Origin of the sequence: Butyrivibrio sp. INlla16, assembly GCF_900104155.1 — a bacterium.
Classification (GTDB): domain Bacteria; phylum Bacillota; class Clostridia; order Lachnospirales; family Lachnospiraceae; genus Butyrivibrio.
Genome location: NZ_FMYB01000035.1, coordinates 1 through 46046, shown reverse-complemented (window position 1 = coordinate 46046; position 46046 = coordinate 1). Strand labels below are relative to the sequence as shown.

Here is a 46046-nt window from a genome sequence, read left to right as displayed (position 1 = left end):
TGCTTAGTACTTTGTTGTATTTTTTGTCGGGATCATAGATGGTTTGCCTCTCCAGAATGTAGATATCACCGTTCTTCTGAGGCTGACGTACTATTTTTGTTTTGATCTCTCCTGATGGTTTTGCTGGCATAAGGCACTCTCCTTATTTGAGTATATATTTATTATAATATATACTCAAATAAAAGTCAATACAAAAAGCGCTTAAATGTCAGTATTTTCAAGGATTTGCGCCATATGGCCAAGCAATAAAAATGAGTAAATAATCGTTTTGAGTATCTAATTTACGACTTTAGGGTTACTAAAGGAGGAACAAAAACGGTTAATGAAGATAAAGAAATGTGTAGAAGATAGGTTATCTTCAGCACCGGAAGGAACTCTAAGAATTACAAATTGCGGAAAGAGACCGCAGTATATGCTTTGTACAGGCAAGAATGAAAAGTGTAAAAGGCAGGGGGAGTACATAAGGCGAGAAAATAGCAATATAGTAAAGCCTCTTGCGCAGAAAGCATATGACAAGAGAATTAAAAGAATTGTTGACCGAAGACTTAAGCAACTGGAAAACATTTGCAATGAATATAAAGACGATGAACTACTGGAGATATACAATTCACAAAGTGATATAAGGAAAAACATGGTAGAACCTGTTGAAACCCCATTCGAGCAGAGAATTCAGAAGTGGAAGGAGGTTCCATATCAAGGGAAAGGATTTGCTGAAGGGGCTCCGGTGATACTTAGCAAAAAAGGAGAACGAGTACGATCAAAATCAGAGAAAATTTTGGCGGATACATTTTATGATATGGGAATTGAGTATAAATATGAGTGTCCACTGTTACTGAAAGGATATGGTACCATATATCCGGATTTTACATTGCTTAGTAAAAGAACCAGGAAAGAAGTATACTGGGAACATGATGGGAGAATGGATGATCCCGATTATGCAGATAAAGCTATTAGAAAAATAGATTCATATATTGCTAATGGAATAATTCCCGGAGACAGATTGATAGTAACCTATGAAACATCAAATTTTGTTTTAAGGGATGGGACAGTTAAAGAACTTATACATGCTGCCATATTATAAATACATAACAGTAAAACATTCTGATTCAACGCTAAGTTGTATTTTCTCCGAGAACAAGTTGTTAGGAATCCTCTTTGGTTTCTGCTAAATTGAAGTTATCAAAGATGCATCTATTGAAAAAAACTGAAAAGAGGTAAATGCATATGTCGTTAGGAAACAATATAAAAAAATATCGTCATGATTTAGGATATACGCAGGAAGAACTGGCAGGTATTCTTTGCATTACAAGCCAGGCCGTTAGCAAATGGGAGAGCGGGTCAGGGCTTCCTGATGTTACTCAGATAGTTCCGTTGGCACAGGCTTTAAACGTATCAACAGATGCATTGTTTGGATTTAATACTGAGATCTATGATGTGAATTTCGCAGAGGAAGTGGAGCAGAAAGCTAATACTCTTCGAGATAGTGGAGAACAGTCTCAGGGAGCTTTAAATGCAGTTCAATATTTGGATCAACAGTGCGAAGAGAATATATTTAATTATGGTATTATGACTAGCTTTGTTCAGGCTGTTGGGCATATGAGCCGCTATGTAAATCCAAATAATTCTTAGTACTCCGGGCTTATGGAGAATGATGGTAAGGAATGGAAACAGCTTATTAGGAGAACTGAAAACAGAGCGATGCAGGTTATTCGATACTCAGGAGATAAGGCGCTTGTGGATAAATGCCACTTTTCACTTGCATGGCTTTGCTGGCACTCAGGTGAATGGGAAAAGGGCATGCAGCATGTTGAAGCCCTTCCTTCTATCAGCAACAATATGCTTAAGGAAACGCTTCTACCATACTTTATAAGCATTGACACGGAAGAAGGCAGGGAGAATTGGAAGGGACAAATCCGTGACAATTATCAAAACTTCATAAGAGCTTTAAACAAGCAGATTTTATATACTGCTGAAAGTATGATGTGGGTCAGTCCATTAAATGAAGTCGAGGAAAAATGTTTTTGGGGATTATCCATCATGGACAAATTTATGGAAAATGAAAAGATGAAAGCGCATTGTCAGGGATATTATCGAGATACCTATAAGTTTTTAGTTGCAGCATATTTGAGGAATGATATGCCGGGGAAAGCTGCCGAGGAATGGAAGAAGCTATTAGGGAAAATTGATGAATATGTTGAATTCTGTTCTGAGATAAATAAGAAGGAACCAAAAGAAGTAGTGCGCATTTATGGCAATGCCGCCGCTCGCAATATGGAAATTTATACCAGAGAGTGGATAGACAGTAAATTACAGTTTATGCTTGGCCAACTTCGAAGCTGGAGTAAAGAAGATGTATTTTCTGAATTTGAAAAATAAGTCTAACGTTGTGATAAACGCCGCACATATTATATGTTGACTGTGTTATTGTCGGGAATCACAGTTATACTCATCCGCATTTCTCGGAGATTTCTTTTAATGAAGGAGTTAAGGAAATTGAAGAGTGCGAGAGGGTATTGGATGAATTATATAAAGAAGCCGGAGTTCAGAGGAAATACAGACCATTTCGATTTCCATACGGAGATAAAGGTGGAGAGAACAAAGAACTACTCCAAAAATATTTAGCTCAGCAAGGATTTGACAAAGTTGATGATACGAACATTCCTTATTCATGGTGGAAAGAAAGCGAGCTTGATAAGGATATAGATACACTTTGGACTTATGATTTTGCAGAGTACAATATCAGACCTGACAGTGGCTTTACGATGGATGAATGCCTTATGAAAGGCGTTGAATTTGTGGCACCGGAATTTAAGTAAAAGCAAAAAAGTCCGTTTCAAGCGAAAATGAAACGGACTTTTTGATACTTTATTTGGATCAGTTTTCACATAATCTATGTAGGCGTCCTTTGATCACATACAAAAATAGTGCAATAAGACAAGCATAAAACAGCGTCAATACACATACTGCCAAAGTGGGGCCTATGGTTTCAGGTTGGGAGAGATTCTGCATAGTAAGCACAAAACCAATGAGACTGGAGATTGCGCCTGCAAGAATTGTAATCTTTATTCCCAATCCTATAGCATCTGCAGATCTTTGTCCCAATGCCGGAAGTTCTTCCGAAGAAACTGACTTGTGTGCGAATGTAAGTTTAATGCCTCTGAAGAAATTGTAAAACTGTCCTGATGCCGCAAGACCTATAAGCTGAATCCCAAGAACAGCAAACAGAGAAGGTGCATCAATAAACCATATCACCTGACCGACACCGCCTGATATTATGACTATAATATATAGAAACATTACCAGAAGAATGAGCCCTATAACAGTCCCGATAACTCGGCCTTTTTCCTTTTTCTTTTCATTTTCATTGTCTTTAATAAGCTGTACCATATTGTCTTCCGCCTTTCCGTTATAATTCTCTGTGGTCAGGTGCTCGCCGGATAATAGTTCGTTGATATTTATCTCCAGAACTCTGCACAAATCAGGCATGATTGAAGTGTCGGGCATTCCGCGGCCATTTTCCCATTTTGAAACCGTTTTGTCGCTAACGCCAATTTCATCAGCAAGTTGTTTCTGGGTAAGACCTTTTTCTTTCCGTAAATCGCATATGAACATTCCGGTTTTCGTCTGATCTAGCATAAATGCCTCCTATCCACAGGTTTTTGGTTACAACTATAGCGTAAAGCAGATACATTATCATTGTAACCCTACGCAAAGGAAAGTGACTATACCCTGGCGCTACATTGTGCTCTACTAACCGTAGAGATACAAGATTTAGCATGATATTATAAGAACAAAAAGTTTGCCGGCAGACAGAAGCATGATGAACATTGGATGAAATCATATAACGACTTTGCGGTTCAATATGAAAATGGCATGACAATTATGGAGATTGTGGCTAAAGGCACAAACAGCCGCAGGACTGCATATAGGTATAAGGCATACTATGAGGAATTGAAAAAGATGCAGGAAGAAGCAGGCAGATAGGAGTATATGGAAAAAGGGAACCAGGGAAGAAATGTGTCTGTAATAAAGGATGCAGATGGAAACAATATTGTCATGATAAATGACATTATTTTTAAAGGAAAACGGTCAATTGATTGGGATGATGTGGAAAAATATCTGAAGGATTATGTGGGTGTATTTTATAAAAATGCAGAGACTAACAATGTTGTATATTTTGGAAAAGCTTGGCTTTGAGCTTTTAAAGGAAGAAGATGGCTTTAGATTCTATAGAATCGAAAAAGAATGAATAGATGTTTATGAGTAAGATTTGTAAAAACAGTTTTGCAGCAGTGATAAGTATAATTTTTGTGGCAGTTTTCCTGGTCAATTTGGTACTATCACGAAAATACAATTTGATTATGATTGCTTTTACCGGTGGCGGAAAACTTGTGGATTTATTGGGAGCATCGCAGGAGACTCTTTTTAATAAACGGGAGCTTTATAGATTAGTTACTTACGGATATTTGCATCCAACTGTATGGCATCTGGCAGCCAATGTTTATGCACTATGGTATGTGGGTTTATATATTGAGAAAAAATTGAGTAAGCCATTCATTTGTCTTATATATCATGTCGGACTATTTGTTTCGGGAGCAGTTTTTTTGTTGATATTTCCGAATGGATACATGTATGGCGCATCTCCGGCTATATTTTGTTTTCTTGGATTGATGGCTATGTGGTTTATCAGGGATAGTTCGTTACTGCATGAATATAAGGAATTATGTGGGAATCGTTACCTGCTATTCTATATGATTCTATCTAATTTCCTTGGGTTAGGAACATTTGTTGTTCATTTAACAGGATTTTGTGTGGGATTATTATTGGGATTTGTTGTAAAGAAAAAGAGAAATGCGGAATTTCAAGTTTAAAGGGGATAAACAATGACAGAAGAACAATGTTCAGAGAATCATTTGGCTATTACAGATCTGTTTACGAATTATTCTCAGAAAGGATATGCGTTAGGCAGGGTGATTGGCGATATTTTGCCGGTATCCGGCGGCTTAATGCACAAAATGTTTAAGGTTCAGACTGATAAGGGAACCTATGCGGTAAAGTGCCTGAATCCGGAAATTATGAAGAGGCCGGGAGCTTTTGATAATTATGGAAGGGCGGAAGCTTTGGAAGCTATCCTTGAGGACAATGACATTCCGATAGTTTCGGCTTTATCTTTTAAAGGCAAAAAGATGCTGAAAGCAGATGGCAGATATTTTTACATCTTTAAATGGCAGGAAGGCCAAATAACAGACTGGAACAATATTTCAGAAGAGCAGTGTTATAAAGTTGGGGAGATACTTGGAAAAATACATGCTATTGATCCGAAAAATGATGAGGAATCTGATCCAGAACTATCAGAAATAGATTTTAGAAGATATTTGAAAAAGGCTAAAGAAAAAGAATGCAGCATCGCATCTCTGCTTGAAGAAAGCATCGAGATTCTTGAAACTGCGCAGGATAAACTAAATGAAGCAAGAAAAAAGCTTCCACCGATGCAGGTAATCAGCGATGATGACATGGATCCAAAGAATATTATGTGGGATAAGGGCGAGCCTTTCGTAATTGACCTGGAGTGCCTGGGCTATAGTAATCCAATCGCATCTTGCCTTGAGCTTTCACTACAATGGGCAGGAGCAGTTAATCAGAAATTCAGCAGTGAGAATTTGGCAGCTTTTTATAAAGGTTATTTGAATGCCTATGATAACGGTTTCAGAGCCTACGATGAACTTTGCGGGATAGCTTATACATGGGTGGAATGGCTTGAATATAATCTCAGGCGTGCACTGGCAATGGAAGGCGATACCGATGAGGATATAAAAGCAGGAGAGATTGAAGTTGCAAACACAATTGGCAGAATCAGGTATCTGTACTCCATAGAGAAGGATATCTGTGCGGTGCTAGGTGAACTTCCTGCGCCAGAGAAAGGAATGGTATGAAGGAACTATTATACAAATTTGTCAGGAAATCGCGGGAGATTTTACAAGATAATCTGACAGGCATTTATTTACACGGTTCAGCCGTGATGGGATGTTTTAACCCTGAAAAGAGTGATCTGGATCTGATTGTGGTCGTGAATGAACCTGTGCAGGATGACGTAAAGCGAAGATTCATGGATATGGTCGTGGTAGTTAATGAGGAAGGTCCTGCTAAGGGCATTGAGATGAGCATTGTAACGAAAAATGTGTGCAAGCCCTTTGTTTATCCTACGCCCTTTGAACTTCATTTTTCAGAAATGCACAAAGGATGGTATAGGGACAATCCGAAAGATTATATCCTGAAGATGAAGGGATCAGACAAGGACTTAGCGGCTCATTTTACTATAATCAGTAAACGAGGTAAGTGCCTGTTCGGACTACCTATAGAAGACGTTTTTGAACCTGTTCCTAAGGCTGATTATCTGGACTCGATATGGGAAGATATAGCTGAAGCACAGGAGGACATCATAGATAGCACGATGTACACTACTCTTAATCTAGCAAGAGTGTTGGCATACAAGAAAGAAGAACTGATTCTCTCCAAAAAGGAAGGCGGGGAATGGGCTCTTGATAACGTTCCCGAAGAGTATCATACACTTATTAGAGCGGCTATGTGTGAATATGCTGATGCCGCGAAAACCGCTTACGATCATGCTCTCGCAAAGCGATATGCGGAATATATGTTACGTGAAATACAGAACTGAAAAAAGTAGTTCGTTTCAGAGAGAAGACACAATTCTAAGGGAATAACCGGAGTGGAGAAAGGAGACAGGAGATGGAATTCAGAAAAGTATTTGATACTATACCGGAGCAGTTTGATAAGTACCGCCCGAGGTATAGCCCGGAACTGTTTGATTATTTGGTAAGCTATGCAGAGATTGGCCCAGGGAAGTCAGCTCTGGAGCTTGGCCCCGGAACCGGTCAGGCAACGGAACCTGTTTTGAAGACAGGATGTGATTATCATGCCATAGAACTCGGTGAACATCTTTATCAGAAGATGAAAGAGAAGTTTGGACAGTATGAGAATTTCCATATCGTAAATGATGACTTCATTACCCATGATTTCACAGATGAAAAATATGATCTCATATACTCTGCAGCAACCATACAATGGATTCCGGAGGAGATAGCTTTCTCAAAGACTTTTGATTTACTTAAGCCCGGCGGAATCCTGGCGATGATGATGACAAAATCTGATTACAAGACCTCAAATGAAGAACTCTATAGCAATATTCAAAAGGTTTACGATGAATATTTTAAGCCGGAGACAGAGTATAAACATGGTTCATTTCGATACGAGAATGCAGTGGATTACGGCTATGTGGATTTTGAAAAGCACGAGTTTTATGGTCAGCGCGTGTTTACAGCAGACGAGTATGTAGCCTTTTGCGGAACTCACTGTGACCACATAGTGCTCCCGGAGCCTTATAAAACAAAATTTTATGAAGGAATAAGGAGCGCGGTTATTGAAGCCGGAAATAGGGTTGTTTTTGATGACACATATGTTTTATATATGGCAAGGAAACGTTATAATATTTAATAGGGCAAAATTGATTTTTTATGTCAGGAGGTTTCTTTATGGGCAAGGCAAAGGTATATTTCACGGATTTTAGAACAAAACTGGATCAGAGCCAGGGCGTAAAGCTTCAAAAGCTGATCCGCAAGGCAGGAATCGGAGATATTGATTTTGAAGGAAAATTTGTTGCAATCAAGATGCATTTCGGAGAGCTTGGCAACTTTTCCTATTTAAGACCAAACTATGTGAAGGCGGTTGCAGATGTCATCAAGGAACTTGGAGGTAAGCCGTTCCTGACAGACTGTAATACGCTGTATCCCGGAAGCCGCAAGAACGCGGTTGATCATCTGTACAATGCGGAGGTCAACGGTTTTAACAGTGTGACAACCGGATGCTATGTTATCATCGCAGACGGCCTCAAGGGCACTGATGAAGCTACAGTTCCGGTGCCGAACGGAGAGTACTGTAAGGAAGCATATATTGGAAGAGCTCTTTACGATGCGGATGTTATTATCTCGCTTTCGCACTTCAAGGGTCATGAGATGACAGGCTTTGGCGGAGCTATCAAGAACATCGGTATGGGCGGCGGGAGCCGCGCAGGAAAAATGGTTCAGCATAACGATGGCAAGCCTATAGTGCATCCCGACCTTTGCAGAAGCTGTAAGCAGTGCGCTAAGGAGTGCGGCTCGGATGCAATCTCATATGAAACCGGTAAAGCCGTAATAAATCAGGACCTTTGTAAAGGCTGCGGACGCTGCATCGGTGCCTGCGCTTTTGATGCCATATCGAATCAGAGTGGAACGGCTCTTGAATCCCTATGTTCGAAGATGGCTGAATACACGGCAGCTATCTGCAACGGAAAGCCCTGCTTCCACATCTCGCTTATCATGGATGTATCACCAAACTGCGATTGCCATGGTGAAAATGATGCGCCGATTCTTCCCAATATCGGAATGCTTGCATCTTTCGATCCGGTGGCTCTTGATCAGGCTTGCGCCGATCTTTGCCAGCAGGCAGAGCCTATAAGAAACAGCCAGCTTGGCGACCACCTTGCACAGGAGGGATGGCATCATCACCATGATCACTTCCTTGATTCCAATCCCAATGTTAAGTGGAAAGAGACGCTTGAGCACGGAGAAAAGATTGGGCTTGGTACAAGAGAGTACGAGCTGATAAGAGTTTAAGCAGATCATTCACTGGGGGAAACATGAGCAAAATTTCAGAAGAGATAAGAGAAGAACTCTTTAAATTGCAGGACGAAAAATATCGCGATTTTCAGGTAAAACTGATTCCCGGAAAGGACACCGAAGTAATGATCGGTGTCCGGACACCGGATCTTAGAAAGTATGCGAAGCAACTTTATAAAAGGGAAGATATTGAGGATTTTCTGACAGACCTTCCTCACAAATATTTTGATGAGGATCAGATACATGCCTTCGTGATATCCGAGATAAAGGACTATGGAAAATGCATAGAGGAGGTGGAAAGGTTCCTGCCGTATGTTGATAACTGGGCAACCTGTGACCAGATGTCACCAAAGGTCTTTAAGAAAAATAAGACAGAGCTTCTTTCTGCTATAAAAAAATGGATTACTTCAGACAAAACCTACACCATCAGATTCGGGACCGGTATGCTCATGCAGCATTTCCTGGATGACGATTTTGATATATCATATCCGGAAATGGTAGTTAATATCAGGTCTGACGAGTACTACGTTAATATGATGACCGCATGGTATTTTGCAACAGCCCTTGCGAAACAGTATGATGCGATACTTCCGTTTATAGAAGAAAAACGTCTCGAGCCCTGGACTCACAATAAAGCAATCCAGAAATCAGTCGAAAGTTATCGGATTACACCCGAGCAGAAGGAGTACCTGAAAAGCTTGAAAATCCGGACAAAATAGAGTTTGAAAATAAAACTCTTGACAATAAAGATTGCGCGCAATATAATAGCATTAAATTAAGACGATAATTTATTGCTATCAACGCAACAGTTTTTATTTATGGAGGTTTATACCATGGGATTTTATGATTTTTCAGTAACTAACGCACAGGGCGAAGAGATTTCAATGGAGAACTTTAAGGGAAAAGTTGTTCTTGTTGTAAACACAGCTACCGGATGCGGTTTTACACCTCACTACAAGGATATCGAGGATATGTATGAGAAGTTCCACGATCAGGGCTTTGAAGTTGTAGATGTTCCCTGCAATCAGTTTGCAGGCCAGACACCCGGAACAGACGATGAGATTCACGAGTTCTGCCAGCTTCATTACAACACAAAGTTCCCTCAGATGAAGAAGTCTGATGTCAACGGAGAGAATCAGCTTCCGCTCTTTAAGTATCTCAAGGAGCAGAAGGGGTTTGAAGGCTTTGGCAAAGGACCCGCAGCACTTGCAATGGGCGTAATGCTTAAGAAGATTGATAAGGATTACAAGAACAATCCTGACATCAAATGGAACTTCACAAAGTTTGTAGTAGACAGAAACGGTGAGGTTGTTGCACGCTTCGAGCCCACTGAGAAGATGGAAAACGTCGCAGCATGCGTTGAGAAGCTCATTTAATAGTACGACCCCTTTTTGCAATATGGGAGGAGAAGGTGACTATGAAGTATAGGAAAAACCGAAATGGGGAAGAAATCTCAGCTCTCGGATTCGGATGCATGCGTTTTCAGAAAAATGCAACCGGCGGTATTGATATGCAAAAGGCGAACGATCAGATAATGAGAGCCTTTGAGCAGGGTGTTAACTACTATGATACCGCCTATATCTATTCCGGAAGTGAAGCAGCAATAGGTGAGATTTTTGAGAAAAATAATATCAGGGATAAAATCAATATAGCGACAAAGCTGCCGCAATATCTTATAGCCAGTAGGGAAGCTATAGATAAATATTTCAAAGAGCAGCTTTCCAGGCTTCGTACGAATTATATCGACTATTATTTAATGCACATGCTCACAGATATTGAAGCTTGGGAGAAACTAAAGAGGCTGGGAATTGAGGACTGGATTGCCGAAAAGAAGGCTTCGGGTGAGATAAGAAACATCGGTTTCTCATTCCATGGCAATTCCGATATGTTCATAGAAATCTTAAATGCCTATGACTGGGACTTCTGCCAGATTCAGTACAACTACCTTGATGAGGTATCACAGGCGGGAAGAAAGGGCATTGAGGCAGCAGGAGAGAAGGGAATTCCGGTTATCATCATGGAACCTCTTCGCGGAGGAAAACTGGTTAATCTCCTTCCCGAGAAAGCCAAGAGACTCATCGCCGAAGATGAAAAACACAGAACCGCGCCGGAGCTGGCATTCAGGTGGCTTTGGGATCAGCCTCAGGTAACCTGTATCCTTTCCGGAATGAACAGCCTTGAAATGGTTGATGAAAACTGCCGCGTGGCATCGGATGCGGAAGTGGGCGATTTTACTGAAAAGGATTTTGCTCTTATCGAACAGATAAAGAACAGTATCAATGAGTCAATGAAGGTTGGCTGCACGGGCTGCGGCTACTGTATGCCATGCCCAAGAGGTGTGGATATTCCCACTGCTTTCAGATGCTATAACACGATGTACACCGAAAATAAGAATTCCGGCAGATGGGAGTATATGCAGACCATAGGATTGCAGAAGAAGCCGGCGCTTCCCACTCAGTGCATCGGCTGTGGAAAATGTGAGAGTCACTGTCCTCAGCACATACACATAATAGAGGAGCTTAAGAACGCCGACAAAGCGCTTAGACCGCTTCCTTACAAGGTTGCGATATGGGCTGCAAGTAAGTTTCTTTACAGAAAATAATTATTGTTTTTTTATTTCAAGTTAATTCTTTTATCATTCCGCATAGGCTACAATTTAAATGGCGGTATGGGTTTTGAAATGCCATACTTAGCGTTTTCTTATGAGGGGGTAGCGGATGACTGAAGTTAAGAAAAGAACAAGAAGTAAAGCTGTAAAGATGAAAGACGGAGGTATTCCCCAGGGAGTACCGGCCGGATTTTTCATATACAATGCCGAGGATTCGGGAAAAATAGTTTTTGCGGATGAAAATATAGTAAAGCTCTACGAATGCGATTCACTGGACGATTTCATGAACCTTACCGGCGGGTGTTTTAGTGGAATGGTCTATTCTGAGGACTACGGAGCAACCCAGGGAGCCATAAGCAAGCAGACCGTTTTTGGTGCCATGCGACACGATTACGTGCGTTATCGGATACAGACCAAGAGCGGGAAACTCAGATATGTAGAGGATTTTGGTCACCTTGTCCATGCTGAGGGCGGGGTGAGCTATTACTATGTCTACATAGTGGATATAGATCAGAACGAATATTACAACAATAATAAGAACAGCTACGCCGAGTCACAGGTTCTTGAGATGAATCAGGAGATGGATTCTCTCACCGGAATGTGGAATCAGGCGCACTTCTATCAGGTTGTTCAGGAAAAAATGACGGATATGGAAATCAGAAGACAGGGAATAACCGTCATTTATTTCGATCTTAATCATTTCAAGCTTTTTAATGAAAAATACGGATTCCAGAAGGGTGACGAGCTCTTGTACGATATTGCAAGACTTCTGTGGCACTCTTTTTTGGAGCGCATGGTTGCGAGATTTTCCGAGGATCATTTCGTGGTATGTACCTTTTCAAGAGATGTTGAATCAACGGTACTTAAGATTCACGATGATGTGGCCAAACTTGTTCCGGGTGCAAAGCTTGAGATAAAGGCAGGCATCTATAAGGTTGAACAGGACTGCAACGATATCGGCCTTGCCTGTGACCATGCAAGGCTTGCGTGCAAGAATATCAAGAAAAGATATGACATACCATATGCTTTTTATAACGAGGATATTCATTCCAAGCTTCAGATGCAGCAGTTTGTCCTCGATAATATCGATGATGCTGTGGAGAATGAGAATATCAAGGTGTTCTATCAGCCCGTGATTCGTACCAGAACCGGAGAAATCTGCGGTTATGAGGCTCTTGCAAGATGGAAGGATCCCGAGAAGGGACTGATCCCGCCGGGTGGCTTTATTGAAATTCTCGAGGAACACAGACAGATCCACAAGCTTGATATGTTCATGGTAAAAAAGGTCTGCGAGGACTATGCCGACCTCAGGGACAGAGGCGAGATGCTTGTTCCTGTTTCCATAAACCTTTCAAGGCTTGATTTCAACCTCTGCAATGTCATTGATGAGATTGAAAAATACAGAAATGAAGTAGAAATGCCGGTAAATATGCTGGATATTGAAGTTACCGAGAGTGCCCTCATGGAGGATGATGCGCTTATAAAAAGAGAAATCGATCACTTCAGGGAGCTTGGCTATCAGGTATGGATTGATGATTTCGGAAGCGGTTATTCTTCCCTGACCACGATCCTTGACTACAAGTTTGATACGCTAAAACTTGACCTTGCCTTCTTAAGGCAGTATGACAGGAATCCAAAGGCCGGAACCGTACTCGGTTTTATTATCCAGGCCGCACACAGCCTCGGACATGTCACTTTGACAGAGGGTGTGGAGACCGAAGAACACTTCGAGTTTTTGAAAACAATCGGTTGTGATAAAGCCCAGGGCTATCATTTCGGAAAACCGCAGCCCATGGAAGAAAGCAGAAAACATACGACTTTCCAGGGAATGACATGGGAAAAATGCAGATAAAATGCTGATTTTATATTCATTTTTTCAAAATATATGGTAAACTACTTAACAATAACGCCTTCCCCCTGGGGGAAGGCACAATAGTACGAGGAGGATGAAAAAATGTACGTTACCTGTTTGGATTTGGAAGGTGTTTTGGTTCCTGAGATATGGATTGCTTTTGCTGAAGCATCAGGAATTCCCGAACTTAAGAGAACCACAAGAGACGAACCTGATTACGACAAACTCATGAAGTGGAGAATCGGAATTCTTAAGGAGCACGGGCTTGGACTTAAGGAGATTCAGGACACTATTGCAACAATTGATCCCCTGCCGGGTGCAAAAGAGTTTCTTGATGAACTCAGATCTATAACACAGGTTATTATTCTTAGCGATACATTCACACAGTTTGCAACACCTCTTATGAAAAAACTCGGATGGCCTACAATTTTCTGCAACAGTCTTGAAGTTGCGGATAACGGCGAAATCACGAATTATAAGATGCGCTGCGAAAAGGGTAAACTCACAACTGTCAAGGCTCTTCAGAGCATAGGATTCGAAACCATCGCAAGCGGAGACAGCTTTAACGACCTTGGAATGATCGAGGCCAGCAAGGCAGGTTTCCTTTTCAGAACAACAGATCAGATTAAGAAGGATTATCCTCAGTTCCCTGCATTCGAGACCTACGACGAACTGCTCGGAGCAATTAAGGAACAACTCAAGGCTTAATGAAAAGAAATTATAAATTCACACTCAGCTATGATGGAACCAGGTTCTTTGGCTGGGAGAGACAACCGAATAAAGACATGACCATCCAGGGCAAGCTCGAAGCAGTTCTTACCAGAATGGTGGGACTCCCGGAGGGAGAATCTGTCCAGGTCATTGGCGCCGGACGAACAGATGCCGGAGTTCATGCCAGGGCTATGACGGCTAATGCTATGCTTGATACAGATCTTACGGAAGAAGAGATTCAGAACTATATGAATCAGTATCTTCCGGAGGATATCAGCATCAATGATGTCAGAGCTTGCGCTGAGAGGTTTCACAGCAGATATAACGCCCTGGGGAAGACTTACAGATACACCTGTTATTTTGGCAATTCCAAGCCGGTATTCGACAGGAAGTATGTCACTGTTCTTGAGAACAAACCAGATGTGGAGCTTATGAAAAAAGCGGCCGAATATATAATCGGAACGCATGATTTTAAGAGTTTTTGCGGGAATACCAAGATGAAAAAGTCCACGGTAAGATGCGTGGACAATATCAAAATCGAGGAGAGCGGCCCTCAGATAAGGTTGTATTTCCACGGAAACGGCTTTTTACAAAACATGGTCAGAATAATGACGGGAACTCTTCTTGAGGTTGGCTATGGCAACATAAAACCTGAGGAGATGAAGGACATCATAGAAGCCTGCGACAGACAAAAAGCGGGCCCCACGGCACCGCCGCAGGGCTTATGTCTCATGAAGGTTGATTATTGAGATAGGACGCCCGCCAATTTACATGTCACTGGCTACTGAATAGGTAATTAGATAATTGTCATATTCGGGATGAAGCTGACCGAGTTCCTGGGTGTTGGAACTGCCGCTTCTTAAGGAGTAAGCGCTGTCGCCGAGATTCACGTGATCGAAGGCAACAGGGGAACCATCCTTGAAAAATATGGTTCTTACATTTACAAGACTGGTATCCTCGGAGGAGTAGTTTGTACCGGTTACTTCAAGCACACCTTCCTGTGATTCCACATCAACATTGACAGAGTCATATTTGCAGTCTTCTGTGATGCCGGTCATAAGGGTATAGGAATAGCTTGAAACGTCCTTTAATTCCGAGTTTTTGAACTGACCATAGAGAATAAAGGACTGGCCGTTTTTGATTGCCGAAGCACTGTCGTATACGGTTTTAATCGGATTCCCGTTTCCTCCAACGGCAAAGAATTTTGCAACTACCGACAGATCTTTTCCGGATTTGTTTGTTGCTATCACAACATATTCACTGTGCAGATTATCGGAGTCCATGATAAGATACTCGCCGTTGATCTGCAGACCGTCTGTCAAACCCTGCCCGCTGGCTGCCGTAATTGTAAATGAAGAATTTGCGAAAATGCTGATAAAAACAGCGATTGTGATAATAATTCCGTAGATTTTCCTCATACCCCTTTTCCTCCTGTTTCTTTGGTGTAATTAGAATAGCAAACGATAATAAATCCACCATAAAGGAAATCTAAAAAATCTATATACTGGGGGCTTTTCGGCTTACAAAATTTTTGCCTTATCTTTAGTACTTTTTTACACTTGACAACAGAAACACAGGACAGGACTTAAGGCATGAAATCTAAGTGCATTTTTCTCTTTTTGTACCCTTTAAAATATGATATAATCTTGTTTGGCTATGTAGGTAGCATGGGAGGCTGTGGAAGAAGTTTTTTTGCGTGGCCCGGCTGCCTTTTAGACATAACAGCAAGTTGGAAATGTGGTAATTATTATGGCAACGAATACGGGGGGTCACGGACAGAGCACGGATCGTTCCCGGAGAATCCGTTTTTTAAGAAGACTGATTCTCGTATCCATTGCAGCTTCATGCCTCATTCCCACCGGTTTTTGCATTTTCCTTGTGATCAAAAATATTCGTACCAATAAGATGCTTGATAAGGCGAAATCTGAACTTAGCTGGTACGAGGAGCATTTCGGGGAGGAGACGCTTGCCGGCGGAGATCCTGATAATCCTGACGCAGATGCATCTGAAGATGAGACGGCAGATATAGTTGTACAGGAGACGAATGAGACAGAGGATGACACTCCGGAGGTTGATCCTGAGATCAGTAGCGGAGTTGCCGGTGAGGATGCTAAGTCCACAGAGGATGAATCATCTGATGAGGCGCCGGATGGAGAGCAGGAGGAATGGGACGGCATAAGAAGAGTTTATATAACCTTTGATGACGGGCCCAGTTCATCAACAAATCAGATACTTGATATTCTTGACAGCTATGGGGTTAAAGCGACGTTTTTCGTAACCGGTAAGGAGGGTGAAGAGAACGAGAAGCTTTACAGGCGTATAGCAGCGGGCGGTCATACACTGGGGATGCATTCATACAGCCATAAATACAGTGAGTTGTACGAATCACTCGAAAGCTTTTCGGCTGATTTACATAAACTACAAACATATTTATATGAGACAACAGGTGTCTGGTCAGAGTATTACAGATTCCCCGGAGGAAGCTCCAATACTGTGAGCAGGGCTCCGATGGATCAATTGATAAATTATCTTGACCTTGAGCACATTACATATTTTGACTGGAATGTGGCCAGCAGTGATGACAGCGGCATCAATAAAGATGTGATAGTTGCCAACGTCATGACCGGGGTGCCTAAATTCCATGAAGCGATAATACTGCTTCATGATGCGGCGGATAAGCCCGCGACAGTGGAGGCGCTGCCTGAAATTATCGAACAGGTTCAGGCGCTTGATAACACAGTGATAGTTCCGATAACGGATGATACGTTACCGGTTCAACATATCAGCAATTCTCAGTAAGGAACGGAGGAAAGAGAAATGGGATTTTTTTCAGAGCTGAAAAGTGATCTCTCTCAGGCTGCAAGGACAATAATGCCTGAGGAAGGTGAGGAAGCTAAGATCCTGGATGCAACTGCGGAAAAGGAAGCTGCTTCAGAAGAAGTTGAAACAGCTAAGACCAAGACAGAGGCAGAGGTTAAGAAGGATCTGAACGATATGCTTGATCACCTTGACGATATTAAGCTCGACGAGGGTGAGTCAGAAGAGTCTTCTGAAGAGGTCATCGAGACCGAGGAAGAGACTGTAGCAGAGGTTGTGATTCCACAGGAGCCTGAAGCAGAGGGGGAAATTTTCGAGGAGCCTGAGGATGTTATTGAGGACCTCAGCACAATCGAGGAGGAAGAGGAGGATACAGTAGCAGATCTTTCAGCTTCACTTAGTGCAATTGAGTCAATTGCAAAGGAGAAGACAGAGGAGATGCCTGTATACCAGGAGAGAAAGACAACAAATTATAATAATGGGGGATTTGGATCAATGGACATTCAGCAGCAGACACCTACAGATGAAGTAGCCAGCATTACAGAGGGTATGAAAATAGTTGGTAATCTTGAGACAACAGGCTCACTCGACCTTGTTGGTAAGATTACAGGTAACGTAACCTGTCTCGGTAAGCTCAACGTAACAGGTGAGGTTGAGGGTGATTCCAAGGCAGCAGAGATCTATGCAGAGGCAGCCAGAATCACAGGTGAAGTTAGAAGTAACGGAAGCGTTAAGATCGGACAGAGTACAGTAGTTATCGGTAACATCTATGCTACAAGCGCAGTTATCGCAGGTGCTGTAAAGGGTGACATCGATGTTCCCGGTCCTGTAGTTCTTGATACTACTGCAATCGTTATGGGTAACATCAAGTCTCAGTCAGTACAGATCAACAACGGTGCCGTTATCGAAGGTAACTGCTCTCAGTCTTATGCTGAGGTTAATCCTTCCGCATTCTTTGATGGACTTAAGGGACAGAAATAATGAGAATACTTTTAAAACTTAGTGGTGAAGCACTTGCCGGACCTAACAAAACCGGCTTTCATGAAGAGACAGTTCGCGGAGTAGCACTCCAGGTTAAAAAGCTTGTAGATGACGGAGTTGAAGTAGGTATCGTCATCGGAGGCGGTAATTTCTGGAGAGGACGCACAAGCGAGAATATCGACCGCGTAAAAGCAGATCAGATCGGCATGCTCGCTACAATCATGAACTGCATTTATGTGTCTGAGATTTTCAGAAGCGTAGGTATGATGACAAACATTCTCACACCTTTTGAATGTGGTTCATTTACCAAGCTTTTCTCGAAGGATAGAGCAAATAAATATTTTTCAAAGGGAATGGTTGTATTCTTTGCCGGCGGCACAGGACATCCCTATTTCTCAACAGATACGGGATCAACTCTCAGAGCTATCGAGATCGAGGCAGACGTTATCCTTCTTGCCAAGGCTATCGATGGAGTATATGACAGCGATCCTGCTACCAATCCGAACGCTAAGCGCTATGACACAATAAGCATTGACGATGTGGTTGCACAGAATCTGCAGGTTGTTGATATGACAGCGTCCATCATGGTTAAAGAGAATCATATTCCTATGAGAGTATTCGCTCTTCAGGAAGAAAATAGTATAATAAAGGCAGCAAGTGGCAACTTCAACGGAACCACTGTTACCGCATAAAAAAATAATCCGGAGGATAAGTGTATGAATGAAAAAGTTAAAATCTACGAAGAGAAAATGACGAAGGCTTTTGATTTCCTTGCGCAGGAGCTTGCTTCTATTCGTGCAGGACGCGCTAATCCGCATGTTCTTGATAAACTCAAGGTGGATTATTACGGAACACCCACACCTATTCAGCAGGTTGGTAACGTTTCCATTCCCGAGGCGCGCATGATTCAGATAGCACCCTGGGATAAGAGTCTTATCAAAGATATTGAGAAGGCTATACTTGCATCCGACATCGGTATCACACCCAGCAATGACGGCGCAGTTATCCGTCTTATCTTCCCTGAGCTCACAGAGGAGCGCAGAAAGCAGCTGGCTAAGGATATCAAGAAGAAAGGTGAGGATGCTAAGGTTGCAGTAAGAAATATTCGTCGTGACGGAAATGATTCCTTTAAGAAATTAAAGGGCACCGACATTTCAGAGGATGAGATTGCTGAACTTGAAGAAGATCTTCAGAAGATGACCGATAAGTTCGTTAAGAAGATTGACGAAGCGGTTGAAGAAAAGAGCAAAGAGGTAATGACAGTCTGATTTCGGAACCTCTTTATTCAAAATTATAAGAAAAAGAGCCTGTGGGTTACAGCACAGGCTCTACTTTATAGGAGTAATCTTATATGGAAGAAAACACAAAAATACCACAACATGTCGCTATAATACTTGATGGTAACGGCCGATGGGCCAAAGCAAAGGGCCTTCCCCGAAACTACGGACACAAACAGGGAGCTAAGGCTGTAGAGGATATCCTTGTTGTTGCAAGAGATATGGGCATTAAATATTTGACAGTGTATGCTTTCTCTACAGAAAACTGGAACAGACCCGAGACTGAAGTTACAGCCCTGATGATGATACTCAGACAGTATCTTAAGAGCAGTATCAAGAAGTCAATGAAGAACAACGTACGTTGTCAGGTTATCGGCGAGCGCAGCAAGCTCTCAGCCGACATTCAGGATGCAATCAATGAGCTTGAGACCGCAACTGCAGGTAACACCGGTCTCACTTTTACTATAGCAATTAACTACGGAAGCCGTGATGAAATTGTACGCGCTGTCAGAGAAATCTCACAGGAGTGCAGCGATGGCAAAATTGCGGCGGCTGATATAACAGAGCAGATGATATCGGAGCATCTGGATACTTCGAATATCCCGGATCCCGATCTTCTTATCCGCACCTGCGGAGAGCAGCGCCTCAGTAATTTCTTATTATGGCAGTGCGCTTATACAGAGTTTTACTACACAGATATTGCATGGCCCGATTTTGACGAAGCAGAGCTTCAGAAAGCGGTGGATGCGTATGCAGGCAGAAACCGTAAGTTTGGCGGTTTGAAAACAGAGCCGGAAGAGTAAAACATAAAAGGGGAAATATATGAAGACTAGAGTAATAAGCGGAGCAGTACTGGTAGTTCTGCTTATATTGACGCTTGTGAGCGGCGGTTATGTGACTGCAGGAGTTTTGCTCTTTGTATCACTTGTTGGATACCATGAACTTTCAGGTGCTTTGAAGGTTCGCGCTGCAGATGAAAAGATGAACCTTCCGGAGATAACCGGAATGGCTGCGGTAACTCTTTATTACATACTGCTTTTGTTGAAGGGCGGAGATATGCTCTTTTTAGTGGTAGTAATAATGTCGCTTTTTGCGGCAGAGGCTGTTATTTTCGTTTTTTCATATCCGAAATATAAAGCCAATCAGATGATCGGATCCGTATTTTCGTTTATATATGCACCGGTGATGCTCTCGTTTATTTATCTGCTGAGGGCGAAGCCGGAGGGGCACTTACTTGCATGGATTCCGTTTGTTGCATGGATATGTGATACCTGTGCCTATTTTGCAGGCAGTGCTTTCGGCAAGCATAAGCTTTGCCCGCTTCTTTCTCCAAAGAAGACTATCGAAGGAGCCGTGGGAGGCGTGCTTGGAAGCGTTGTGGCAGGAGTTATCTTTGGATACGTTTATTCTAAATATACAGATACAACACTTTCCGCGCAGATTTGCATGACAAGCTTTGCCATTATCACATTTGTGGCGGGTTGTCTGTCTCAGGTGGGAGACTTGATCGCCTCCGGAATCAAAAGGGAGCATGATATCAAGGACTACGGTAAACTCATCCCGGGACACGGCGGTATTATGGACAGATTTGACAGTGTGATTTTTATCACTCCCGCCATCTATTTCCTGGCACTTCTGTTTATAAAGTAAATTACGAGGTAAATTTATGAGAAAAATTGTACTACTCGGTTCAACCGGTTCCATAGGAACGCAGACTCTTGATGTTGTAAGAGCCAATCCCGACGGACTTAAAATTGTCGGCATAGCTGCAAACAGAAGCGTTGACAAGGTTGAACAGCAGGTAAGGGAATTCAGACCCAAGTATGTGGCAATGTATGATGAGGATGCCGCAAAAGACCTTAAGATAAGACTATCCGACATGCCTGTTAAGATATTATCCGGTATGGACGGACTTGTTGAAATATCACAGGTAGAGGAAGCAGATACTGTTCTTACAGCTGTTGTCGGCATGATCGGTATACGTCCCACCATGGCCGCAATTGAAAGCGGCAAGGACATAGCGCTTGCCAACAAAGAGACACTCGTCACCGCAGGTCATATCATTATGCCTCTTGCGGAAAAAATGAACGTGAAGATCCTTCCCGTTGACAGTGAGCACAGTGCAATTTTTCAATCACTTAACGGCGAGCCGAAAAGCAAACTCGAGAAGATACTTCTTACGGCATCGGGCGGTCCCTTCAGAGGGAAAAAGCGCGAAGAACTTACAACCATGACAGTGGATGATGCTTTAAAGCATCCCAACTGGGATATGGGCGTAAAGGTTACAATCGATTCCGCATCCCTTGTAAATAAGGGCCTTGAGGTTATGGAAGCAAGATGGCTTTTTGATGTATCACTTGATCAGATACAGGTTATCATTCAGCCTCAGAGTATAATCCATTCAATGGTACAGTTCGTTGACGGAGCTGTAATGGCACAGCTTGGCGTTCCGGATATGAAGCTGCCTATTCAGTATGCACTTTTCTATCCCGACAGAATGCCTATGGATGAAAAGAGGCTAGATTTCTTTGAGCTTTCTCAGATTACTTTTGAGAAGCCCGATACGGATACTTTCCTTGGATTAAAACTGGCTTATGATGCTGCCAGAGCAGGCGGAAGTATGCCTACAGTATTCAACGCGGCCAATGAGATGGCTGTTAAGAAGTTCGTAAACAGGGAGATTAAATTCCTTGATATTTACGAGATGATTTCGAGTGCGATGTCTCACCATCAAATAATTGAGAACCCTAATCTTGAGGAGATTCTCATGGCTGAGGCTGACACTTACAAATATCTGGAGAATAAATAAATGCTTGTTAGTTTAATAATCTTTTTTGTAATTTTCGGAATACTTGTCACCACCCATGAACTGGGCCATTTCCTTATTGCCAAGGCAAACGGCATAAGAGTTTTGGAATTCATGATAGGAATGGGACCTGCGATTTTTAAAAAGCAGAGAGGTGAGACATTATATAGCATAAGGCTTATCCCTTTCGGCGGAGCCTGCAGATTTGAAGGCGAGGATGATATAGACGGAGAAGATCATGGTTATGATGAGCGTTCTTTCCCCAATGCTAATGTATGGGCTAGAATCGCGGTACTCTTCGGAGGTCCCTTCTTCAATTTCATCACTGCAATTATTCTTGCGGTAGTTGTAGTTGCCAATTCACCCTGGGCATTCCCGGTGGTATCAGGTATCACGGATGAGAACTCCGCAGCTGCAGAGGCAGGACTTCAGGAGGGAGACCTCATTGTAAAAGTCGACGGCGAAAGAATTCATCTTGCTTCCGAAGTTACACTCATATCTCAGTTCAGCAAGGGCGGAGTTATGCAGATCGATTACGAGCGCGACGGACAGCTCTACCACACAGAACTTACGCCTCATTATGATGAGGAGCAGGGCAGATTTTTTATGGGAATCTACCTCGGAAAATATGAGAGGGTTACAGGACCAAAGGTTCTTGCTTATGCATGGTACGATGTTCTTTATTACTTTAAATCTACTTACAGAAGTCTTGCACTTTTGATACAGGGAAGATTGTCACTCGGTGACGTATCCGGTCCCGTCGGAATGGTGAAAATTGTTGACGATACCTACGAAGCGGTAAGCCCGTATGGATTATCTTCAGTTATACTTACAATGCTTGAACTTTTGATACTGTTATCCGTTAACCTCGGAGTGATGAACCTCCTTCCGCTTCCGGCTCTGGATGGCGGAAGACTTGTGTTCCAGTTCGTCGAGGTTCTGCGCGGAAAGCCCGTTCCGAGAGAGAAGGAAGGCATGGTTCACCTCGTCGGAATGGTAGTTCTTATGGCCTTCATGCTTGTTGTAGTCATAAGTGACGTATCTAAATTCATGAAGTAAGGAGGCACCCATGGCATACAGAGACAACACCAAAGTAGTCCACATCGGTAACAAGGTCATCGGCGGCGGCAACCCGATTATGATCCAGTCCATGACCAATACACCCACTGAGGATGTAGAGAAAACCGTAGCACAGATACTTGCTCTTGAGGCGGCAGGCTGTGACATTGTTCGCAGTACTGTTCCGAATCAGGAAGCGGCAAATGCAATTAAAGAGATAAAGAAGCGCATACATATTCCGCTGGTGGCAGATATCCATTTTGATTACAAAATGGCGATTGCCGCTATGGAGAATGGCGCAGATAAGATAAGAATAAATCCCGGAAATATCGGTTCAAAGGATAGAATTGAAGCAGTTGTTAAAACCGCGAAGGAGAGGAACATCCCCATTAGAGTCGGTGTTAACAGCGGTTCCCTTGAAAAGGAACTTGTAGAAAAATACGGCGGCGTAACAGCAGAGGGCCTTGTGGAGAGCGCTCTTGATAAGGTTGGAATTATCGAGGACTTCGGCTATGACAACCTTGTTATCAGCATCAAATCTTCCAATGTTATGCTGTGCATAGATGCACACAAAAAGCTCGCAGAAAAGACAAACTATCCGCTTCATGTAGGTATTACCGAGGCAGGAACTCTTTACGGAGGAAATATCAAGTCCTCGATCGGACTCGGAATTATCCTTAACGAGGGCATTGGCGATACAATCCGCGTATCCCTTTCAGGTGATCCTACAGAGGAGATCCGCACTGCCAAAATGATACTTAAGACACTTGGCCTTAGAAAGGGCGGAATCGAAGTGGTTTCCTGCCCCACATGCGGAAGAACCAAGATCGACCTCATCGGACTTGCAAATGAAGTTGAGAAAATGGTTCAGGAATTCCCGCTGGATATCAAGGTTGCGGTTATGGGCTGTGCAGTAAACGGCCCCGGTGAAGCCAGAGAAGCCGATATAGGCGTGGCTGGCGGTATCGGTGAGGGGCTCCTTATCAAACGCGGCGAAGTAATTAGAAAAGTTCCGGAGGCTGAGCTCATCAGCGCCCTGCGCGATGAACTTGTTCATTGGAACGATTAATATATCGAAAGAGACCATCGTATGAGAAAACCATTCTTGGAGGTTTTCCAGACCTTAAAACTGGACCAACACACAAAAGAAGAACTGTCAGATGTGCAGGTTGAGAAAATATCCACCACCGAGAAAAAGGATCTCGTACGCATCTATTTATCCAGCAACCGCCTTATCGAAAAGGCGGATGTTGTAAAGGCAGAGAAGGAAATAAAAAACCAACTTTTCAAGGAGACCAACCTGAAGGTCAAGATTTATGAAAGGTTCTTTCTCTCTGCCCAGTACACACCCCAGAATCTTCTGGAGATGTACAAGGACAGTATTCTGCTGGAATTCAAGAACTATGATCCAATAGAATATACGATTTTAAAATCCGCGGACTTCTCGTTTCCCGAATCAGACCGAGTAGAACTGATTCTCGAGGAGTCTGTTATTGCTGAGAAAAAATCCGAAGACATACAGCGTATTTTGGAAAAAATCCTGAATGAACGCTGCGGTTTTGCTGTGAAAATGGGCATCACCTATAAGAAGGCGACCGCTAAAAAGAAGGAAATCGATTATTCCAAGGAGACTTCAAAACTTGCCAAGAGACTTGAAGAGGCCGAGGAGAGATCCGAGCAGAAGCACAAGGAAAAGGAAGCGGCGGCTGCTGCAAAGAAAGCAAAGGCAGAAGGAGCAGCTTCTTCCGATGCAAGTGCAGGAAAAGACGCGTCAAAGAATTCCCAGCAATCAGCCGGCAGCAAATTTGGCGGCAGTAAATTCGGTGGTGGCAGCAAGTTTTTCAAAAAGGGCACCGGCGCTGGATTCAAGCGCTCCGACGATCCCAATGTCATCTACGGAAGAGACTTCGACGAAGAGACCATCTCCATGGAAGAAATCGTGGGTGAGATGGGTGAAGTTACTGTCAGAGGAAAAATCATTAACTATGACAGACGAGACATCCGTAATGAGAAGGCTATTCTCATTTTCGCAATGACTGATTTTACCGACACCATTACTGTTAAGCTTTTCGCAAAACAGGAGAATGTGCCTGAGCTTGAGAAGGATATTAAGCCCGGTGCTTTTCTTAAGGTACGCGGAATTGCCATGGTTGATAAGTTTGATCATGAGGTATCAATCCAGAGCGTTTCCGGAATCCGCAAGATTCCTGACTTTACTGTAAAGCGCGTTGATGAAGAGGAAGTAAAAAGAGTTGAGCTTCACTGTCACACCAAGATGTCCGATATGGACGGAGTGTCTGAGGTAAAGGACATCGTCAAGCAGGCATACAAGTGGGGCATGCCCGGAATAGCCATCACAGACCACGGCGTAGTGCAGGGCCTTACCGATGCGAACCACGCCTGGGAGGATCTCTGGGGCGCGGAAAAAGCAAAGCGCAAGGAAGCGGGTGACAAGAATCCCGACAGACAGGACTTTTTCAAGGTAATCCAGGGCGTCGAGGGCTACCTCGTAGACGACTTAAAAGAGATAGTAATTAACAACAAGGGGCAGAAGCTTGAGGGTTCCACCTTTGTAGTATTCGATATAGAAACAACGGGATTTTCACCTGTTAACAACAAGATAATTGAGATAGGCGCAGTAAAGATGAAGGATGGAGAGATTCTTGATCGTTTTTCGGAATTCATCGATCCTCTTGAACCCATCCCCTTCAGAATCACCAAGCTTACCAGCATAACCGATGACATGGTAATCGGCTGTCCCACAAGGGATGAGATTATCCCTAAGTTCGTGGAGTTCTGCGGCGACGCTATCCTGGTGGGACATAATGTCAGCTTCGATATCAGCTTTATCAATGAAAACTGTAAGCAGCTTGGCATCGACGTTGACTACACAACTGTTGATACCATGGGACTTTCGAGGGCGTTTTATCCCAATCAGGCGAAGCACAATCTTGATGCACTTTGTAAGACACTGGGTGTTGTCAATGAGCACCATCACAGAGCGGTTGATGATGCGGAGTGTACTGCCAAGATTTTCCAGAAGTTCATACCGATGATTCAGAATGAAGGTGCGGACGACCTTACCAAGGTCAACGACCTCGGAGCATCGACACCTGAGCTTGTAAAGCATCTCAGGACTCACCACATCATTCTTCTTGCCAAGAATACGGTGGGACGTGTGAATTTATATACGCTTATAAGCAAATCTCACGTCGACTATTTTGCCAGATTCCCGAGAATCCCTAAGAGCGAACTGATCAAGCACAGGGAGGGACTTATTATCGGTTCGGCCTGCTGTGCGGGAGAGCTCTACGGCGCTGTTGTCGAGGGGCGCGCTGAGGATGAGATAGCAAAAATTGTAGACTTCTATGATTATCTGGAAATCCAGCCGGTTGCCAACAATCATTTCATGGTGGACTCAGAGCGCTATGAGGATATAAACTCGGATGATGATATTCGTGAGATAAATAAGAAAATCGTTAAGCTTGGCGAGCAATACAACAAACCGGTTGTAGCTACCTGTGATGCACATTTCCTTAATCCTGATGATGAGATTTACAGAACCGTCATAATGGCAGGAAAGGGAATGGCAGACGAGGAACCGGCTCCGCTTTTCGTGCGCACGACTGCTGAGATGATGGCGGAGTTTGATTACCTGGGAGCTGCCAAGGCCAGAGAGGTTGTAATAGAAAACACCCGGGACATTGTGAAGAGATGCGACAGTATTTCCCCTGTCCGTCCTGACAAGTGTCCGCCTGTCATCGAGGATTCTGACGGTATTCTCACCAGGATATGTTATGACAAGGCTCACGAAATATACGGTGAAAATCTCCCTGAGATAGTTGAGGAGAGACTTGAGAGAGAACTGAATTCAATCATAAAGAACGGCTTCGCGGTTATGTATATTATTGCGCAGAAGCTGGTTTGGAAGTCCGTGGAGGACGGGTATCTGGTTGGTTCCAGAGGTTCCGTAGGATCTTCTTTCGTTGCGTTTGCATCGGGAATTACCGAGGTTAATTCCCTCTCACCACACTATGTGTGCCCGAAGTGCAAATACAGCGATTTTGATTCAGAAGAAGTATTAAAATACGGCGGTAATTCAGGCTGTGACATGCCTGATAAGCGCTGCCCCAAGTGCGGCCATATGATGGATAAGGACGGCTTCGACATCCCTTTTGAAACCTTCCTTGGATTCAAAGGAGATAAGGAGCCCGATATCGACCTGAACTTTTCAGGAGAATATCAGTCTAAGGCGCATAAGTATACCGAGGTTATTTTCGGTTACGGCCAGACCTTCAGAGCCGGAACAATTGCGGGTCTTGCGGATAAGACTGCCTATGGTTTTGTTAAGAAGTATTATGACGGTATCGGCGTCGGCAAGAGAAGATGCGAGATCGACAGAATTACTCAGGGCTGCATCGGTATTAGACGAGGAACAGGTCAGCACCCCGGTGGTATCATAGTCCTTCCGGTGGGCGAGGATATTAACTCCTTCACGCCGGTTCAGCATCCCGCTAACGATATGACAACGGCTACAATCACGACGCACTACGATTATCACTCAATCGACCACAACCTGCTAAAGCTTGATATTCTCGGACACGATGATCCGACGATGATAAGATTTCTTCAGGATTGTACCGGACTTGATCCCAAGACAGTGCCGCTTGATGATAAGAATGTCATGGAACTTTTCATGAGTACAAAGTCGCTCAACATCACGCCTGACCAGATAGGCGGGACAAAGCTTGGATGTCTCGGACTTCCCGAGTTTGGAACCGATTTTGCTATGAACATGGTTATCGATGCGCAGCCGACATCGCTGTCTCACCTTATTCGTATTTCCGGTCTGTCACACGGAACCGATGTATGGCTTGGAAATGCGCAGACCCTTATTCAGGAAGGTAAGGCTACAATCGATACCTGTATCTGCTGCCGTGATGATATCATGATCTACCTGATCCAGAAGGGACTTGATAAGTCTGAGTCCTTCAAGATCATGGAGGCGGTTCGTAAGGGAAAAGTTGCCAAGGGTAAGGAGAGCAACTGGGAAGCCTGGAAAAATGATATGAAGGAGCATGATGTCCCGGATTGGTACATCTGGTCCTGTGAGAAGATCAAGTACATGTTCCCTAAGGCGCACGCTGCAGCATATGTTATGATGGCGTGGCGTATAGCTTACTTCAAGGTTTATGTACCACAGGCCTTCTATGCGGCATGGTTCTCGATAAGAGCTAAGGCATTGAACTATGAGCACATGTTCCAGGGTGAAGGCACTCTTCACATGTGGATGACTGAATACAGAAACAAGGGCGATGAGATGACTAACGCCGAGCAGAACGAGCTCGCAGCTATGAGACTTGCGGAAGAGATGTACGAGCGTGGCATCGAAGTTATGCCTATCGATATCTTCAAGGCAGCCTCCAGATCTTTCACAGTCTGGGGTGACAAGATAATGCCCAGCCTTCTTAGTATCGACGGCCTTGGTGAAAAAGCTGCCGACCAGATCGTAGAAGCAGTTAAGGACGGCCCCTTCATTTCAAAGGATGACTTCAAGCAGCGCACAAAGTGCCCTCAGGCTGTTGTCGACAAAATGGCTGAGATGGGACTTCTCGGAGATATCCCCGAGTCCAACCAGATCAGTATATTTGACTTCATGATGGGTGGCTGATGTGTATTAGTGGATGCATTTTTGTTGTAATTGCGATAGGTAATGTGCATAAAACAGTGCAGTGGTAAGTAGAAGCATAAGAGAAAGAAATCCAAAGAGCAAGATGTTATAAGATCAAGTATTATAAAAATATTCGTTTCAAGCTTCCTTTTGCACATCCTACTTTACCACCATCCATCAGATATTTCTTCATGTTTCTTTGAAGAGTAGTGTTTTCTGGGAGAGATTTTAGCCATAGAGATTCAGTACTATTATTTAATATCTGATGCCTGAGCTGCTCATTTGATCCTTGCTGTTCAAGCTGCCCGTCTGCTATTTTCCTCTCAAACTTATCTTGATTAGTAAGACTCTCTATCTGTCCGCCCGCAAGCTGATATACCCACTCCAGGAAGTCCATAGGCTCAGGATCAACTTCATCAATATCAAATGCATTCTGGAATCGTATGATACGCGAATCAGGAGACAACAGTTCCTTCAAAGCAGGCGACAACAGCCAGCTATCAAGAAGAATAGTATCTGAATCAGCTTCCGGATAATACTTCCTGAAGAAATCTTTTGCAGCGGCGACAGACTTATTTAACAGCTCAGCCTCAAGTCGAGCATCCGACGGAATGTGCATACTGAGAGAACTACTTTCTTCTACCAGTTCATATTCCAGCTCACCAATTCTGAAAAGCTTTGCTTCCGCCTGCCTTGTGGTCCAGAAGGCTCTGTCATAGCCGTAGCTTTCATAGGAAGTATGATACTCATTTACAAACCTTGAAAAACACGCCATCGTCGCTATGAATATCTCTTCGGGAAAAAGCCTCCATGCACCGTTATCCCGGCTCCTTACAGATATCAGAAGATGTTCGGTAAGACTCTTTACTCCTGGAAGCGTTTCCTCACCTGTTTTTGCACATAAAATGACAGCATCCAAGACTTCTTCCGGCATTCTGATTTTTTGAAGGAGTGATAGTAATGAGGATTCTTCATTTTGCGTCAATACGGTTTTTCTTTCCAACATTTTGTTCTCCACTTTGTATTGTCTGAAAAACTTTATATAAGCCAATATCTGAATTTATATATCAGACATTATTATTTCATAATAACGAATTTTTATAAACTATATTTCAAATTGATTTCATCATGATAAGATATCTATATAACTAAGTTAAATCAAGGAATAGATAGAGTCAAATGCCTTGTTGTATGTTCTTCGTGCTGAATTATGCTTACCAAGATAAATGCTGTTTACCGATTATCTTGGTATAAGAAACTTCAATAGTTACCAAGAAAAAGTCTAAATTGCAAATATCTTGGTGAAGTCTACTGAAGTCATTACCAAGAAAGATAGAAATAACAAATATATGGGTACAAATCAAACAAGTTACAGCCAAGAAAAATAGAAAACAACATATATCTGGGTAAAGGTCATACAAAAGTATACCAAGATAAACAAAAATTAAAGACAATCATGGTAGCAACCATCAAAAAGAGTACCAAGAAAATTGCAAATCAATTCTTTTCTTGGTAATAACCGACATACATCAAGAAAAACATTGTCGCTAAAAAACTCACATCAAGAAAAATATAGATTAACCATGAAAGAAAGGAGCCTCCATGAGTATCACAAAACTTCGCGAACTGGGTGTTATGGTAGATTGCTCGAGAAATGCAGTCCTGAACATAACTGCATTAAAGGAGCTCATAAAAATATGCCATGAATTTGGCTATGACTACATAGGACTCTATACCGAGGATACAATAGAGGTGACAGGTGAGCCATACTTTGGACATCAAAGAGGCCGCTATACAAGAGAAGAAATACAGGAAGCCGATACCTATGCGCACAGCCTTGGCATGGAGCTTCGGCCCTACATTCAGACACTGGCTCACATCAATCAGATTACCGGATACTCTGAATACAGCGAATGCATAGATGTCAATGACATCCTGCTTGTTGGGAATCCGCGCACGCAGGAACTTATCGATAACATCTTGAAAACCGTCTCCGAGACTTACTCCACACAAAAAGTGAATATCGGAATGGATGAAGCTCACATGGTGGGACTTGGAAAATATCTTGAACTTCACGGCTATCGGAACAGGGTTGATATCATCCTTGAACACCTTGAGCTAGTTGTGAAAATATGCAAAAAGTACGGCTTGCAGCCCCAGATGTGGAGCGACATGTTTTTCAGACTTCTTACAGCTGGAGCATATGGAACGGAAAACAGCGAAGCTGCCAAGGAACTATCTGAAAATCTGTCCAAAATTAAAATTCCGGACGGACTTGAGCTTGTCTATTGGGATTATTACAGTACAGATGAAAAACACTACGAGATGCTCCTGGATCAGCATAAGGCTCTCACCTCAAATATCTCATTTGCAGGCGGCGCCTGGAGATGGATGGGCTTTGCGCCTTACAATTCCTACAGCCTTCTTATTACAAAGGCGGCAATAAAGGCCTGCCTCTCAAAAGATATAGATTCTGTAGTAATGACTGCCTGGGGAGATGATGGCACCGAGTGCAGTATTTTTGCGGTACTGCCTGTGCTCTATGAAGCTCCAAGACTTGGCGGAAAACTACCTACTGACAACAATTCCGGTTCCAAGGAAGACAAAGTGCAAACATTTACAGCCATCACCGGTTACACGCTTGAAGAATTCATGCTCCTTGACCTTGTTAATCCAAACTGCGAAGGTAAAAAGAAAAACAACCTCTCCAAGATACTGCTTTTTAACGATCCGTTGCTTGGCTCCTTTGACAGCCTTGTTCCGGACGGCATCTCTTCTTACTATGAAAAAACTGCCCAGAAACTTTTCGATGTAACCCGAAAAGGTGAGCGTCGCTTTGACCATATTTTTGATTCAATGGGAAAACTCTGCCTGATATTAGCACATAAAGCGGACCTTGGATGCAGACTTAGAAAGGCCTACCAGGCAAACAACACACAAACGTTAAAAGTCATAGCAAAAGAAATCCCGCAAATAATCAATCTCCTCGATGACTTCTATGAAGCCTTCAGAAAGCAGTGGCTCTATGAAAACAAATCTTTCGGCTTCGAGGTTCAGACAGTCAGAATCGGAGGCTTAAAACAACGCCTTTCAGATATAGCACTATACCTGGATGAATACCTGGCAGGAAGACTGTACAAAATAGAGGAGCTAGAGACCAAAGTGCTTCCTGTGGGCTACACCCTTGAGGGAGATTCAGCAGACGAGGCCGAATTTAGCAGTTATCAGAAACTTGTAACCACAAGTAGACTTTCATGGTGATTGTTTTCATAAAACTTTAATTTGAGCATTTTGTTTGCACGATAGTATACTTATATTACGGAATTTTGATAATGAATAACTATGTTCACTAAAAGCATCAACGTGATTTAGGGGGCAATGAAGCATTATGTTCATGAACATGAAAAGAGCCAAGCTGACGGCTTGGAAAACACAGTGGAAAAAACAGAGTAATAACTTCGAGGTATTCAGTGGAAAATCCTATTTTGGAGATTCAGGATCCGCTCACTCGTGTTAAGAACAAAGTCGCTTTTGAAAAGACAGAGGAATCTTTGAATCTGGATATACAGCACGGAGCAGCCAATTTCGGAATAGTTTTGATCAGCCTTAAAAATGTGGATGAGATTAATAAAAAGCATGGACAGGATAAGGGCGATGAGTATATCTTAGGTTCATGCAAGTTAATTTGCGGAGTGTACATCAACTCCCAGGTTTACAGAATTAAGCCGACAGAATTTGCAGTAGTCATATCAGGCAGTGATTACTATGAGCGAGGCGAACTAATGGCTGAGCTTTCGGATGCATTCAGGCGGTCGGTTGAAAGCAGCGATAATATCCCCTGGCACAGGTATGAGGTTTCCATCGGAATGTCTGTATATGAGGAAAATGACAAAGACGTTTCGGAGGTTATCAACCGCGCCGAGGAGCCTCTTTTGAAAGGAATGGAATAATGATTGAAGACATAATAAATATTGCGCGCAAGGCCGGAGACATAATGAAAAATGCCGAGCGCCCCAAGATAACAGAGAAGGCCGGGCATGCCAATTTTTGCACAGAGACGGATGAAAAGATTCAGGCGTTTCTTATAGAGAATCTGCAAGAAGTGCTTCCCGAAGCCCAGTTTCTCGGAGAAGAGGATGGTCAGGACGAGTTTACAGCAAAAATGGAAAAAGGCTACTGTTTTGTGCTTGATCCGATTGACGGAACCTCCAATTTTATTTATGAATACAGACCGTCAGTGGTTTCTATAGGCCTTTTGAAGGATGGAAAACCGCATATGGCAGTAATCTATAACCCGTTTGATGACATGATGCTTTCAGCACAGGCGGGACAAGGCGCATACATGAACGGCGAAAGAATAATGTCTACCGAGGCACCGCTTTCTGATTCGCTGGTGGTATTTGGCACAGCGCCTTACTACGCGGGGCTTCAGGAGAGAACCTTTGAGATAGCAAAGAAGATTCTCCCTCTTTGCGTAGACCTACGAAGATCCGGAACCGCGGCGTGGGATATGTGCTGCGTCGCTCTTGGCAGATGCGCTTTATATTTCGAGATGAGAGTCCAGTTATGGGACTATGCTGCGGCTGCGCTTATAGCACAGGAAGCCGGTTGCACGATTACCGATATCGATGGAAAACCGCTCGAATTCAGGGGGCCTACCTCAGCACTTTGCAGGGCGAGAGGAATCAAGGAGATTCCTGAGTGCTTTTTCTGAAAAGCAAAAGGGAGGAAGTATGACATTTTCAGATGAATTCGTAATAAGCTCAATGGATGATCTTATGGCCATCATCGATGAAATGGGTTTTGTTCCGTTTTTCGAAAATGAGATAGAGGGCTTTTCAATTGAGGAGCACATTGATCCGAAATGTTGGTACGGCGGAAGTGACAGCTTCTGGGATGCCTGGGAGTGGAAGGGTCCCGTCATCAATAAGATGAAGTGCGCCTACGGGAAATTCCTTAAAGGCAAGGCTATGTATATCAGCTCCAAGTGGTTTCCGGATTTTGCTAATTTTCGCAGAGACGGCTATGATTTCGATGCCAGATATGATGACGGACTTGCTTCCTACCACGACAAGGAACTGTTCGAGCTGATAGATGCCAATGCACCGATTCTCTCAAAACCGCTGAAGAAGCTCGGCGATTACGGTAAGGGCGGCAAGAAGGGCTACGATACCATGATCACAAGACTTCAAAAGCAGTGCTATATAATCACCAGTGATTTCAAGTACGCGACGGATAAGTTTGGCAACCAGTACGGCTGGGGAATAGCAGAGTATACAACTCCCGAGAAATTTTTCGGTAAAAAATTCAGAGATAAAGTCTACAAAAGAACACCCGAGGAATCCTACGAAAAGATTCTCGGGCAGTTTTCAAACATTCTCCCTAAGGCAGATGAAGCCGACTTACGGAAAATATTAAAATAAACAATAAAAAATCCAAACTACTTGGTAGTTTGGACGATAGGGTTGGGCTGTTTACACAGTCAGTAGCTCGTAGCGGAATCGAACCGCTGATTCTGCCGTGAGAGGGCAGCGTCTTAGCCGCTTGACCAACGAGCCATATTGTTTATTTGTTGTCGCCTTTCGTTTGGCGACTTGATTATATTATTACAACTTCCAAAATAATGCAAGTACTTTTTTGAAAAAAATTAAAAAAAATTTCAAAAGGCAAAAAAGGCAAAAAATGTTATTGCAACAATTAGGAATTAAAAAGCAAAAAGTGTAATGCCAAGATAGACAAAAAACATTATAATTATCATTGTGCGATAGTGTCGTTGGGGATGACTTTTCACCGGGACATATGGCATGAAAAAAGTAAAAAAAGACACAAAAGAAATTGGGAGGTTACATATGCTTTACATAGGTGTAGATCTTGGAACATCATCGGTTAAGCTTGTACTCATGGATGAGACAGGTAAGATTCACGGCACAGCCACAAGGGAGTATCCTTTATATTTCCCGCAGCCCGGTTGGTCAGAGCAGAAGCCTGAGGACTGGTACACACAGGCTGTAGAGGGACTTAAGGAACTTCTTAAGGATGTTGATAAGTCACAGGTTGCCGGCATCAGCTTTGGTGGACAGATGCATGGTCTTGTTATTCTTGATGAGAATGACAACGTTATCCGTCCCGCAATCCTTTGGAATGACGGCAGAACTCAGAAGCAGGTAGATTACCTTAATAACGAGATCGGTAAGGATAAGCTTTCCGAGTACACAGCAAATATTGCTTTCGCAGGATTCACAGCTCCTAAGATTCTCTGGATCAAGGAGAACGAGCCTGAGAACTTCAAGAAGATTAAGAAGATAATGCTTCCCAAGGATTATCTTGCATATAAATTCACAGGAACTTTCTGCACAGATTACTCTGATGCATCAGGGATGCTCCTTCTTGACGTTAAGAACCGCAAGTGGTCTGAAGAGATGTGCAAGCTTTGCGACATCACTACAGATATGCTTCCGGGGCTTTATGAGAGTTATGAGAAGGTTGGCGAGCTCACAGCAGAGCTTTCTTCCGAGCTTGGACTTAAGAGCGGCGTAGTTGTGGCAGCAGGTGCAGGCGACAACGCAGCAGCTGCTGTTGGAACAGGTACAGTAGGTAACAACAAGTGCAACATTTCACTTGGAACCAGCGGAACAATTTTCATGTCCTCCAATAACTTCGCAGTGGACAGCAACAATGCGCTTCATTCCTTTGACCACGCAGACGGACACTTCCATCTCATGGGCTGCATGCTCAGCGCAGCAAGCTGCAACAAGTGGTGGAATGATGAGATTCTTAAGACCAAGGATTATGCAGCAGAGCAGAAGGGTATTGAGAAGCTTGGCGAGAACCACGTATTCTTCCTTCCTTACCTTATGGGTGAGAGATCTCCCTGGAATAATCCGAATGCCCGCGCTACTTTCACAGGCATTACAATGGATACCACAAGAGAGGATATGACTCAGGCAGTGCTCGAGGGCGTTGCTTTCGCTACAAGAGATATGTACGAAGTTGCCAAGAGCATCGGCGTTAAGCCCGAGAGAACTATGATCTGCGGCGGTGGTGCTAAGAGTCCTCTCTGGAGAAAAATGATTGCGAACATTCTTAATATAGAAGTAGATGTTCCTGTTTGCGAAGAGGGACCAGGCATGGGCGGCGCTATGCTTGCCATGGTTGCATGCGGCGCTTACGCAAGTGTTGAGGATGCTGCGGCTGCTATCGTTAAGGTTGATAAGACCGAGAAGCCTGATCCCGCTCTTGTTGAGAAGTATGAGGCAAGATATCAGCAGTTCAAGAACATTTATCCTGCACTCGCTGACACTTTTGATAAGATTATCTGAACGTATTGACGGGACGAGGTTTATTGGTATAATTAGTCTCGTAAACAAAAACAAGCAGAGTAGAATCCGGTGCGTTAAGTGCCATCTGGACAGGGACTGCCAGAAGGACGAAGGGCAACCGCGGTGTCGGATTCGGTTCCCACTGTAGCATATCGAATGTGTTGTAATTTCAGACACCTCCTTGTGCATACTGTGGAATGCATTAGGAGGTGTTTTTATGCAGAAAAATGTAACAGTTAATGAAGCAAATGAGATCAGTGTAAACAGATGGCTCAGATCCCTGAATGAGTTCAAGAGCCTACGAAACGTAGTGTTCTGCGGAATGATGGCTGCTGTAGCGATCATCCTCGGCTATGTAGCTACCATCAGAATCGGTCAGTTTATCAGAATCGGTTTCTCGGGACTTCCGAATCAGGTTGTGGACTATCTCTTCGGACCTGCGGTAGGTGCTATCTTCGGAGCGGCGCTTGATATCATCAAGTGGTTTTTACAGCCCTCAGGCGATTTCTTCCCGGGCTTTACAATCAGTGCGGCTCTTGGCGGAATTATCTATGGCTTCGCTTTTTATAAAAAGAACATAACTTTTCCGAGAATCTTTGTGGCTCAGCTTATTGTCAAAGTATTCGTAAATATCGGACTCAATTCACTCTGGCTCAAGATGCTTTACGATCAGGCGATAATTGCGATGCTTCCGGGAAGAGTATTATCCAATGCAATAATGCTGCCTATAGATACTTTTATCACTTATGCAATGCTCAAGGCTATAGAGAGAACAATCAAGCCTATGATGCAGGGACTTTGATGGATACGGGCTTTACACAATCTTTACTTGACAAAAAGCAGCAGTGGTGCTACATTACACTTGTAACTTAATAATAATTCAGACTAGAAGTGGACTTGCAAGAGTCCACTTTTTCTATGCAAGTGCATTTGTAAAGAATTCTATGTACCATTGCATAAGAGGTATATCCTATGTCCAGAAGAGAAGAAATAGAGAACAAGACAGAAGCTCTTCTTAAACCAATAGTTGAGAAGAACGAAGTTCGAATCTACGACGTCGAATTTGTTAAGGAAGCGGGACAGTGGTACCTGCGAGCTTACATTGACAGAGATGGCGGAGTTGATATTAACAAATGCGTGGATGTCAGCCACGAGCTCTCCGATGCTCTTGATGAACATGACTTCATCGACGAGGAGTACATCCTTGAAGTCAGTAGTCCGGGACTTGGCAGAGCACTTAAAAAGGACAGACATTTTGAGAACAGCTTAGGCCAGGAGGTTGACGTCAAGCTTTACAAGGCTCAGGACGGCACCAAGGAGTTCACCGGAAATTTAAAGAGTTACGATTCCGATACAATCACAATCGAAACTCCCACCGGAGACAAAACATTCATTAGAAAAGAAGTTTCAAGCGTTAAGCTTACGCTGGACTTTTAACATTAAATATGTATATTCACAAACTTTCATAGATCAAGGAGAAAAAAACTATGAGTAAAGAATTGATGGACGCACTCGATTTGCTTGAGAAGGAGAAGAACATAAGCAGAGATTCTCTGTTTGATGCTATCGAGAACTCACTCATCACTGCCTGCAAGAACAACTTTGGCAGAGCTGAGAACATCCGTGTTGAAGTTGATCGCGATACCTGCGATTTCAGATGCTTCGCAGACAAGGAAGTTGTTGAGCTCGAGGACGACGTAATGGATCCCCTTCTTGAGATCTGTCTTGATGATGCACATAAGATCGATCCCAAGGCGCAGATCGGCGATATTGTTGCGGTTTCACTTAATTCCAAGGAATTCGGACGTATCGCAACACAGAATGCGAAGAACGTAATCCTTCAGAAGATCCGCGAGGAGGAGAAGGACGCGATCTACAGCGAGTATTATGAGCATGAGCATGACATCGTTACAGGTGTAGTTCAGAGATTCATCGGTAAAAATATCAGCATCAACCTTGGTAAGGCTGACGCTATGCTCAATGAGAACGAGCAGGTTAAGACTGAGCACTATCGTCCCACAGAGCGTATCAAGGTTTACATTCTTGAAGTTAGAAACGGAAACAAGGGTCCCAGAATTCTTGTATCCCGTACACATCCCGATCTCGTTAAGAGACTCTTCGAGCAGGAAGTTGCTGAGATTCAGGATGGAACAGTTGAGATTAAGAGTATTGCCAGAGAAGCCGGCAATCGTACAAAGATTGCTGTTTATTCCAATAACCCCAACGTTGATGCGGTTGGTGCCTGCGTTGGTGTGAACGGAAGCAGAGTTAACCTTATTGTTGATGAGCTCAACGGTGAGAAGATCGATATCGTTAACTGGGATGAGAACCCCGGAAACCTTATTCAGAATGCACTTTCACCTGCAAAGATTGTTGCAGTTTTCGCTGATCCCGATGAGAAGAGCGCAAAGGTAGTTGTTCCTGATTACCAGCTCTCACTTGCAATCGGTAAGGAAGGTCAGAACGCAAGACTTGCTGCACGTCTTACAGGTTATAAGATTGATATCAAGAGTGAGACTCAGGCTAAGGATGCTCCCGGATTCCGCATCGAGGATTACATGGATGATGAGGAAGAGTACGATGAGTACGAGGAAGGCGAGTACACCGAAGAGGGTGAGTACGCCGAGGACGGAGAATACGAAGAGGCTGAGTACGAGGAAGAGGCTGCAGCTGATGCTGAGGAAGAGACTTCCGAGGAAGAGTAATTACAGAATGCTTCATTACTATATATAAAGGATAATTATGGAAAAAAAGAAACCTATGCGAAAATGCGTCGGTTGCGGAGAAAGCAAGGAAAAAGCGATGTTGATCCGCGTTATCCGGGATACGAACGGAGAGATTCATTTGGATCCGACTGGACGTGCGAACGGAAGAGGCGCTTATGTATGCAGGGATGCCGGGTGTCTTGAGAAGGCCATCAAGAGAAAAGGTCTTGAGAGATCACTTAAGGTCAGCATTCCGGAGGAAACTCTGGAACAGTTAAAGAAGGAGCTTGAGGTAAATGGATGAAAACAAAATTTACTCTCTGCTCGGATTATGTCAAAAGGCAGGAAAACTTGTAAGCGGTGAGTTTGCGGTTGAGAATGCCATAAAGAGCGGGAAAGCCTGTATGGTTATTGTGAGCAGCGATGCTTCAAATAATACGGGCAAGAAATTCCGGGATAAATGTGATTATTATGATGTGCCGTTTTTCATGTTTGGGGACAAAGAGAAGCTAGGACATGCGATCGGCAAAGAAGTTCGAACGAGTATTGCAATCACGGACATGGGATTTGCAAAAAGCTTTCAGAAGAACTTACGCGTAGATGAATTGTACGGAGGAAATGCGAATGTCGAAAATTAAAATATCCGAACTCGCTTCGGAACTTGGTGTTGAAAGTAAGGAGCTTGTGGCATACCTGCAGGAGCAGGGTGTTGAGGCTGCAAAGAGATCAACAAGTTCAGTCGAAGACGATGATGCGGAGAAGGTAAGGAAACACTTCGGAAGCGGAAAGGCAGATGCTAAAAAGGAGAAGGCTGAGGCTCCTGCAAAGGAAGTAAAAGAGCAGGCAGCTTCAAAAGAGGATGCGTCAAAAGCTACTTCTTCGTCCGATGATAAAAAGGCTCAGAAGCCCCTTAAGAAAAAGCCCGAAGGTGAAGGTGCGGTTAAAAAGAAGAAGAATATCATTTTTGTAACCAACCCCAATAACTCAAAGAACGGCAATTTCCAGGGTAACCAGAATAATCAGAATCGCGGTACCCAGAATAAGAACCAGAACCGTGATAATAACAGAGGAGGTCAGAAACAGGGTACATTTGCCCGTTCACAGAATGTATATCATCCGATCAAGCCTTTGACAGCACCGTCACAGCTTGAGTCTTATAACACAGATATACCTAAATATCAGGAGACTGCAGCAAAGCCTGCTAAGGTAGAGACACCTAAAACAGAACCTGCTAAGAAGCCTGTACAGGCAGCAGAGACACCTGCAAAGCCTGTAGCAGCAGAGGCACAGCAGAAGCCTCAGACTGAGAATCGTGAGAACCGTGTAAACCGCGAGAATCGCGATAACCGTGATAACCGTGAGAACAGAGGCGGAGAACTCAGAAGAGGAGAAGGAAGAGATCAGGGCGGCCAGCAGCGCAGAGGCTCTCAGAACGACAGAAGAGGTGCAGCTCAGGGTGCTCCCCGTCAGAATATGGGCGGAGCAAGACCCGGACAGGGCGCACAGGGAAGACCCGGCGACCGTCAGCAGGGCAAAGGAAAAGATTTTGCAAAAGGACAGGGAAGAGGTGGATTTGACGCAGCTCCCTTGAACGAAGGCGGTAAGGGCGAAGGAAAGAGACGCTCCGGCCAGGATAAGGATAAGAGATCTAAGAAAGATCATATTTATGAAGAGAATGAAGAGATGATGCCCAGAAGTAAGAGGGTTGGTCGCTTCATTAAGCCTGAAGTTAAAAAGGTAGAGGAGCCTGAGGAGCAGATCAAGGTTATCACAATTCCTGAGAAGCTTACGATCAAGGAACTCGCCGATAAGATGAAGCTTCAGCCTTCAGCTATTATCAAGAAGCTCTTCATGGCAGGCCAGATCGTTACCGTTAACTCAGAGCTTTCATACGAAGATGCTGAGAATATCGCGATCGATTATGATATCATCTGCGAGAAGGAAGTTCAGGTAGACGTTATCGAGGAACTTCTTAAGGAGGAAGAGGAGGATGAGAGTCTTCTTACATCCAGACCTCCGGTTGTCTGCGTAATGGGTCACGTCGATCATGGTAAGACATCACTTCTTGATGCTATACGTGACACAAGCGTTACAGATAAAGAGGCCGGTGGTATCACACAGCGTATCGGTGCTTATCAGATCAAGGTTCAGGATAGAAAGATCACATTCCTTGATACACCCGGACACGAAGCTTTCACAGCTATGCGTATGCGTGGTGCAAATTCTACAGATATTGCAGTTCTCGTTGTTGCAGCGGATGACGGTGTTATGCCTCAGACAATCGAGGCTATCAACCATGCTAAGGCTGCAGGCGTTGAGATAATTGTTGCTGTCAACAAGATTGATAAGCCCAGTGCTAACGTTGACAGAGTTAAGCAGGAGATGACAGAGTACGGTCTTATTGCTACAGATTGGGGCGGATCAACAGAGTTTGTTCCTGTTTCAGCTAAGACCGGCGAGGGTATGGATGTGCTTCTTGACACAATCCTTATCACCGCTGACATCCTTGAGCTTAAGGCTAACGCAAATCGTGAGGCAAGAGGTCTTGTCCTCGAGGCTAAGCTTGATAAGGGTCGCGGACCTGTTGCTAACGTACTTGTACAGAAGGGTACACTCCATGTGGGAGACTTCATTTCTGCAGGTGCATGCTCCGGTAAGGTTCGTGCGATGATAGATGACAAGGGTAAGAGACTTAAAGAAGCTAAGCCTTCACAGCCTGTTGAGATTCTCGGTCTTTCAGATGTTCCGGGAGCAGGAGAGGTATTCCTTGGACACCAGAGTGACAAGGAAGCAAAACAGTATGCTAACACATACCTTCAGCAGCAGAAGAAGGATCTTATCGAGGAGACCAAGGCTAAGATGTCACTCGATGATCTGTATTCCAAGATTGAGGAAGGTAAGTTAAAAGAGCTTGATATCATTATCAAGGCTGATGTTCAGGGTAGTGTGGAAGCTCTTAAGGCAAGTCTTCTTAAGCTTTCAAATGACGAGGTTGTAGTTAAGGTTATCCACGGCGGTGTAGGTGCCATCACTGAGTCTGATGTATCACTTGCCGCTGCATCCAATGCGATCATCATCGGATTTGACGTTCGTCCCGATGCGGTTGCAAAGAGCACAGCTGAGCACGAAGGCGTAGAGATCAAGCTTTACAAAGTTATCTACCAGGCTATCGAGGATGTTGAATACGCTATGAAGGGTATGCTTGCTCCTGTATACGAGGAGAAAGTTATCGGACACGCTGAGATCCGTCAGCTCTTCAAGGCATCTAAGGTTGGTAATATCGCCGGTGCTATCGTTACTGACGGTATGGTCCAGAAGGATTGCAAGGTTCGCATCTCCAGAGATGGTGAGCAGATATTCGAAGGCGATCTTGCAACTCTTAAGAGATTTAAGGATGATGTCAAGGAAGTTAAGGACGGCTACGAGTGTGGTATGGTATTTGACGGCTTTGACCAGATCAATGTAGGCGATATCGTAGAAGCATACATCATGGTCGAGATTCCTCGTGAGAAGTTAGACAAGAAATAACAGCCTTCCCCTTGGGGGCGCAAAAAATAAAAGCCTTCCCCTTGGGGGCGCTCGACGTCCGGGGGACGTCGGTCCAGCGCGGACCGAAGCGGAGCGTAGACAAGGTGGCACGAAGTGCCGGATGAGGGGCATGGAGTAAAAATATGAGAAAAAACAGTATAAAAAATATCCGTATAAACGGTGAAGTACAAAAGGTCATATCTGAGGCAATCAGATACAGCAAGGACCCCAGGATCAGCCCCATGACATCCGTTATGGATGTCGAGGTTGCACCTGATCTTAAGACTTGTAAAGTATGGGTTTCCGTAATGGGCAACGATGAGGACAGACTCCGCACGGAGGAAGGCCTCAAATCCGCTGCCGGCTACATCAGAAGTACAGTAGCCAAGGAACTCAATATGCGTTACACCCCCGAGCTCAGATTCATCATGGATGATTCAATTGAGTATGCCATCAATATGTCGAAGAAAATTGACGAAGTTGCAGCAAAAGACGCAGCTGCAAAGGCAGCAAGGGGAGAAGTGGACGAAGAACCCACAGAGGAAGAATAATAGATGAGAATAGATGAACTCGTAAAGGATGCCAAAACTATCGGAATCGGTGGTCATATCCGCCCCGACGGAGATTGTGTTGGCTCTACAATGGCATTATATCTCTATTTAAAAAAGCATTATCCGAATCTCAAAGTGGACGTTTTTCTTGAAAAGATTCCCGAGAGCTATAAGATAATCGAAGCTACTGCTGAGGTTAAATCGGACTTTAAGACTGACGTTGACAGCTATGATATTTTCTTTGCCCTCGACTGTGGAAAAGAAAGACTCGGAGATGCTGAGAAATTCTTTGATGCCGCAAAAAAGACAGTTAATATAGACCATCATGTCAGCAACGAAGGAACAGGTGATGAGAATTATATTGTTCCCACAGCCAGTTCAGCGTGTGAGCTTGTTTATGATTGCATTGATAAGGACAAGCTTGACGCTGAGATAGCCAAGGCCATCTACATGGGAATAATAACGGATACCGGTGTTTTCAAGTATTCAAACACATCACCCGCAACCATGCAGGTGGCTTCAGATTTAATAGGCTACGGCTTTGATTTTGGAAGCCTTATTGATTCTGTATTCTATGAGAAGACATATGTTCAGAACCAGATAATGGGACGAGCACTTCTTGAGAGCATGCTTTTTATGCACGGAGACTGCATCGTGAGTGTGGTATCCAGACAAACGATGGATTTTTATCACGCTGAGTCCAGTGATCTCGATGGAATAGTAAGCCAGCTTCTTCTGACAACAGGTACGGAGTGTGCAATTTTCATGTATGAGATCGGAAGCCTTGAGTACAAAGTCAGCCTTCGCTCCAAGGGAAAAGTGAATGTTGCAAAGATCGCAGAGCTTTTCGGCGGTGGCGGACATTCAAGAGCTGCGGGCTGTACCATGAACGGAACCCAGCATGATATAATAAACTCACTTTCAGAGTATATTGAGAGAGATTTGAAGGGCGTTCTCGCTGCAAACTAAGGGGTTATATGTACAACGGACTGATAAACGTATACAAGGAGGCTGGCTATACATCTAGTGATGTGGTGGCACGCCTCCGTGGCATTTTAAAAATGAAAAAGATCGGACATACAGGGACTCTGGATCCGGATGCGGTCGGAGTCCTTGTTATTTGCCTGGGGAACGGGACAAAGCTCTGTGACATGCTCACGGATCATGACAAAGAATATATCGCCGTCTGCAGACTTGGAGTGACGACAGACACTCAGGATATGTCGGGAAGAGTGCTTTCCGAGAATGAGGTCAATGTCACAAGTGAGCAGCTTCACGAAGCGGTTAAACGCTTTGTAGGTGAGTATGACCAGATTCCGCCCATGTATTCCGCAATTAAGATAAACGGTAAGAAGCTCTATGAGCTTGCAAGACAGGGCAAGGAAGTCGAGAGAAAGCCAAGAAGAATCAAAATAGAGGCTATAACAATTCTCGATGAATCCCACCTTCAGGATGAGCACGTTTTCACAATGGAAGTTAAGTGTTCAAAGGGAACATATATCAGAACCCTTTGCAACGATATAGGTGAGGCTTTGGGCTGCGGCGCAGCAATGGAGCATCTTACAAGAACGGCTGTAGGAAGCTTCCATCTCGAGACTGCGCACACACTTGATCAGATTGAGCAGCTTCGCGATGAAGGAAAAGTGGATACGATAGTTGCCTCAACTGAGAGCCTTTTCAGAGACCTTGACTATTGTATTGTTAAGGACAGCTTCAGACGTATGCTTGAAAACGGCAACAGCTTCAAGGTGGAGAATCTTGTAAGTGAAGCTCCCGAGGATGAGCAGGATTTTGTAGAACCCGAAAAGCTCTATGCTGACGGCACCAGAGTGAGGGTATACGCTGAGGACGGCACATTCTTTGGCATTTACAAATGCGACGGCAGAACCGGCCAGTTCAAGGTGGAGAAGTTTTTCTATACGGAGAGGTAAAAATGCGGATAATATCCGGAACCACACAATTTAATATAGAGGATAAAACCGCAGTAGCCATCGGTAAATTTGACGGAGTCCACATGGGGCATCAAAAGCTCCTAAAACATATCCTTGATAAGAAAGACCAGGGTATGAAGGCGACGATCTTTACCTTTGATCCGCCGCCGGCTGTATTTTTCTCACAACTTATGGCAAAAAATGAGAATGAAAAAAAGGATATCATTTTATCCCAGCTTCTCACAAAGGATGAAAAAAGGCGCAAATTCGAGGAGCTTGGAGTCGATATCCTTGTGGAATTTCCGATGAATACGGAGACAGCACGGACGGCGCCGGAGGATTTTGTCAGAAAAATCCTTCATGAGCAGATGAATGCAGCCTATCTTGCAGCAGGGGATGACTTATCCTATGGATACAAGGGAAGAGGCGATTTTGCTCTTTTAAATAAGCTTGCACCCGAACTCGGCTACAGAACTCACGCCATAAAAAAACTTCAGATGTTCGGAAGGAATGTTAGCTCAAGCTTTATAAAAGAGGAAATACTTCAGGCTGAGATGGAGCGCGCATCTGAGCTTCTGGGAGAACATTACTATGTGGGAGGCTTTGTCGAACATGGCAAAAAGCTTGGCAGAACAATTGGCTTTCCTACGGTAAATCTGCTCCCGCCTTCTGAAAAGTGCCTGCCACCTTTCGGGGTATATTTTTCTGAAGTCAGAATTGATGGCAGAAAATATCATGGAATGACCAACATCGGACTTAGGCCGACGGTTTCCGACAGCGGACAGGTGAGCGTTGAAACTTATATCTATGATTTCGACGAAGATATTTATGGAAAATATTTAGAGATTGCACTTTTGACTTTCCATAGAAAAGAACAGAAATTTTCTGGTGTTGAGGCATTGAAGGGGCAGCTAAGGCTTGACCTTGACGCTGGAAGAAATTTCTTCGATTATGAATGACAGTTAGGGTTGTTTCATGAAGCAAAATAAATATAGGGTCTTTTAGCGATGAAACTTAGAGGGAAAAGCATTATACAAAAGTGCTTTTCCCTCTTCCTTTTTCTGCTCTGTAGAGGTATAATATACCTAAAGTATAGGTATACGCCACCTATACGAAAGGAGGAAGGTATGAAGACTGAAAAAGTATATCCAGAATGGGTTCAGGCACAACGCGTTAAGGGGACTACCATCAAGAAAAAAGGTGATTCATATTACCTGTACAAGCGTACATCGAAAAGGGTTCCGGGGAAAAAATACCCCCCAGCCTGTGGATACCTATATCGGGCTGATTACTCCGGATGGTCTGGTAGAGTCTAACAGAAAGATACTCTCTGTTAATGATGTGGAAGTTTATGAGTTTGGCTTTTCCAGGGCAATAGAACTGCTCTGTCCTGATGAATGGAAAAAGCCACTTGGTTCCAAGTGGAGGGCAGTTCTTGATTATATAATCAGCAGGGAATCCTCCGAAACCTACATAAAAAAAGAAAGGACGATTTTAACCGAACTTGATGAGCATGTTCAGTACGGTGCACAGAAGGGAATGCTGATAAGACGTA

46 protein-coding genes, 1 tRNA gene, 1 pseudogene and 1 riboswitch are annotated in these 46046 nt (G+C 43.7%); of the genes and pseudogenes, 44 read left to right on the top strand and 4 right to left on the bottom strand.

Features of this window, described 5'->3' with window-relative positions; all coding sequences use genetic code 11:
* Positions 1–322: 322 nt before the first annotated feature.
* From BLR42_RS15200 to BLR42_RS15185, 4 genes are all read left to right on the top strand, one after another.
* Positions 323–1081 (top strand): hypothetical protein, encoded by a 759-nt coding sequence (locus tag BLR42_RS15200; protein ID WP_091870874.1) that lies wholly within the window; start codon positions 323–325, stop codon positions 1079–1081.
* Positions 1082–1224: 143 nt separating this feature from the next.
* Positions 1225–1629 carry a helix-turn-helix domain-containing protein gene (locus tag BLR42_RS15195; protein WP_170832811.1) on the top strand — a complete coding sequence of 135 codons (405 nt, stop codon included), beginning with the start codon at positions 1225–1227 and terminating at the stop codon, positions 1627–1629.
* A gap of 168 nt (positions 1630–1797) precedes the next feature.
* Positions 1798–2376, top strand: coding sequence for a hypothetical protein (locus BLR42_RS15190; RefSeq protein ID WP_139165183.1), 579 nt, complete (start codon positions 1798–1800; stop codon positions 2374–2376).
* Between the two features lie 26 nt (positions 2377–2402).
* On the top strand, positions 2403–2816 hold the full coding sequence (locus tag BLR42_RS15185; protein WP_091870868.1) for a polysaccharide deacetylase family protein: 414 nt from the start codon (positions 2403–2405) through the stop codon (positions 2814–2816).
* Between the two features lie 58 nt (positions 2817–2874).
* Here BLR42_RS15185 and BLR42_RS15180 read toward each other — a convergent pair whose 3' ends face one another.
* Positions 2875–3636, bottom strand: coding sequence for a helix-turn-helix domain-containing protein (locus tag BLR42_RS15180; protein WP_091870865.1), 762 nt, complete (start codon positions 3634–3636; stop codon positions 2875–2877).
* A 195-nt stretch (positions 3637–3831) separates the two neighbouring features.
* On the opposite strand from BLR42_RS15180, the gene BLR42_RS22865 reads away from it, so the two are divergent.
* The 13 genes from BLR42_RS22865 to truA all read left to right on the top strand — a co-directional run bounded on the left by BLR42_RS22865 (position 3832) and on the right by truA (position 14595).
* Positions 3832–3984, top strand: coding sequence for a hypothetical protein (locus BLR42_RS22865; protein ID WP_170832810.1), 153 nt, complete (start codon positions 3832–3834; stop codon positions 3982–3984).
* A gap of 6 nt (positions 3985–3990) precedes the next feature.
* The gene (locus BLR42_RS15175) at positions 3991–4197 is read left to right on the top strand and encodes a hypothetical protein (RefSeq protein ID WP_207648557.1); all 207 of its coding nucleotides are present in this window, start codon (positions 3991–3993) and stop codon (positions 4195–4197) included.
* Between the two features lie 62 nt (positions 4198–4259).
* Positions 4260–4871 carry a rhomboid family intramembrane serine protease gene (locus BLR42_RS15170; protein WP_170832809.1) on the top strand — a complete coding sequence of 204 codons (612 nt, stop codon included), beginning with the start codon at positions 4260–4262 and terminating at the stop codon, positions 4869–4871.
* A gap of 12 nt (positions 4872–4883) precedes the next feature.
* A complete protein-coding gene (locus BLR42_RS15165) occupies positions 4884–5933 on the top strand; it encodes an aminoglycoside phosphotransferase family protein (RefSeq protein ID WP_091870861.1) in 1050 nt (349 codons plus the stop codon).
* Positions 5930–6676 carry an aminoglycoside adenylyltransferase domain-containing protein gene (locus BLR42_RS15160; RefSeq protein ID WP_091870857.1) on the top strand — a complete coding sequence of 249 codons (747 nt, stop codon included), beginning with the start codon at positions 5930–5932 and terminating at the stop codon, positions 6674–6676. The genes BLR42_RS15165 and BLR42_RS15160 overlap by 4 nt, the downstream gene beginning before the upstream one ends.
* A gap of 71 nt (positions 6677–6747) precedes the next feature.
* Entirely contained in the window at positions 6748–7512 is a 765-nt protein-coding gene (locus BLR42_RS15155; RefSeq protein WP_091870855.1) for a class I SAM-dependent methyltransferase, read from the top strand.
* Positions 7513–7550: 38 nt separating this feature from the next.
* Entirely contained in the window at positions 7551–8672 is a 1122-nt protein-coding gene (locus BLR42_RS15150) for a DUF362 domain-containing protein (protein WP_091870852.1), read from the top strand.
* 23 nt (positions 8673–8695) lie between these two features.
* Entirely contained in the window at positions 8696–9394 is a 699-nt protein-coding gene (locus BLR42_RS15145) for a DNA alkylation repair protein (RefSeq protein ID WP_091870849.1), read from the top strand.
* Between the two features lie 114 nt (positions 9395–9508).
* Positions 9509–10051: a glutathione peroxidase gene (locus BLR42_RS15140; RefSeq protein ID WP_022763075.1), complete on the top strand. Its 543-nt coding sequence runs from the start codon at positions 9509–9511 to the stop codon at positions 10049–10051.
* Positions 10052–10092: 41 nt separating this feature from the next.
* Positions 10093–11277, top strand: a complete 1185-nt coding sequence (locus BLR42_RS15135) for an aldo/keto reductase (protein ID WP_091870847.1) — start codon at positions 10093–10095, stop codon at positions 11275–11277.
* Positions 11278–11392: 115 nt separating this feature from the next.
* On the top strand, positions 11393–13135 hold the full coding sequence (locus BLR42_RS15130; RefSeq protein WP_091870844.1) for a putative bifunctional diguanylate cyclase/phosphodiesterase: 1743 nt from the start codon (positions 11393–11395) through the stop codon (positions 13133–13135).
* A 102-nt stretch (positions 13136–13237) separates the two neighbouring features.
* On the top strand, positions 13238–13843 hold the full coding sequence (gene thrH, locus BLR42_RS15125) for a bifunctional phosphoserine phosphatase/homoserine phosphotransferase ThrH (RefSeq protein ID WP_026498081.1): 606 nt from the start codon (positions 13238–13240) through the stop codon (positions 13841–13843).
* A complete protein-coding gene (gene truA, locus BLR42_RS15120; RefSeq protein ID WP_022763079.1) occupies positions 13843–14595 on the top strand; it encodes a tRNA pseudouridine(38-40) synthase TruA in 753 nt (250 codons plus the stop codon). The genes thrH and truA overlap by 1 nt, the downstream gene beginning before the upstream one ends.
* 18 nt (positions 14596–14613) lie before the next feature.
* Here truA and BLR42_RS15115 read toward each other — a convergent pair whose 3' ends face one another.
* Entirely contained in the window at positions 14614–15264 is a 651-nt protein-coding gene (locus BLR42_RS15115) for a hypothetical protein (RefSeq protein WP_091870841.1), read from the bottom strand.
* 331 nt (positions 15265–15595) lie between these two features.
* Here BLR42_RS15115 and BLR42_RS15110 point away from each other — a divergent pair, with 331 nt between their 5' ends.
* The 10 genes from BLR42_RS15110 to BLR42_RS15065 all read left to right on the top strand — a co-directional run bounded on the left by BLR42_RS15110 (position 15596) and on the right by BLR42_RS15065 (position 28457).
* Entirely contained in the window at positions 15596–16645 is a 1050-nt protein-coding gene (locus tag BLR42_RS15110; protein ID WP_091870838.1) for a polysaccharide deacetylase family protein, read from the top strand.
* An 18-nt stretch (positions 16646–16663) separates the two neighbouring features.
* A complete protein-coding gene (locus BLR42_RS15105; protein ID WP_242879363.1) occupies positions 16664–17644 on the top strand; it encodes a polymer-forming cytoskeletal protein in 981 nt (326 codons plus the stop codon).
* Positions 17644–18336 carry a UMP kinase gene (gene pyrH, locus BLR42_RS15100; RefSeq protein WP_022763083.1) on the top strand — a complete coding sequence of 231 codons (693 nt, stop codon included), beginning with the start codon at positions 17644–17646 and terminating at the stop codon, positions 18334–18336. The genes BLR42_RS15105 and pyrH overlap by 1 nt, the downstream gene beginning before the upstream one ends.
* A 24-nt stretch (positions 18337–18360) precedes the next feature.
* A complete protein-coding gene (gene frr / locus BLR42_RS15095; protein WP_091870835.1) occupies positions 18361–18912 on the top strand; it encodes a ribosome recycling factor in 552 nt (183 codons plus the stop codon).
* Positions 18913–18995: 83 nt separating this feature from the next.
* Complete coding sequence (locus tag BLR42_RS15090; RefSeq protein ID WP_091870833.1) at positions 18996–19724, top strand: isoprenyl transferase; 729 nt, start codon at positions 18996–18998, stop codon at positions 19722–19724.
* A gap of 19 nt (positions 19725–19743) precedes the next feature.
* Positions 19744–20571: a phosphatidate cytidylyltransferase gene (locus tag BLR42_RS15085; protein ID WP_091870830.1), complete on the top strand. Its 828-nt coding sequence runs from the start codon at positions 19744–19746 to the stop codon at positions 20569–20571.
* Between the two features lie 16 nt (positions 20572–20587).
* Positions 20588–21730, top strand: coding sequence for a 1-deoxy-D-xylulose-5-phosphate reductoisomerase (gene dxr, locus BLR42_RS15080; RefSeq protein WP_091870827.1), 1143 nt, complete (start codon positions 20588–20590; stop codon positions 21728–21730).
* Entirely contained in the window at positions 21731–22786 is a 1056-nt protein-coding gene (gene rseP, locus BLR42_RS15075; protein ID WP_091870825.1) for an RIP metalloprotease RseP, read from the top strand.
* Between the two features lie 10 nt (positions 22787–22796).
* Positions 22797–23855: a flavodoxin-dependent (E)-4-hydroxy-3-methylbut-2-enyl-diphosphate synthase gene (gene ispG, locus BLR42_RS15070; protein ID WP_091870822.1), complete on the top strand. Its 1059-nt coding sequence runs from the start codon at positions 22797–22799 to the stop codon at positions 23853–23855.
* A 21-nt stretch (positions 23856–23876) separates the two neighbouring features.
* Positions 23877–28457: a PolC-type DNA polymerase III gene (locus tag BLR42_RS15065; RefSeq protein WP_091870820.1), complete on the top strand. Its 4581-nt coding sequence runs from the start codon at positions 23877–23879 to the stop codon at positions 28455–28457.
* 121 nt (positions 28458–28578) lie between these two features.
* Here BLR42_RS15065 and BLR42_RS15060 read toward each other — a convergent pair whose 3' ends face one another.
* Positions 28579–29463, bottom strand: coding sequence for an acyltransferase domain-containing protein (locus tag BLR42_RS15060; RefSeq protein ID WP_091870817.1), 885 nt, complete (start codon positions 29461–29463; stop codon positions 28579–28581).
* Between the two features lie 596 nt (positions 29464–30059).
* Here BLR42_RS15060 and BLR42_RS15055 point away from each other — a divergent pair.
* From BLR42_RS15055 to BLR42_RS15040, 4 genes are all read left to right on the top strand, one after another.
* Positions 30060–31718 (top strand): beta-N-acetylhexosaminidase, encoded by a 1659-nt coding sequence (locus BLR42_RS15055; protein WP_091870815.1) that lies wholly within the window; start codon positions 30060–30062, stop codon positions 31716–31718.
* Positions 31719–31927: 209 nt separating this feature from the next.
* A complete protein-coding gene (locus tag BLR42_RS15050; protein ID WP_170832808.1) occupies positions 31928–32407 on the top strand; it encodes a GGDEF domain-containing protein in 480 nt (159 codons plus the stop codon).
* Entirely contained in the window at positions 32407–33171 is a 765-nt protein-coding gene (locus tag BLR42_RS15045) for an inositol monophosphatase family protein (RefSeq protein WP_091870809.1), read from the top strand. The genes BLR42_RS15050 and BLR42_RS15045 overlap by 1 nt, the downstream gene beginning before the upstream one ends.
* A gap of 19 nt (positions 33172–33190) precedes the next feature.
* The gene (locus tag BLR42_RS15040) at positions 33191–33880 is read left to right on the top strand and encodes an AlkZ-related protein (protein WP_091870806.1); all 690 of its coding nucleotides are present in this window, start codon (positions 33191–33193) and stop codon (positions 33878–33880) included.
* Between the two features lie 63 nt (positions 33881–33943).
* Here the strand turns inward: BLR42_RS15040 and BLR42_RS15035 are convergent.
* Positions 33944–34015 (bottom strand) — tRNA-Glu (locus BLR42_RS15035).
* A 291-nt stretch (positions 34016–34306) separates the two neighbouring features.
* Between BLR42_RS15035 and xylB the strand changes: the two genes are divergently transcribed.
* The 13 genes and pseudogenes from xylB to BLR42_RS23330 all read left to right on the top strand — a co-directional run.
* Entirely contained in the window at positions 34307–35776 is a 1470-nt protein-coding gene (gene xylB, locus BLR42_RS15030; RefSeq protein WP_026498089.1) for a xylulokinase, read from the top strand.
* 53 nt (positions 35777–35829) lie between these two features.
* Positions 35830–35923, top strand: a riboswitch (THF riboswitch).
* 70 nt (positions 35924–35993) lie between these two features.
* Positions 35994–36578 (top strand): folate family ECF transporter S component, encoded by a 585-nt coding sequence (locus tag BLR42_RS15025; protein ID WP_091870804.1) that lies wholly within the window; start codon positions 35994–35996, stop codon positions 36576–36578.
* A 170-nt stretch (positions 36579–36748) separates the two neighbouring features.
* Positions 36749–37213: a ribosome maturation factor RimP gene (gene rimP, locus BLR42_RS15020; protein WP_091870801.1), complete on the top strand. Its 465-nt coding sequence runs from the start codon at positions 36749–36751 to the stop codon at positions 37211–37213.
* A gap of 50 nt (positions 37214–37263) precedes the next feature.
* Positions 37264–38481 (top strand): transcription termination factor NusA, encoded by a 1218-nt coding sequence (nusA, locus tag BLR42_RS15015; protein ID WP_022763100.1) that lies wholly within the window; start codon positions 37264–37266, stop codon positions 38479–38481.
* Between the two features lie 37 nt (positions 38482–38518).
* Entirely contained in the window at positions 38519–38785 is a 267-nt protein-coding gene (gene rnpM, locus BLR42_RS15010; protein WP_022763101.1) for an RNase P modulator RnpM, read from the top strand.
* Complete coding sequence (locus tag BLR42_RS15005) at positions 38778–39119, top strand: L7Ae/L30e/S12e/Gadd45 family ribosomal protein (RefSeq protein WP_022763102.1); 342 nt, start codon at positions 38778–38780, stop codon at positions 39117–39119. The genes rnpM and BLR42_RS15005 overlap by 8 nt, the downstream gene beginning before the upstream one ends.
* Positions 39106–42009: a translation initiation factor IF-2 gene (infB, locus tag BLR42_RS15000; protein WP_091870799.1), complete on the top strand. Its 2904-nt coding sequence runs from the start codon at positions 39106–39108 to the stop codon at positions 42007–42009. Before BLR42_RS15005 ends, infB begins: the two co-directional genes overlap by 14 nt.
* 143 nt (positions 42010–42152) lie before the next feature.
* Positions 42153–42560 carry a 30S ribosome-binding factor RbfA gene (gene rbfA / locus BLR42_RS14995; RefSeq protein ID WP_022761953.1) on the top strand — a complete coding sequence of 136 codons (408 nt, stop codon included), beginning with the start codon at positions 42153–42155 and terminating at the stop codon, positions 42558–42560.
* 3 nt (positions 42561–42563) lie between these two features.
* Positions 42564–43529: a DHH family phosphoesterase gene (locus tag BLR42_RS14990; protein WP_091870796.1), complete on the top strand. Its 966-nt coding sequence runs from the start codon at positions 42564–42566 to the stop codon at positions 43527–43529.
* An 8-nt stretch (positions 43530–43537) separates the two neighbouring features.
* Positions 43538–44491 (top strand): tRNA pseudouridine(55) synthase TruB, encoded by a 954-nt coding sequence (gene truB, locus BLR42_RS14985; protein ID WP_022761951.1) that lies wholly within the window; start codon positions 43538–43540, stop codon positions 44489–44491.
* 2 nt (positions 44492–44493) lie between these two features.
* Entirely contained in the window at positions 44494–45450 is a 957-nt protein-coding gene (gene ribF, locus BLR42_RS14980; RefSeq protein ID WP_091870793.1) for a riboflavin biosynthesis protein RibF, read from the top strand.
* Between the two features lie 168 nt (positions 45451–45618).
* Positions 45619–45807: a hypothetical protein gene (locus BLR42_RS14975; protein ID WP_207648556.1), complete on the top strand. Its 189-nt coding sequence runs from the start codon at positions 45619–45621 to the stop codon at positions 45805–45807.
* Positions 45758–46046, top strand: a pseudogene (locus tag BLR42_RS23330) (hypothetical protein); the annotation flags it as partial. The gene BLR42_RS14975 and the pseudogene BLR42_RS23330, both read left to right, overlap by 50 nt.

What these genes read in the sequence shown, in the direction of transcription:
- BLR42_RS15115 (WP_091870841.1), bottom strand. Translation starts at nt 15,264, where the DNA reads ATGAGGAAAATCTACGGAATTATTATCACAATCGCTGTTTTTATCAGC.
- BLR42_RS15190 (WP_139165183.1), top strand. Translation starts at nt 1,798, where the DNA reads ATGCAGCATGTTGAAGCCCTTCCTTCTATCAGCAACAATATGCTTAAG.
- BLR42_RS15145 (WP_091870849.1), top strand. Translation starts at nt 8,696, where the DNA reads ATGAGCAAAATTTCAGAAGAGATAAGAGAAGAACTCTTTAAATTGCAG.
- BLR42_RS15150 (WP_091870852.1), top strand. Translation starts at nt 7,551, where the DNA reads ATGGGCAAGGCAAAGGTATATTTCACGGATTTTAGAACAAAACTGGAT.
- ribF (WP_091870793.1), top strand. Translation starts at nt 44,494, where the DNA reads ATGCGGATAATATCCGGAACCACACAATTTAATATAGAGGATAAAACC.
- dxr (WP_091870827.1), top strand. Translation starts at nt 20,588, where the DNA reads ATGAGAAAAATTGTACTACTCGGTTCAACCGGTTCCATAGGAACGCAG.
- BLR42_RS15130 (WP_091870844.1), top strand. Translation starts at nt 11,393, where the DNA reads ATGACTGAAGTTAAGAAAAGAACAAGAAGTAAAGCTGTAAAGATGAAA.
- BLR42_RS15005 (WP_022763102.1), top strand. Translation starts at nt 38,778, where the DNA reads ATGGATGAAAACAAAATTTACTCTCTGCTCGGATTATGTCAAAAGGCA.
- BLR42_RS15155 (WP_091870855.1), top strand. Translation starts at nt 6,748, where the DNA reads ATGGAATTCAGAAAAGTATTTGATACTATACCGGAGCAGTTTGATAAG.
- frr (WP_091870835.1), top strand. Translation starts at nt 18,361, where the DNA reads ATGAATGAAAAAGTTAAAATCTACGAAGAGAAAATGACGAAGGCTTTT.
- BLR42_RS15165 (WP_091870861.1), top strand. Translation starts at nt 4,884, where the DNA reads ATGACAGAAGAACAATGTTCAGAGAATCATTTGGCTATTACAGATCTG.
- BLR42_RS15175 (WP_207648557.1), top strand. Translation starts at nt 3,991, where the DNA reads ATGGAAAAAGGGAACCAGGGAAGAAATGTGTCTGTAATAAAGGATGCA.
- pyrH (WP_022763083.1), top strand. Translation starts at nt 17,644, where the DNA reads ATGAGAATACTTTTAAAACTTAGTGGTGAAGCACTTGCCGGACCTAAC.
- BLR42_RS15135 (WP_091870847.1), top strand. Translation starts at nt 10,093, where the DNA reads ATGAAGTATAGGAAAAACCGAAATGGGGAAGAAATCTCAGCTCTCGGA.
- BLR42_RS15025 (WP_091870804.1), top strand. Translation starts at nt 35,994, where the DNA reads ATGCAGAAAAATGTAACAGTTAATGAAGCAAATGAGATCAGTGTAAAC.
- BLR42_RS15090 (WP_091870833.1), top strand. Translation starts at nt 18,996, where the DNA reads ATGGAAGAAAACACAAAAATACCACAACATGTCGCTATAATACTTGAT.
- rbfA (WP_022761953.1), top strand. Translation starts at nt 42,153, where the DNA reads ATGAGAAAAAACAGTATAAAAAATATCCGTATAAACGGTGAAGTACAA.
- BLR42_RS15040 (WP_091870806.1), top strand. Translation starts at nt 33,191, where the DNA reads ATGACATTTTCAGATGAATTCGTAATAAGCTCAATGGATGATCTTATG.
- BLR42_RS15195 (WP_170832811.1), top strand. Translation starts at nt 1,225, where the DNA reads ATGTCGTTAGGAAACAATATAAAAAAATATCGTCATGATTTAGGATAT.
- xylB (WP_026498089.1), top strand. Translation starts at nt 34,307, where the DNA reads ATGCTTTACATAGGTGTAGATCTTGGAACATCATCGGTTAAGCTTGTA.
- infB (WP_091870799.1), top strand. Translation starts at nt 39,106, where the DNA reads ATGTCGAAAATTAAAATATCCGAACTCGCTTCGGAACTTGGTGTTGAA.
- BLR42_RS15200 (WP_091870874.1), top strand. Translation starts at nt 323, where the DNA reads ATGAAGATAAAGAAATGTGTAGAAGATAGGTTATCTTCAGCACCGGAA.
- BLR42_RS15065 (WP_091870820.1), top strand. Translation starts at nt 23,877, where the DNA reads ATGAGAAAACCATTCTTGGAGGTTTTCCAGACCTTAAAACTGGACCAA.
- BLR42_RS15085 (WP_091870830.1), top strand. Translation starts at nt 19,744, where the DNA reads ATGAAGACTAGAGTAATAAGCGGAGCAGTACTGGTAGTTCTGCTTATA.
- BLR42_RS14990 (WP_091870796.1), top strand. Translation starts at nt 42,564, where the DNA reads ATGAGAATAGATGAACTCGTAAAGGATGCCAAAACTATCGGAATCGGT.
- BLR42_RS15110 (WP_091870838.1), top strand. Translation starts at nt 15,596, where the DNA reads ATGGCAACGAATACGGGGGGTCACGGACAGAGCACGGATCGTTCCCGG.
- BLR42_RS15180 (WP_091870865.1), bottom strand. Translation starts at nt 3,636, where the DNA reads ATGCTAGATCAGACGAAAACCGGAATGTTCATATGCGATTTACGGAAA.
- ispG (WP_091870822.1), top strand. Translation starts at nt 22,797, where the DNA reads ATGGCATACAGAGACAACACCAAAGTAGTCCACATCGGTAACAAGGTC.
- BLR42_RS15055 (WP_091870815.1), top strand. Translation starts at nt 30,060, where the DNA reads ATGAGTATCACAAAACTTCGCGAACTGGGTGTTATGGTAGATTGCTCG.
- BLR42_RS15140 (WP_022763075.1), top strand. Translation starts at nt 9,509, where the DNA reads ATGGGATTTTATGATTTTTCAGTAACTAACGCACAGGGCGAAGAGATT.
- BLR42_RS15045 (WP_091870809.1), top strand. Translation starts at nt 32,407, where the DNA reads ATGATTGAAGACATAATAAATATTGCGCGCAAGGCCGGAGACATAATG.
- rseP (WP_091870825.1), top strand. Translation starts at nt 21,731, where the DNA reads ATGCTTGTTAGTTTAATAATCTTTTTTGTAATTTTCGGAATACTTGTC.
- rimP (WP_091870801.1), top strand. Translation starts at nt 36,749, where the DNA reads ATGTCCAGAAGAGAAGAAATAGAGAACAAGACAGAAGCTCTTCTTAAA.
- BLR42_RS14975 (WP_207648556.1), top strand. Translation starts at nt 45,619, where the DNA reads ATGAAGACTGAAAAAGTATATCCAGAATGGGTTCAGGCACAACGCGTT.
- truB (WP_022761951.1), top strand. Translation starts at nt 43,538, where the DNA reads ATGTACAACGGACTGATAAACGTATACAAGGAGGCTGGCTATACATCT.
- nusA (WP_022763100.1), top strand. Translation starts at nt 37,264, where the DNA reads ATGAGTAAAGAATTGATGGACGCACTCGATTTGCTTGAGAAGGAGAAG.
- truA (WP_022763079.1), top strand. Translation starts at nt 13,843, where the DNA reads ATGAAAAGAAATTATAAATTCACACTCAGCTATGATGGAACCAGGTTC.
- BLR42_RS15170 (WP_170832809.1), top strand. Translation starts at nt 4,260, where the DNA reads ATGAGTAAGATTTGTAAAAACAGTTTTGCAGCAGTGATAAGTATAATT.
- BLR42_RS22865 (WP_170832810.1), top strand. Translation starts at nt 3,832, where the DNA reads ATGAAATCATATAACGACTTTGCGGTTCAATATGAAAATGGCATGACA.
- rnpM (WP_022763101.1), top strand. Translation starts at nt 38,519, where the DNA reads ATGGAAAAAAAGAAACCTATGCGAAAATGCGTCGGTTGCGGAGAAAGC.
- BLR42_RS15060 (WP_091870817.1), bottom strand. Translation starts at nt 29,463, where the DNA reads ATGTTGGAAAGAAAAACCGTATTGACGCAAAATGAAGAATCCTCATTA.
- BLR42_RS15105 (WP_242879363.1), top strand. Translation starts at nt 16,664, where the DNA reads ATGGGATTTTTTTCAGAGCTGAAAAGTGATCTCTCTCAGGCTGCAAGG.
- BLR42_RS15160 (WP_091870857.1), top strand. Translation starts at nt 5,930, where the DNA reads ATGAAGGAACTATTATACAAATTTGTCAGGAAATCGCGGGAGATTTTA.
- thrH (WP_026498081.1), top strand. Translation starts at nt 13,238, where the DNA reads ATGTACGTTACCTGTTTGGATTTGGAAGGTGTTTTGGTTCCTGAGATA.